This window comes from Psychroserpens sp. AS72 (genome assembly GCF_038900375.1).
In the GTDB taxonomy this organism is placed as follows: domain Bacteria; phylum Bacteroidota; class Bacteroidia; order Flavobacteriales; family Flavobacteriaceae; genus Psychroserpens.
Window position 1 is genome coordinate 57,672 of the sequence record NZ_JBBMRC010000006.1, and the last position, 57,671, is coordinate 115,342.

A 57,671-nucleotide genomic window follows, 5' to 3' on the forward strand; every position below is an offset into this window, starting at 1 on the left:
TATTGGTGATAATATAATATATAAGGTATCCTAAAACCAAAGTTGGGAGGATGAGTAAAAACAATAACTTTAATGTTGCATTCATATCACTTCCCATCCCTAAAAAGGCACCTTCGTTTTCTACATATTGCATAACGAATGTATCACCTATTAAGTTTTTAACTTCACGATAAGCAAAATTAGCGCGAACTAATACTTTTGAAACTTGATCAATTAAAATATTAAAGGCGATAATTAAAATGATGCTAGTTGTTCTAGTTAGTTTCATAAACTATGCATTAGGTTCTAAAGTAGCAGAAGCTGTTTCTGTCTCTCTGTTGATTTTCTTAACCAAACCTTGCAATACTTTTCCAGGTCCAACTTCTGTAAAATGAGTAGCACCATCTGCAATCATTTGTTGTACAGATTGCGTCCAACGCACAGGAGCCGTTAATTGTGAAATTAAATTAGCTTTAATTTCGTTTTCATCAGTAACCGCTGACGCTGTTACGTTTTGATATATCGGACAATTAGGTTTGCTAAATGTAGTATTCTCAATTGCTGCAGCCAATTCTTCTCTTGCTGGCTCCATTAAAGGCGAATGAAAAGCACCACCAACAGGAAGCACTAAAGCACGACGAGCACCTTCTTCTTTCAATGTTTCACAAGCTTTATTTATTGCGTCAATATCTCCAGAAATAACTAATTGTCCAGGACAGTTATAATTTGCAGCAACTACAACTCCTTCTGTAGTAGCACAAACTTTTTCTACGATGTCATCATCTAATCCTAAAACAGCAGCCATAGTACTTGGTTGTAATTCACATGCTTTTTGCATGGCTTGAGCACGTTGAGAAACGAGTTTTAAACCATCTTCAAATGTTAATGCTCCAGCAGCAACTAATGCAGAAAATTCACCTAATGAATGACCAGCAACCATATCTGGTTTAAAGCTGTCACCTAAAGTTTTGGCTAAAATTACCGAGTGTAAAAATATAGCAGGTTGTGTCACCTTTGTTTCTTTTAAGTCTTCTGCAGAACCTTCAAACATCGTGTCTGTAATATTAAAACCTAAAATTTTATTAGCTTTTTCAAATAGCTCTTGAGCTAATGGAGAGTTTTCGTATAAATCAAGTCCCATTCCTGAGAATTGAGCACCTTGACCTGGAAAAATATATGCGTTCATTGTCATAAAATTTAAGCTGCAAAAATAGGAATAAATATTTTACTGAAAACTGCTAATTTCCGAAGAAAAAGTTAAACACAAGCAGCTTCTGCACATCGCTCACCATCCATGGCTGCAGAAACGATTCCGCCAGCATAGCCACCACCTTCTCCACAAGGAAAAAGGTTGGATATTTCGGGATGCTCTAAATTTTCATTTCTTGGAATATTTACAGGAGATGAGGTTCTAGATTCAACACCAACCACATTAGCTTCCGAAGTATAATAACCGTGCATTTTTTCTCCAAATGCTTTAAAACCTTTCCGAAGTGAACCACCAATTAATTTAGGTAATAAAGAGTGTAGTGGTGCCGATTTTAATCCTGGTTGATATGATGTAGGATTTAAATCTGCAGAAAGTTTTCCTTCTACAAAATCTGTGAGTCGTTGTGCAGGAGCAGACTGTCGCCTTCCTCCAGATGTAAATGCCAAACGTTCTAAATCTTTTTGATATTCTAAACCTTTTAAAGCACCATGTTTTTCATATTTATAAAGGTCTCTATCTGAGTTTATTTCTACGACAATTCCAGAATTTGCAAACTCATTATTACGTTTTGAAGGCGACATACCATTAACAACAACTTCGCCATTTGCAGTGGCTGCAGGTACTATAAATCCGCCTGGACACATACAAAATGAATACACACCTCTGTCATTAACTTGATTTACTAAGCTGTATGATGCAGCGGGTAAAAGTTCATCTCTTTGTTCGCCTTTGCAATGGTATTGGATACCATCAATAATTTGTTGTGGATGCTCAACACGAACTCCCATCGCAAACGATTTTGCTTGTAATTTTATGTTTTTTTCATGGAGTAAATAATAAATGTCACGAGCAGAATGACCTGTTGCTAAAATTACTTTTTCTACGTCTAATTCGTTTCCGTTTTTAAGACTTAAAGATTTAATCTGATTGTCTTTAATATTGAAATTAGTCACACGTGTTTCAAAATGCACTTCACCACCAAATTTTAAGATCGTTTCACGAATATTTTGTACCACTTTTGGAAGCTTATTTGTTCCGATATGTGGATGTGCATCAACTAAGATTTGATCTGTTGCACCATGAAACACAAGGTTTTCAAAGATCTTTCTTACATCACCACGCTTAAGACTTCTGGTATATAATTTTCCGTCGCTATACGTACCAGCACCACCTTCTCCAAAGCAATAATTAGAGTCTTCATCAACATGATGATCTTGATTAATGGCTTTTAAATCTCGTCGTCTATCTTGTACATTTTTTCCGCGTTCTAAAACAATGGGTTTAAATCCAAGTTCTAAACAACGCAAAGCAGCATACATTCCTGCAGGACCAAAACCTATGATGTGAATTGGTTTTGCTTCGGAAACATCTTTGTAATCAAATGTGTAGGCAGTAGTTTCAGGCATCGGCTCATTAATATAAACTTCTACCTTATAGTTAAACATGATTTTAGATTTACGAGCATCAATGGATTTTCTTAGAATTTTAATTCCAGAAATTTCCGAAGATTTTACATCCAAATCATAAGCTGCTTTATAGAGCAAACCATTTGGTTTAGCTTCTTCATGAAGATTAATACGGAGTTGTAAGGCTTTTATCATGAAGTGTAATTAGTAAAAAAAAGTTTTGTAAATATATTATGATGAGTTCTAGTTTTAAAATCTCTTCTCATAAGTCAAAAATGTAAACGAAAACTCATGTTTCTCATCTTTAGAATGTTCTTTTCTAGCTGTTTCTTTCCAGATTGACATATCAATTTCAGGAAAAAAAGTATCAGCATCTGGAAACTCATGATGTACTCGAGTGATTTCAATCTTATCTGCTAAACGCATAGATTGCTTGTAAATTTGTCCACCACCAATAATAAAAGGTTGTTTATCGCTTCTTGCAGCATCTAGAGCATCTTCCATATTATTAACAACAATAACACCATCAGGAACTTTGTAGTTGTCTTGACGTGTAATTACGATATGTGTACGATTTGGCAATGGTTTTGGGAAGCTCTCAAAAGTCTTGCGTCCCATGATAATATGATGACCGTTGGTTAATGATTTAAAACGTTTAAGATCATCACTTAAATGCCAAATTAAATCATTGTCTTTACCAATTGCATTGTCCTCTCCAGCTGCTACTATTATAGTGCGTTCAGTTTTTTTTTTTACTGATGGAGCTGCATCAATTAAGGCATCGTTGAATACTTCAGATTTTGCGATTTCAGTCTCTTCCTTTAAAAGTTTCTGTTTGATTTTACTAATGCGTTCCTGTTGTTTTGCAACGAGTGATTCTCGTTGTTGGTCTTCCCAATCCTTACCCATAAATTTATGAGTTATAAATACACTTATAAAGTGGTAGATGAAAAATGCCAACCATAAAAGAATAGCAATCACAAACCAATCAAGTCCTACGATCTTAACATCTTTACCAATACCTAAAACCGTATTAGCTAAGATTAAAAATACAGCTCCAATTAAAAATATAACGAAATGAACATAAACACGTTTCTTTTGTTTAATGCGTTTTTCGGCATATTTTATTAATGCTAACTGCTCTTTATCTATCTGAGGAATTGTTTTCTTTTTTCCGAACATAAATCAAAATACTTATAAATGTAAAGTTACAGTTTTTAACGTAAACGTTGTAATTATTTTTTTCTTCGGAAATTAGAAAAACACGAAAACGTTTTAGTGTTTAACTTTTTGAAAATCAAGGATTAAGAACTGTAGTTGATTATTGCTAAAATCATAAATTATGAGGCTTTTTATTTAATAGTTGAAATTATTAGAAGTCATTCTTTACGAAAATGATAATTCTTTTGTTTGCTATTAGGTATTCGTTTGAGTATCAATGATTCTTTTATACATTTGTTTAAAATTAATTAACTATTATAATGGCAATTACAAAACAATTTTTAAAGAGCAAGCCTGTTTGCAAGGTAACATTTTCAGTACCTGCAGAGGAAGCTAAAAAAGTAACAGTAGTAGGATCATTCAACGAATGGAATGAGAAAAAAGCTGTTCAACTTAAAAAATTAAAGAACGGTACTTTTAAAGGAACTGTTGATTTAGAAAAAGATAACTCTTATGAGTTTAGATATGTAGTTGACGGAACTTACGTTAACGATGAACAAGCAGATGCTTACGCATGGAGCGATTTTGCTGGTGCAGAAAACGGTGTTTTAAACGTGTAATTTTACGTTTTTACTGATATAAAAAAAGAGCTTTCAATTTTGAAAGCTCTTTTTGTTTTATTATATATTAAAAATAAAGAGTCATCAATAATTTATAGGGAGTGTCAATAGGTTTTCCGTTAAGAGTTCCGGGTGTTTTAAATTTAGGAAGACGTTTGGCTACATTAATAGCCTCAATTGCTATGGCCTTATGGTTAGCTTTTGCATTTATGTTTTCAACTTTTCCTTTTTTGTTAATATTGAATTCCACTAGAAACTGAGTTGACTTTTCAGTTGGTAATGCTCGACTAGCCATTTCAATATCGAAACTCATTTTAATGAAGTTCATTATTTTTTCCTTAGAACAATTTTGTAATGCTGAGTTAGATGATTCTTTATCACAACCTCTAAATACAGGATAGGTTGAAGGTGTATCATCAAAGTTGGCTATTAAATCTATTTTTAATGGTATTGCATAGGGAACTATTACTGCCTCACCATCCATATGACCAGGTATCATTTGCGGAATTAGATTAGTAACACGTTTAGCTTCAGCTTCTAAAAATTCATCTTCTGCTCTCGAATTAATATCTATGACTTTTCCATCCTTATCAATTTTAAAAATCACAAAAACTTGTTTAAAACCAGGATCTATTTTAGAGTTTTTATGCCTTGTGGTGTTAAAGTTTTTTTGAAATAGTAGACTGATCTTATCAGACATGCATTGTTTTTTCTTAGCGTTATCTTTTTTGTTTTCACATCCCTTATAAATTGGTACGTTATCAATACGATACTCTGCTTTTAAATCACTTTTGTTTGATAAAGAATCTAATTGCGATTGACTTATTGTGTTTTCTTGCGCATGAATAAGCATTCCACACAAGATGGATATAATAAAAATGTAGTATTTCATAAAATTATTTTAAACAGCAACAGCACCTTTAATGTGTGGATGCGGATTATAATCTTCTAAAGTAAAGTCTTCAAATTTAAAATCGAAAATATTTGTCACTTCAGGATTAATTTTCATTTTTGGTAATGGTCTAAGTTCTCTAGATAATTGTAATTCTAATTGCTCAAAATGATTGCTGTAAATATGCGCATCTCCAAATGTATGGATAAATTCTCCAGCTTGGTAACCACAAACTTGTGCCATCATCATTGTAAATAATGCATAAGATGCAATGTTGAAAGGGACACCTAAAAAGATATCGGCACTACGTTGATATAATTGACAAGATAATTTCCCATCTGCAATATAAAATTGAAAAAAGGCGTGACAAGGTGGTAAAGCGGCTTTACCATTAGCTACATTCTCATCAAAAGATTTTGAAGTATCTGGCATTACAGAAGGATTCCAAGCCGAGACCATCATACGACGACTATTAGGATTGTTTTTAAGAGTTTCTATAACGTCTTTTATTTGATCGATTTCGTCGTTGTTCCAATTGCGCCATTGATGACCATATACTGGACCTAAATCTCCATTTTTATCTGCCCAAGAATTCCAGATTTTAACTCCGTTTTCAGTTAGGTACTTAATATTAGTATCTCCTTTTAAGAACCAAAGTAGTTCATAAATGATAGATTTTAAATGCAACTTTTTAGTGGTTACCATTGGGAAACCTTCACTCAAATCAAAACGCATTTGATGTCCGAAAACACTTTTTGTTCCTGTTCCTGTACGATCTCCTTTTTCGTTTCCTTGTTCTAAAACGTGCTTTACTAAGTCGTGGTATTGTTTCATAACATTTCCCACGAAAGTGGGAATCTCTTTAAATTAAACGTAAAATTTCAGAAAATAAAAGTAAAAAATAAGGGTTGAATCTTTACGATTTCAACCCTTTATAATATTAAAAGTTATTAACTATATTTTAATCCTAATTAGTGAAATTCAAAACCAATTTGGGTTACTAAATTGTCTTTAAATCCAATAACGATTGGTGTTGATTCTACTTTTGGATTTGACATATATAAATTAGGCATAACAGCTACTATATCAACAAATTTAATGTTATCAACTATAGAGTTATTAGATGTTTTGTCTATTAATAACTCATCAATTTTAAAAGTGCCAGAGTATGATGTGTCAGGGAAATTTTTATCACCATCCCAATTAAAGTTTAATCCTATAAATATCAATTTGTCTTTAACGGTGTGAATAGATATACCATGCTCCTTGTAATGGTAATTAATTTTCCCAGTAGGATATTCTTTATAAACCGTTGGAGTGCCCAATATTTTAGTGATCTCTTGTAATGATGTGTTAGTATTTAATGTTGTTTCGTTAAGTACTACTTCTTTGTCTTTGGTGAATTTTATCTCAACATTTGTTTGTGCAAAAGTCACATTTAAGAATACGATAGCGATAATTGTAAAGATTTTCATTTTCATTTTATTTTCATTTAGTTTTTACTATCCAATAATCATTCCAGCAATAGTAGCAGAAATCAAAGAGGCAAGTGTTCCACCAATTAAAGCTTTCATTCCAAATTTAGATAAGGTTTTACGTTGTCCAGGAGCTAAAGAACCAATACCTCCAATTTGAATTCCAATAGACGCAAAGTTTGCAAAACCACACAACATATACGTTGCCATGATAATTGATTTCTCATATTTTAAATGCGTAGCATTAGCGGCATTTTTAAGATCTGCTAATTGAATATAGCCTATAAATTCACTAGCTGCTAATTTAATGCCTAGGAGTTGTCCCATAAGCGCCATGTCTTCCGTAGCAACACCAATTAACCACATTAGAGGAGCAAAAATATAACCTAGAATAAGTTCGAGAGATAAACTTTGGTAAGCTGTGTTTCCAGCTACCCAATCGTTTAAATTTGTAATATCACCAACCCAACCTAGAATACCATTAGCCATAGCAATAAAGGCAACAAATACAAGTAACATTGCACCTACATTAACAGCTAGTTTTAGACCTTCGGTAGTACCATTAGCGATTGCATCTAAAATGTTTGAACCTATTTTTTCTTTAGAAACAGCCACATCAGTATTCACTTTTTCTGTTTGAGGATATAGAATTTTTGAAATCACAATTGCTCCAGGTGCTGCCATAACAGAAGCAGCTAATAAATGCTTTGCATAGAACAAGCGTAAGGCTTCATCTTCACCTCCAAGAAACCCAATGTATGCGGCAAGAACAGCACCTGCAACAGTTGCCATACCACCAATCATAACTAAAAGCATTTCTGATTTATTCATTTTCTCAAGATAAGCCTTGATTAAAAGTGGTGCCTCTGTTTGACCTAAAAAAATATTTCCAGCTACACTTAGACTTTCTGCACCAGATATTTTAAGCGTTTTAGATAGCAACCAAGCCATTGCTTTTACTACTTTTTGAATGATTCCTAAGTAGAATAAAACAGAGGTTAATGCTGAGAAAAAGATAATAGTTGGTAGTACTTGAAAAGCGAATATGAAACCATAGGAATTAATGTCCATTACACCACTAAATAAGAACTCACTTCCAGCTCTAGTAAAGTCTAGTATGTTTATGAAAACTTGACCTATTGATTCAAAAATATCCTTAACAAAATCAACTTGTAAAACGCAGATTGCAATGATTAGTTGAAATGCTAAGCCAATTGCAACTGTTTTCCAATTGATACCTTTTCTATTACTGCTAAATAAAAAGGCTATGACAAGCAAAGTTATCATACCTAATACGCCACGCCAAATACTATTGAAACTATAACCTTGACTTTTTACTATGTCGTCTATAGCTTCTCCTTGAGCAATAAAGCTAGGATGCTTATCTGATATAAATGTGAAAACATCATTAGAATTTTTTAAAATTAATTCTGTTTCTTTTTTACTTACAATCTCATAATAAACATCTACTGTCGTTGGAACTTTCTGCTTAAAAACTATTAAGTTATTATTCTGAAGCCAAAACCCTTTGTTGAAATTATTGTTTAAAATCGATTCGTATTCTCCATTTTCACCAAAATTTAAAAATTCTTTTCCTTTATTGAAATCAATATCTCCAGTTTTATCTTTTGGATAATTGTCAAAAGTTTCGTGTGATAATAATTGCCAATTGTTAATAACCAAATTAACTTCTTCGGCATTGTTTTTAATATCTTGAAATTTTACTATTTCAGGTAGACTGTCTGTTGAGATTTCTTTAGTATCTTGAGCATAAGTCGTAGTAATCCCAAAAAAAATAGCTGCAATAGCTAGAAGAAAATGTTTCATGTGTTTATTATTTGTTTTTTCAACAGTCACATGCTGTTCGCAATTAATCATTCTTTTGGTGATAAAATTTTGAACATGCTCGTTTCAAAAGAAAATTATTATCGTTTGTCAATTTCGTCTCTAATCTTAGCTGCTTTTTCGTAATCTTCGTTATTAACAGCTTCATCTAAGAGTGTATGTAATTCTTGAAGTGATTTATCCATATAGTTATCTTGGATACTCGCTTCTATTTCTTCAACGACCATGTCATCTACAAGAATAGAATCTTGATCTTGTTCTTCGCCTTCCTTTTTAGGGTTGACTTTTAGATAAATACCTGCTTTATCTAATATGTTTTTATAGGTAAATATTGGTGCTTTAAAACGTAATGCTAAAGCTATAGCATCACTAGTTCTTGCATCTATAATTTCTTCAATTTTATCGCGTTCGCAAATTAAGCTGGAGTAAAATACACCATCAACTAGTTTGTGGATAATGACTTGTTTGACAACAATATCAAAACGATCTGCGAAATTTTTAAATAAATCGTGTGTAAGTGGTCTTGGAGGTCTAATTTCTTTTTCTAGAGCAATCGCTATGGACTGCGCTTCAAAAGCACCAATAACGATTGGTAGTTTGCGGTCACCATCTACTTCATTCAGAATAAGAGCATACGCGCCATTTTGGGTTTGGCTGTATGATATTCCTTTAATGTTTAATCTAACTAGACTCATAATGTATAAAACGTAAAGAACTGTTTTAATTTAGACTTTAACAACTGCAAATTGCAGATTTATGTTTAGAGTACCAAATCAAAACAGTCCTTTTTATAACTGTTAATTTTAAAAAATTAAGCGTTTTGAGCTTTAAAAGCTTTTAATTTTTCAATCAATGCAGGTACAACTTCAAAGGCATCACCAACAACACCATAATCTGCAGCTTTAAAGAAAGGTGCTTCTGGATCTGTATTGATAACTACTTTTATTTTTGAAGAATTAATACCAGCTAAATGTTGTATTGCTCCTGAAATACCAATAGCAATATATAAATTTGATGCTACGGGTTTTCCTGTTTGCCCTACGTGTTCACTGTGTGGTCTCCATCCTAAATCTGATACTGGTTTAGAACATGCTGTTGCTGCTCCAAGAACTTCTGCTAACTCTTCAATCATTCCCCAGTTTTCTGGACCTTTAAGTCCGCGACCACCAGAAACCACTATTTCAGCATCTGCAATTGATACTTTATCTGTTGCTTTATCAACCGATTGTACTGTAACTGATATGCTTGGTATTGAAGGCGAAAAGTCTTCCGAAGAAGCAGTTCCATTAGATTCTACAAGTCCAAATGAATTTTGTGATACACCAACTACTTTCGTGTCTGTATCAATTGTAGTCATATTAAACGCTTTATTTGTAAACGCTGTACGTTTAACTGTAAAAGGAGATGTGCTAGAAGGTGCTTCTACAACATTTGATGCGTAACCAGCTTCTAAATCTATGGCAACTATTGGTGCTAAATATTTACTATCTGCACTAGAACTTACAACAACAACTTTAGAAACTTCTTGCTTAGCTGCTTGAGCTATTGCACTTGCGTAGGCATTAGCATTAAATTTATCTAAATCGCTATTGGTAACTTTTAATACTTTGTCAACACCATAGTTTCCTAACTCTGAAGCATCTGCTGCATTAAATGTAATTGCTGTGACAGTTGTTCCTAATTGGTTAGCAACTGCTTTGGCATAAGAGGCAACTTCAAAAGCTGTTTTTTTGAATTTTCCTTGTTCTGATTCTGTATATACTAAAACTGACATGTTTTTTAAGTTTTTGTCATTCCTGCGAAGGCAGGAATCTATTTTTTGTTTTTCTCTATTTTCTGGATTCCTGCATTCGCAGGAATGACAGCTTAAATCGCTTTAGCTTCGTTGTGAAGTAAATTGATTAATTCATCAAGATTATCTGGAGCTACTAAAGTTACTGCACCTTTTGGAGCAGGTTTTTCAAATTTTACTGAATTAGTTTCGGCAGCAGCATTGATTGGTTCTACCACAGATAATGGTTTTTTACGAGCCATCATAATTCCTCTCATATTTGGAATACGAAGATCACTCTCTTCAACCAATCCTTTTTGTCCACCAATAACTAAAGGTAAGTTTGTAGCAACGGTTTCTTTACCACCATCAATTTCTCTCATAGCAGTAGCATTTGTACCATCAACTTCTAAGCTAATACAGTTAGTTACAAAATTAGCGTTTGTTAATGCAGCAATCATTCCTGGAACCATTCCTCCATTATAATCAATAGACTCACGACCAGCAATCACTAAATCATAACCTCCATCTTTGACAACATTTGCTATTTCTTTTGCAACTTGATAACCGTCTTTTGCCTCAGTGTTTACTCTAATTGCTGAGTCTGCACCAATTGCTAAAGCTTTACGAAGTGTAGGTTCTGTTTCTGGTCCACCAACATTAATAACAGTGACTTCAGCACTTTGTTTTTCTTTAAACCACATAGCGCGAGTTAAACCAAACTCATCGTTTGGATTAATTACAAATTGTACACCATTAGTGTCAAACTTTGTATCACCATCAGTAAAATTAATTTTTGAAGTCGTATCAGGTACGTGGCTAATACATACTAATATTTTCATATCGAATAATTTATTTTGAGTATTTTTTTTAAAGCACGAAGATAATTATAAAATTTCAAATTTTACTATGCATGCATAATAAATTTTATGAAAATTGGGGATTTCACACCAATGGTTATGAAAATCTTATAAATACTGCGCTAAATTACGAATAATTCAAAGTTTATTACAGAAGAAATTGTTTTGGTGAGGCACATTTCCGAAGAAAAAAGAAAAAAATGAAGTTACGTATTGAGAGCTTAGGCTTAGAATCTGTTTTCAACTTCAATTTATGTTATTTTATTATCAATAATTACTACTTTTGTTATTCGTTAAAAAATGAATATATGAAGACAATTCAATTTAGAGAAGCAATTTGTGAAGCCATGAGTGAAGAAATGCGCAGAGATGAAAGCATTTATTTAATGGGTGAAGAAGTTGCAGAATATAATGGAGCTTACAAGGCTTCTAAAGGAATGTTAGATGAGTTTGGTGCAAAACGTGTGATTGATACACCTATTGCTGAGCTTGGTTTTGCAGGTATTGCAATTGGATCAACGATGACAGGAAATCGTCCTATTGTTGAGTACATGACCTTTAATTTCTCTTTAGTTGGAATTGATCAAATTATAAATAATGCTGCGAAAATTAGACAAATGTCTGGTGGACAATTTAAATGTCCAATCGTTTTTCGTGGACCTACAGCTTCTGCTGGACAATTAGGAGCAACACACTCTCAAGCTTTTGAGAACTGGTTTGCAAATACACCTGGTTTAAAAGTAGTTGTGCCTTCTACACCTTATGATGCAAAGGGTTTATTAAAATCTGCCATTCGTGATGACGATCCAGTAATTTTTATGGAAAGTGAGCAAATGTATGGTGATAAAGGTGAAGTGCCAGAAGGAGAATATACGATTCCTTTAGGAGTTGCAGAACTTAAAAGAGAAGGTACAGATGTCACTATTGTATCCTTCGGAAAAATTATAAAAGAAGCTTACAAAGCTGCAGATGAGTTAGAAAAAGAAGGGATTTCTTGTGAGATTATCGATCTAAGAACTGTACGTCCTATGGATCGTGAAGCGATTTTGAAATCGGTTAAGAAAACAAATCGTCTAGTGGTACTTGAAGAAGCTTGGCCATTTGGGAATGTATCGACAGAAATCACTTATTTAGTACAATCTGAAGCGTTTGATTATCTAGATGCACCAATTATTAAAATAAATACAGCAGATACTCCTGCGCCTTATTCACCAGTTTTATTAGCAGAGTGGTTACCAGACTACAACGAAGTTATTAAAGCGGTACGTAAAGTGATGTACAAATAAAATTAAACGTGATTATTTGCGTTAAAAAACTTCATTAGCACGATTGTTGATGAAGTTTTTTTAGTTTTGACAACTTAATCCAGTATTATAAACTGGGCAATTGCAATTTTGTACCCAACTAAAAAATAAATTGCAAAACCTATAAAAATGAAAAAGAAGCTCCTCATTTTATTATTTTTCTTCGGAATAGCATTGTCTTTCTCACAAACCAAAGTAAGTGGTTATGTCTTTGATGAATTCAATGAGCCTGTAGCATTTGCAAATATTTTATTCAAAGGGTCTACAGAAGGAACCATATCTAACGAAGATGGACGTTTTTATCTTGAGTCTGATAATACTTGGGACATCTTAGTTGTGTCTTTTTTAGGGTATGAACGTCAAGAAGTCAAATTGGAGAATAAAGTTAACTACGATTTAAAATTTATTCTAAAAGAAGAAGCTGGAGCATTAGATGCTGTACTTATTGTTACAGGGAAACAATCTAAAAAAGCATCAGAAAATCCTGCAATTAGAATTTTAAAGAAAATTTGGGAACGCAAACGTAATAACGGATTACAACAATTTAAACAATACGAATACGATAAATACGAAAAAGTAGAATTTGATCTCAATACCATTGATAGTGCGCTTATAAAAAGTAAACTGTTTAAAGGAATGGAGTTTGTTTTTGAAGAAGTAGATACCTCTAATATTACAGGTAAAACCTATTTGCCCATATTTATAAATGAAGCTGTAAGTAAGGTGTATGGTGACAACCTATTAAATAAAGAAAAGAGCGATTTAAAAGGAAATAAAAACTCTGGCTTTAGTAATAATCAAATCATCATCGATTTTATTGACGACCTCTACGCAGATTTTGATATCTATGATAACTACCTTAAGTTTTTTGATAAGAGTTTTGTGAGTCCGTTGTCTAGAACAGGTGTTCAGACCTATAATTATGTGTTATCAGACAGTGCTTTTATTGATAATAAATGGTGCTACAATATTGTTTACTATCCAAGACGTAAAAATGAATTGACCTTTAAAGGTGATTTTTGGGTTAATGATTCTACCTACGCAATTAAAGATATTAATTTACAAGCGTCAAAAAGTGCTAATATAAACTGGGTCAAAGAGATTTATATAGAACAAGAATTTGAGGTTTTAAACGATACGCTCTTTTTAATTAAGCGCGATTATATGTTGTCTGATTTTGCGTTGAATAAAAAGGAAAAGTCACGTGGTGTCTACGGAAAACGTACAACCTTATACGATAATTACCAATTTGACAAACCTAAGGACGAGAAATTTTACGACGAAGAAGTCTATAATTATAATGAAGACGCTTATAATCGTGATGATGATTTTTGGGAAGAAAACCGAATGGAAACCCTTAGCAAAGACGAAAAAGGTGTTTACAAAATGTTAGATACACTTAAAACTGTTAAAAAGTTTAAACGACTTTATAATCTTGGTAGTATTCTAGCCTCAGGTTACATTGAAGTGCCTAGTCTTAATTTGGATATTGGACCTGTTTTTTCTGTTTTTGGTTATAATGAAGTAGAAGGCATGCGACTTCGAGGAGGAGGACGAACCTATTTTGGACCCAATGACCTTTGGAGAGTAGAAGGGTTTTTAGCTTATGGGTTTAGAGATGATAAATTCAAATACGGTATTTCTGGTAAGTGGCTTATAGATAAAAAGAACCGACTTATAATTTCAGGAGGAAACCGACGAGATATAGAACAAATAGGTGCAAATTTAACAGCTTCAACAGATGTGTTAGGTCGCAGTTTAGCCTCATCTGCAGTGGTTGGAACAAGTACCAATGACAAACTCACCAATGTGAATTTGACCACATTGGCACTAGAAATAGAGCCAAGTAAAAACTTTGTGATTAGAACTAGTGGAACTTACAGAACCTTAGAATCTGCATCACCAACTTTTAGTTTAGATTATAATGATCCAGAATCTCCTACAGGTATTTCTTCGGAAGTGAAACAATATGAGACTGCATTGTCATTATCGTATTTTCCGAAGCGAAAAATGACAGGTTTTGGTGTAGAACGTCGTACAGCTAATGATGGTTTTGCGAGTTTATTTGCGCAAATTACACGTGGAGATCAAGCTTTTTTTAATAGTGATTTTGATTATACTAAACTTCAATTTTCATACATACAGCCTTGGCAAGTAGGTGGTTTTGGGCGCTTGACGACAACAATTGAAGTAGGAAAAACGTTTGGAGAAGTGCCTTTAGGCTTGCTAAGTGTTGTGCCAGGAAATCAATCGTATTTTTCTATTTATAATACATTCCCACAGTTAGATTTCTATGAGTTTGTAACAGATACCTACACGTCATTGCATTTAGAACACAATTTTAATGGTCGTTTTTTCTCAAGAATCCCATTTCTTAAAAAATATAATCTAAGAGCCATTGTTGGTGTTAGAGGAGTTTGGGGAGATTTATCTGCGGAAAACATCGCACTTAACACCACTGGGAATCCAATAGAAACACCTTTAATTGCTCCAAACGATGAAATGTATTATGAATACAGCGTTGGTGTTGGTAATATCTTTAAAATCCTGCGTATTGATTTTAACTTTAGAGGGAATTACTTAGACACTCCAGATGCAAGACCTTTTGGTGTCACTGGAAGTTTTGGGTTTAATTTTTAAGGGTTTGAAAGCTAGTATAAGAATAAACTTAAATTGAGGTTTCTATTTGTTATATTCGGTTGTTGTAAGTAGTTTACTTATTTAGATACTCATCCCAAATATCCTTTACAATATCGCTAGCCGACTTTATATTGTTTATGTTATTTACACTAGTTCCAGCATAGAGTGTCATTGCTTCAATATTACCTGAAACTCCTGAAACTGGTGCGCTAAAACTATATCGTTCTATATTTTTGCCTGATACGTTTTTTCCAAGAATGTCAAATTCACCTGGTCTATTTCCAATTTTTGCGCAACCATCAGATTCCCACATTTTGAATGTTGTATTTCGTATTATTCTATGAGAAGCATTGTCCCAGCCTTTATTCATACAAACAGTTAATACAGTATCATCACTATTTGAATTAACTAGGTTCTCTTTATATATCTGATGTGCGCCACTTTCAATAGAAGCGACAAATCGAGAACCCATTACAACTCCAGATGCTCCAAGAACTAAAAACTTTTTAATATCGTTACCACAGGAAATTCCTCCTGAAGCCAAAACTGGCATTTTCCCGTTGGCTGCTTGTAATACTTCTGGTAAGGCTTTTTCAAGTGTCTTTGAAGCTTGAACATGTCCTCCAGCTTGTGTTCCTTGGCAAACCAAGTAATCAGCTCCTAAAGACATAGCTCTTAAAGCACTCTCTTTGTCAGTAACTTGAATACCTATCTTAGCATTAAATGACTTAATTAAATCAACTAATTCTATACTTGGCATTCCCCAAGAAAATTGTATAATTTTTACATCAAGTTCTAGTGTTCGTTTTAATGCTTTAGGTTCAAAGTTTAAAACAAAATTTGCATAAAATGGTTTTGATGTTAATGACTTTAATTGTTTGATTTTTATTTCAGCATCTTCAGGAGAAGACCAGCTTAAAGCTAAACCTCCTAAAGCTCCACAATTAGAAACTGCAGCGACTAGTTCAGTAGTTACTACTCCACCAATAGGAGCCTGAATTATAGGATAATCTATATTCAACATTTCTAACAATTCCTTCATGTTTAATTTTTCTTTTTTGTTAAATCTGAAATTACTTACAACATTGTTGAGTATGGTTAGTTGCGTTGGCAAGAACTAAATTAGTAAAAGAAAACAAACCAGAGAAAAATCGGTATAAATTAGAAGTCAGCAAAAGGGGAATAATAAAGAACAGCATATCCAAAAGTTACAATACAGTACAATATTGTTCCTACGATATAAAAAAGCCATCTAAAATTAAATAGTTTTAATTTACTTTTAAAATAATAATCATCTAAAATTTCAACTAAAATGCCTGTTGAAAAAAGAATATTTGCAATAACTCCCCAAATAAATATTCCAATGATATCAAATATGATAAATTCAAACTCACCAGTTAAAAGTATTGCTAAAACACCAGATAGTCCAACAGCGAAATTAAACCATAATCGTTTAGGTTCCCACCATTTTAGAATGTCGTTTGTTGTTTTTTCTATCATATGTAACTAGTTTTTGTTTTTTATTCTAGCTCGCCGTTTTGGAATCGCGTCAATACTATTAAATCATTTACTAAGTTCGACTATTTTTTAATAAACTCAACTAAAATAAATTGCCAAAATTCAAACAATACACTATCTTTGCAACCCGAAATTCAACTTGTTAAAAGCGTTTTGAATTTCGCAGTTAGATGAAATAAAATTAGGAATCCAATTTCCGTAGAAAAAAACAGAAGACATGTCAGAACCTGGTGAATTAACTTTTGATGTATTAATAGAAATCCCAAAAGGAAGCAGAAACAAATACGAATATGATTTTACATTACATAAGATTAGATTTGATCGTATGTTGTTTTCATCTATGATGTATCCTGGAGATTATGGATTTATTCCAGAAACTTTGGCTTTAGATAGTGATCCTTTAGATGTTTTGGTTTTAGGTCATCAACCAACATACCCAATGGTTGTAATGGAAGTAAGACCAATTGGTGTGTTTCATATGACAGATGAAAAAGGACCAGATGAAAAAATTATTTGTGTACCAGTTTCAGATCCTATTTGGAGTAACAATAAGGATATTAGTGATTTGAATCCGCATAGATTAAAAGAGATTGAACATTTCTTTAAAGTATACAAAGATTTAGAAAAGAAAAAAGTTGATACAGGTGGTTGGGGAGATGCTCAAGAAGCTATAAAAATCTATCATGAATGTGTACTGCGTTATGATGAAAGTGAGCATAAAAAGAAACGCACGTTTACAATTTAAGAATCAAAGATTTTTTTAACAAAATTCTATTAAAAAAGCAATATCAAGTAATTGATATTGCTTTTTTGGTAAAATATGATTGATTTTACTACTTTTGCCCAGTTAAAAAACTAATCAATTTAAAAATAAAATATGGAGTCATTAATGATTTATATGCCAATTGCTTTGGCACTTATAGGATTAATTTACATGGTTATTAAGAAATCATGGGTTATGAAACAAGATGCTGGAGATGGTAAAATGAAAGAAATTTCAGATCATATCTACGAAGGAGCCTTAGCGTTCTTAAATGCTGAGTATAGATTACTAGCTGTTTTTGTAGTAATTGTAAGTATCCTTTTGGCAGTTGTGTCTTTTGTAGTGCCAACTACGCATATCCTTATTGTTGTTGCCTTTATTTTTGGAGCAGTATTTTCTGCGTTCGCAGGAAACATTGGGATGAAAATCGCAACAAAAACTAATGTAAGAACAACACAAGCTGCACGTACAAGTTTACCAAACGCATTGAAGATCTCTTTTGGAGGTGGAACAGTAATGGGACTTGGTGTTGCTGGTTTGGCTGTATTGGGTTTAACAGGATTCTTTATATTTTTCTTCCAGTTCTTTATGGGAGGCGAATGGACCAACACAATGGATATGACGATCGTTCTTGAAACCTTAGCTGGTTTCTCATTAGGAGCAGAGTCAATTGCTTTATTCGCAAGAGTAGGTGGTGGTATTTACACTAAAGCTGCAGATGTTGGAGCCGATTTAGTAGGTAAAGTAGAAGCTGGTATTCCAGAAGATGATCCTCGTAATCCTGCTACTATTGCAGATAATGTTGGTGATAACGTAGGTGATGTTGCTGGTATGGGAGCCGATTTATTTGGATCTTATGTTGCAACAGTTTTAGCTGCAATGGTTCTTGGTAACTATGTGATTAAAGATATGGGTGGATCTATTTCTGATGCTTTTGGTGGTATTGGTCCAATCTTATTACCAATGGCAATTGCTGGTGTAGGAATTATCATTTCTATTATTGGTACGATGTTGGTGAAAATAAAAAGTAATGACGCTAAAGAGTCTCAAGTCATGGGAGCTTTAAATATTGGTAACTGGACGTCTATCGTTTTAGTTGCAGTAGCTTGTTTTGGATTAGTAACTTGGATGTTACCAGAAACGATGCAAATGAATTTCTTTGGTGAAGGTCTACAAGAAATTTCTTCAATGAGAGTGTTCTATGCAACCTTAGTTGGTTTAGTTGTAGGTGCAGTGATTTCATCTGTAACAGAATATTACACAGGATTAGGGAAATCTCCAATCTTAAAAATTGTACAACAATCCTCTACAGGAGCAGGAACTAATATTATTGCTGGTTTAGCAACAGGTATGATTTCTACATTCCCTTCAGTATTATTATTTGCTGGAGCAATTTGGGCATCTTATGCATTTGCTGGATTTTATGGTGTAGCATTAGCAGCTTCTGCAATGATGGCTACAACAGCTATGCAGTTAGCGATTGATGCTTTCGGACCAATATCAGATAATGCAGGTGGTATTGCTGAAATGAGCGAACAAGAACCAATCGTTAGAGAACGTACAGATATCTTAGATTCCGTTGGAAATACAACAGCAGCAACCGGAAAAGGTTTTGCTATTGCTTCTGCTGCATTAACGTCATTAGCATTATTTGCTGCTTACGTAACGTTTACAGGAATTGATGGAATTAACATCTTTAAAGCACCAGTATTAGCCATGTTATTTGTTGGTGGTATGGTACCAGTAGTATTCTCTGCTTTAGCAATGAACGCTGTAGGTAAAGCTGCAATGGAAATGGTAGAAGAAGTTAGACGTCAGTTTAGAGAGATTCCAGGAATTATGGAAGGTACTGGGAAACCAGAATACGATAAATGTGTGGATATCTCTACAAAGGCATCCTTAAAAGAAATGATGTTACCAGGTTTATTAACTATCGGTTTTCCTTTAGTGATTGCTTTTGTACCAATGTTATTTGGTATGGATCATCTTGCTATTGCTGAAATGTTAGGTGGTTATATGGCTGGTGTTACAGTATCTGGTGTATTATGGGCAATCTTCCAAAACAATGCTGGAGGTGCTTGGGATAATGCTAAGAAATCTTTTGAAGCTGGTGTAGAAATCAATGGAGAAATGACGTACAAAGGTTCTGAAGCACATAAAGCAGCAGTAACTGGAGATACAGTTGGAGATCCATTTAAAGATACATCTGGACCATCAATGAATATCTTAATTAAATTAACATGTTTAATTGGATTGGTAATTGCGCCTATCTTAGGAGGACATACTTCGGAAACAGCTTTAACTAACACAGAGGTTGAGGTTGAAACTGTTATTGGTACGTCTAAAGATTTAGCACAAGCAACCATTACGTATACAACTGTTGAAAACGGTGAAGAAGTTACTAAAGAAGAAACATTCTCTGGGACTGAAGCTGAGGTTGACGCAAAATTAAAAGCATTCGAAAAAACAGTTACTACTGTTGAAGGTGATGCTAAAAAAGTGATTACAAAAATGGAAGTTATTAAAGAATAACACTATTTCATTCACATATTAAAAAAGCCACGTTAATCGTGGCTTTTTTTGTTAAAAAAATTATTAAAGTCTTTAATAATGGTTTTTGTCCGTAATTTAGTTGCGCTAAAAAGAAAAAACATTCACTACATGAAAAAGAAATTACTATTTATCAGTCTGCTTATTGCATCCCTAATTATCTATTGTATTCCATTTACTTCGGAAACTTTAAATGAAGACAATTCTCATCTCGATTTAACATCTATTAAGCCTGAAAAAACAAGCAAAAAATCAATGACTCAAAAAATGGAAGCAGTCGAAGATCGTTTTCAGTTTGAGTATGACATGCAAAAAAATCCTATTACAGGTTTAATTCCTCAAGAAGAGAAAGAAATAGAGTTGAATTTTGCTCTAGAATCCAAAGTTCAAGCGTTAGCAGGTTTTCAAGCTAGAAGCTTTTCTAGCCCTTATGTCACGCGTGGACCATCAAATTTAGGTGGAAGAACTAGAAGTTTCGCTATAGATATTAGCGATACTTCTGGAAATACAATGCTCGCAGGAGGTGTGAGTAGTGGACTTTTTAGAAGTACCGATGGAGGTGCTTCATGGGTAAAAGTATCTTCTAATGATGAAATTCATAGTGTTACTGCTATTGCACAAGATCCTAGAATTGGATTTCAAAATATTTGGTATTATGGTACTGGTGAGTTATTAGGTAATAGTGCAAATGCAAGTGGAGCCTTTTATTTGGGACAAGGTATTTGGCGTTCAGTAGATAATGGAATTACTTGGACACAAATTCCACAAACAAATTCAGTTATAGAATCGTTTGATAGTACGTTTGATATTATAAATTCGTTAGCTGTAAGCCCAATTACAGGTGACTTATTCGTGGCTGCCTTTAGAGCTGTTTTAAGATATGATGGTACTGATTTTAGTACAGAAATTCAAGCAACAGGAGGAAATGGTTCAAGCGATGTGAAAATCTCAAATACAGGTCGTGTCTTTGTTAGTTTAGAAGGTAATTTTGCATCTAATGGTGTTTATACTTCTGAAACTGGAGTTGGAAATTATATACGAATAGCTCAGAATAACGCACCTGCAGGATGGTCTCTCAGTGGTAGAATAGTGCTAGGAATAGCACCATCAAACAGTAACATTGTTTATGCATTATTCAGAAATGGAAACTTTACTGGAGTAGAAGCCGATTTGTGGAGATATGATTTAAGTACAGATACATGGACTGATTTCACTGGTAAAATGCCAGATGAACCAGGTGGTGATTTGTCAGGTAATGATCCTTTCGCAATTCAAGGAGGTTACGATCTTGAAGTTTCTGTAAAACCAGACGATGAAAATTTTGTAATTATTGGAGGAACAAACACATACCGAATTAATAATATCAATACAGACGCTACTTTTGATCGTATAGGTGGTTATATTAATAATGCTAGTTACGGATTATATGATTTAGGAGGTGGTGACGAACACCATCCAGATATTCATGATCTTGTATTTAGTCCTTTTAATAGTAATTTATTGTACTCAGGTACAGATGGTGGTATTCACAGCGCAGATGTCACAGTACCAACAGTAGGTTGGACCAATTTAAATAACAATTACCAAACCTATCAATATTTTCATGTGGCTTTAGACCCACAAGCTGGTTCTAATTTTGTTATGGGAGGCGCTCAAGATAATGGTACTACAATAGGTGGAGGACCTGCTTTAACAGGACTAACCAATACTACTGATATGGAATCTATATTTGGAGGTGATGGTGTTGCAGTTGCATTTGGACGTACAGGTACAATGGATGATATTAATGATATCCAATTGTATTTTGGTACACAATCTGGACCATTGTTTACTATACGTAATGGTGGATTTGTAAATATTAGACCATCAGCAACTAATGGTACTGGCAACCAAAGTATTTTTGTTACCTATTTTTATTTAGATACAGAAACCAATACAATGTATTATGCTAATGGAAATGAATTGTATCGAGCAAATAATGCGTCTACTGTTTCTTCATTTGCATGGGCTGATATAGGATCGTTAAGTACTAATGAATTTATAAGAAGTATTGTATCAACACGAGGAACATATTCTCCATCAAGTTATACACTCATTGGAGGTCAAAATGGAGGTGTATTTAGACTAGATGATCCTCGTAACAACGATTTAGTGTCTGCAGTTAACATTACACCAGCAGCAGCTTCTACGGCAAATGGATCTGTAGTTTCTGGTGTAGCAATACATCCAACAAATCCTGATATCGCTATGGTTGTATATTCTAACTACGGTATCAATAATATTTTTTTAACATCTAATGCAACAAGTGCTACACCAACATGGGATTTAGTAGAGAGAAACTTGGCATCATTTTCTATTCGATCTACTGCAATTGCAGAAGTTGATGGACAAATTGGTTATTTTGTTGGTACTGCTCGTGGTTTATATGCAAGTCAAGACCCAACCACAGAGGACTGGCAGTTAGAAGGTGCAGATGAGATTGGTTTAGCAGTAGTAAGTAGTTTGGTAACTAGACCGTCTGATAATATGCTTTTAGTTGGTACACATGGAAACGGAATGTTCCAATCAGATTTAACTACATTAGGACTTAATGATGTTGCTATTGATGAGAATGAAATTGTAATGTATCCAAATCCAACTTCAGGGCCAGTTACCATAGCTTATAGTGGTGCACAACCTATTGGAATTATTAGTGTAGTTGATATAAATGGAAAAGTTGTTAGAAAACTTACAAATGAAGGTTTTAGCTCAGAGATTCAATTCAATGTTCAAGATTTGTCTTCTGGAGTTTATTTTATAAATATTAATGTAGATGCTGGTGTTAAAACAGTTAAGAGGCTGATAGTTAGGTAGCTAAAAAAAATAACAAATAAAAAAGCCACGTTAATCGTGGCTTTTTTATGTTTAAAAATTAGGTGTTTTTACCTGTTGTATGTTATTTTGAGGTCATTTATCTTTATTGGATATATGAATACCTCTCAACAAATATCTCAAATACTTACGACGATTCAGTCCTTTCAAATTATACAATGTCAAATGCATCATGAAAAAGTTGCAGTAGATGTTGAGGGTAATCCTATTCAAAACGCATTAGATGATACGCTAGTTTTTGATCGTGTTAATCTTTGTGATTTACATCTTAGAAACAAACGTTTGGGTTGTGCACATTCTGGAGTCAATATCAAATTTGAGCGTGTTTTAGAAGAATTGAAAACAATAGTACCACAATGCACGAATCAAATTTCAGAATTTAAAAATGTGTTTAATTCTACGGTTACAAAAATATATGCTTTAGATCATAAGGTTGGATATTTAGAACACGATATAGCTTTATGCGCGCTTAATTTTGATACCATCGGAAAAGATAAACTAGAACAGTCATTGCGCAAATTAAAAATGGATCATAGTCAACTTATGAATAAGCTCTCAGAAATCAAATCTGATATTGAACAAGTTGTTATAACCGAATCTAATTATAGTCAGATTTAAGATTTTATTTTTCTTGATTTTAGTATCTTCATCATCTAATATATTTAGTTAGTGTTCAAAAAAGACCCTTTACAAATTACTACGTTTCAAAGTTATGGTACTGATACCCATTTTTATATGCGTGGACGTGCATTAGAAGATGAAACTATTGATTTGGAGCAGAAGGGTTTATTTAAGTTATTGATTAATTCCTGGAAACGGTTTGAAAGCGATGAAATTAAACATACAGAGCTTAAACTTACCTTACCCAACGGAACTATTTTAAAAACCGTTACAGACGACCATGGCTATTTTAAGATTGATGAGCAGTTAGAGGGTTTGAGTGCTTTAGCAAATGATGAAGGTTGGCTTACTTTTGAAATGGCTTATAATAATGTCAATATAAAACGTAGTATTCAAAACTCTAATCGGTTTCCAGGAGAATTATTAATTCCTTGTGTTGCTTCTCAATTTGGTGTGATTAGCGATATTGATGATACAATTTTGCATACAGGAGTAGTGTCAACTCTTAAATGGAGAGTTTTAGTTAATAGCATTTTTAAAAGTGCTGCGAGTAGAATTCCGTTAGAAGGTGCAGCAGAATTTTATCATATGCTTCACAGAGGTGCAACTGGCAAAAATGCTAACCCGATTTTTTATGTGAGCCATAGTCCGTGGAATTTATATCGCTATCTCGAATTCTTTTTAAAACAGAATGCATTTCCTAAAGGGCCAATTCTACTGCGAAGTTTTAAAGACATATTTAGAAAAAAATCTGGCGATCGACCACAAAAGTATAAAGAAATAGTCAACATCTTAAAAGCCTATCCTACATTAAAATTCATTTTAATTGGAGACAGTGGAGAACATGATGCTGATATTTATATAGATGTTGCCAATGAGTATCCAAAACAAGTTGCAGCCATTTATTTAAGAAGTGTAAAGCATAAAAAGAAAATGCTTAGAGTGACATCGCTATTTAAGGATTATAAACAAATACCAGTATTATTAGTTGAGCGAAGTGATGAGGCAATTGCGCATGCTCGAGAACATGGGTTTATAGCTTGATAATGAAATGTTGTTTTCTATTTTAACAAAAAATGTGATGGTTTTAAAAAGGCGAAGCGCTGTTTAAGTATTCGAGTAAGGCGTTAGGGATGGAGGCTTTGTTGGAGCTCCTTGAAAAGAGCGACTGCCGAGAGCCCGACTTTTTGCGATCCTACAAGGTTTTAAAAACCGGGTAGGTATGAGTAAAAAGTAACGCTAAAATAATTATTAAATTAAAATAGTTTTTGGTAACTATGCTTTCCTATACTGAGCTTGTTGAAGTGTTGAACTTAGAACAACCCATTAATTTGTGCGTCAATCTTATTGATGATGCCTCCAAGATCTTCAGGGTTTGCAACGAAATCTAAATCATCTACGTCAATAATCAATAAATTACCTTTATCATATTTAGTAATCCAAGCTTCGTAACGTTCGTTCAATCTACTTAAATAATCGATACTAATTGTGTTTTCATAATCACGTCCACGCTTATGAATCTGAGCTACTAAATTTTGGATAGAACTACGTAAATAGATCAATAAATCTGGACCTTCAACAAAAGATTCCATAAGATCAAAAAGAGAACGGTAGTTTTCAAAATCACGATTGGTCATCAATCCCATGGCATGAAGGTTGGGAGCAAAGATATGCGCATCTTCATAAATGGTTCTATCTTGGATGATGTCTTTACCACTTTCACGAATTTGTGATACCTGACGAAATCTACTATTTAGAAAATAAACTTGTAGATTAAAACTCCAACGTTCCATTTGATTGTAAAAATCATCTAAATAAGGATTGTCAACCACATCTTCTAATTGTGGTTCCCATTTGTAATGTTTAGCTAGTAATTTAGTAAGTGTAGTTTTACCTGCACCAATATTTCCTGCGACTGCAACATGCATATTTAATTGATTTTTAGTTGGTATTTATGGAGTATGTTCGAACCGTAAATATACAAGGTTTCATTGGTTAGTAAAAACTGATTTATTAACAATTTAGGCATTTCTATTGTGCTAAGATTTTCGGCTTTTTTTGATTTGTAAAAGAACTTAGTGTCCGTTTTTAAAATAATATTCTCATTATCTACGGCAAATGAAGTGTAGCCTTTGTTTGGTAGTTTAGAAATTAAACTTCCGAAGTATGTATATTGGTATAAGAACTTTTCTGTAAGCATCCAACAATAATTATAATCACTTGCTAATTGCAACACATTAGATTGTATGGGTACACTTGTGGCTCTTACGTTGTCTTTTTTATAATCGTAAAGCTCTAATCGCTGTAAGTCTTGGTTGAAAATCCAAAGCGTATTATCATATCCTGTTGAGATATGTGAAACGTTTTTGTATGGTTGTTTGGTGTTAAAGTCTACTTTAAAAATTTCGGCTAGACGGTTGTCGAGAATTATAATTGTATTAAAATCCTGGTAAAACACATTTATTTTTAATGGATTAAAAGCATTAACTGTAGTTGGGAATCCCAGTTGCACATTACTGTAATTAATGGCAGGTTTGTCTGTGGGTTTTTTATACAGAATATTGCCAATAGTGTAATAAATCGTTTCAAAATTATCTACTCCTATAATTTGATCTGCTTTTATGGCTGTAGAATTTATCGCAGTCAAGTCAATTTGGGATTGAGCAGCAGCCATTGAAGTGAAAATTAAGAAAATATATCTAAATAGAGCCATAGGTGTTTTACAGAACTGAAAAGTACAAAAATTGAACCACTATTTAGATAACTATAATTGTGATTATAGATTGTGTATGGTTTTGGTTTAGAATACTAGTTTGTATCCAAATCCACGAACATTGATGATTTGAATGCTGTCATCTTTCTTCAGTTTCTTTCTCAGTTTGGTAATAAATACATCCATACTTCGTGCAGTAAAAAAATCATCTGTTCCCCAAAGTTTATTTAGTATGAGTGAACGATCTAGTACTTTGTTTTTATTTTGAACTAAATGATATAACAAATGAGCTTCTCTGTGAGTGAGTTGTTGCTTTTTGTCATCAAAATGTAGTATTTGCTTTGGGAAATCAAAAGAATAATTTCCAATTTTTAAAATTTCCGAAGCCTTTTGAATGGTAGTACGTTGTAATAAATTATTAATTCTAACAATGAGTTCTTCCATACTAAATGGTTTTTTGAGGTAATCGTTACCACCAATATTAAACCCTTCTACCACATCTTTAGTTTGCGATTTTGCAGTTAGAAAAATAATAGGAATTGCGTCATCAATGGCTCTAATCTCTTTAGCAAGCGTAAAACCATCTTTTTTAGGCATCATCACATCAAGCACTAATAGTTGTGGAGATTCTTTGTGATAAACATCCATTGCGATGTTTCCGTTTTCACAGAGTAAGACGTTAAAATCTCTAGTTTCTAAACTTTCTTTAATGATTTGCCCTAATGCTGGCTCGTCTTCGGCAAGTAAAATAGTGGTTTTAGGCATTTGGCAATTGGATTTTAAACGTTGTGAGATGTTTTTTTAGATCTAACTGAATTGATCCATTATGTTTTTTAATGATTTCTTTTGCGTAATACAGTCCAATTCCAAAACCTTTAACATCATGCATATTTCCTTTTGGTACACGATAAAACTTCTCAAAAATACGGTCTTTATCTGCTGATTTTAAAGAGGATCCATTATCGGAAATTAAAATTTCAATGTGTTGAGAATTCTTTTTTACATCAACATGAATGTTGTTGCCACCATATTTACAAGCATTATCAATAATATTATTAATAGCGTTTTCAAAGTGAAACACATCCACATGAGCAAAAACAGCGTCTTCGATATTAGATGAGATTGATTTGGTGTCATCTTGAAATTTATGTTTCTCTATGATTGTTGTGATGACTTCGGAAATATTATAAGTATCAAAATTGAGGTCTAAATTGTCACTATTTAAGGTTGCTGTTTCTAGTAATTTCTCAACCATTGTATTTAGCTTAGATAATTGTGAACGTGACATATCTAAATAGGTTTTTCTTTTAGTCTCATCATCAATCATATTAAAACTCTGAAGACTCTCCAAAGCCACACCAATAGTTGCAATAGGTGTTTTAAACTCGTGTGTAATATTACTGATGAGGTCGTTTTTAACTTCTGCTAATTGTTTTTGATGTTTTATAATCTGTAAAAGGTAAAACAAGCAACTTATGACTGCTAGAACTAAAAGTGTAGAAATAACAATACCCCAAATAATACGCTTAAACACATCACTAGAGACGTTATTAAACAAAAGACTTAATTCACTTTTTTTAGGTAATAATGCAGATTTGGAAGTTGTGCTTAAAAATGATTTTAACTTTAAAGAATCTATAAATTCTACGTCCTTTTCTTCCGAATTGTAATAATCAACATCTGTTGAAGGGTCTTTATATTTAATCGTATAATTGATGTTTATATCTTTTCTTAGAAGTTCATTTTGCAATAAGGTGTCTATTCCTCTAAGTGATAATGAATCTGTAGTCATAGACACAATAATCTTAGAAGTAAATGTTTTTAGATCCTCTTCTGAAATTTCTATGTGATCATTTTTAGAATGTTTTGACAAGGAGTCAATACGTATATGCTGAATGATATTTGAATCAGCATCTTGAAAATCAACAATACCTTCTAGTTGCATTTGATTAATAATAGAATCTGCTTTTGGTCCTTTAACTATAGAAACACCATCTAATAAATTAGGGTTTATAGAATCAATGTTTCCAAAGCCATCAGTATCAGACTCACTAATAGATGTGATAATACTATCAAACCTACCATTTTTGATAAAATCTGTTTGACTCATGCCTTTAAGGCTAAAACCAATCGTGCTATTTTCGGCCAAGTTTGCATAATAATCATCAACAGCTTTATCTAAACTTGTTTGCACATCGTTGATGAGTTGTTGTTTGCTAGATAAATAATTCTTGTAGTTCCAATAGGCTTGAATCCCAATTGTAGAAAGAATTACAATGACGATAATATATAATATGTATCTGTATTTTGAATCATTCATAGTTCAAAAGTAAATGTTAAAACCTTTAAAAACTAATCGGTTAACACACGTTAACGTTGGTTAACTAAAATCTCCTAAAGTGCTAATTACATTTGTAGTGTATTAATCATAAAAACAAATATCATGACACGAGCATTTTCAAAATTTTATCACTTAAAGAGGTTATTAATGGCGAACTGCATGTGTCGAATAAAAAATAATAAAAAGAAACACATGAAAACAGTATTTACATTTTTAGGACTTTTAATTGCAACAGTAAATTTTAGTCAAGCTCAAAATTTAGAAGCACAGGTAACAACTCAAGACACTAAGATAACGAACTTGAGTGTGTCAGTAACAGTAGATTCTGCCCAAGAAGTAGAATCAACATTTAAGATGAAAGACATTAAGAAAATTTTAAATGAAGTTGAAGGCGATGAAGATATCTCTTTTGAAATCATTTGCACTGGAGATGACATGTCTAACGGAACCAAAAGTACGTTATCATATCGGGTAAAAGGAAATTCTAGTGATACAAAAGGCTTTCTAAAAAGCATTAAGAAAATTAGAAAAGCAGCCATTAAATATTACGAGAATAAAGCGTAAATATCAATAAATCAAAAAACGGACAGATGAAAATAATCATAAAACTATTTATAATAGCTACACTTCTTTTCTGCGGAAAAGTGAATGCTCAAGAGTTTAAAGGTGAAGCAACCTATAAGTCTAAACGACAAATAGACGTCAAGTTGGATAGCACACAAATGGACACAGGAATGCAACAGCAAGTTATGGAAATGTTGAAAAAACAATTTGAAAAAACACACATTCTCACATTTAATAAAGAAGAGTCTATTTATAAGGAAGAAGAATCACTAGGTGCTCCAAATCCGCAAGGCATGGAAGTGGTTATGATTGGTAATGGAGGTTCAGATATATTATACAAAAATAATAAAGAGAAACGCAAAACCAATCAAATCGAAACATTTGGTAAGCTTTTTTTAGTCAAAGATGAATTAAAAGAATATGAATGGACTTTAGGATCTGAAACTAAAAACATAGGAGAATATACTTGCTTTAAAGCCACTATGACCAAAGAGGTAGAAGACATAGAAAGTGGTATTAGTTTTAATGGAGATAAGGATTTAAGTGAAGAAGAAAACGCTAAACCTAAAATGAAGACTATTACAATCACAGCTTGGTATACATCTCAAATCCCTGTGAGTGGTGGTCCAGCAAATTATCACGGACTTCCAGGCTTAATTCTAGAAACTAATGATGGCAGCCAAACTATTATATGTAGTAAGATTGTTATTAATCCAAAAAAGTCTAACGAAATCATTGAGCCTTCTAAAGGAAAAGAGGTCACTCAAAAAGAATTTGAAGCTATCATGGAAAAGAAATTAAAAGAGATGGAAGAGCGTTTCAGACCATCAGGTAGAGACGATGGAGAAAGTATTGAGATACGAATTGGTGGCTAGTTTAATTTCTTAAGAAAATTTTAACTTTTTAAGATTTAACTTATTAGAAGTTTTAAAGTCTAAATAGATTGTAAGGGTTTAACTTTACTTTTTATATAAAGACTTTAAAATTATGAAATCATTCATTATCACATTAAGCACAGCACTTTTGCTATTAGTAAGTGTTTCAATTTCTGCTCAAGATTTTCAAGGGCAAGCCATTTATCAAACTAAAACAACTTTGGATATGAGTGGTTTTGGAGGAGATCAAATGAGTGAACAACGAAAAAAGCAAATTGCAGATCGTATGAAAAGTATGTTAGAGAAAACGTACGTGCTTAATTTTAATACTAGTGAATCTACTTATAAAGAAGAAGAAAAGTTAGAAGCACCAGGTGCTGGCGGAAATCGTTGGGGAGGAATGATGAGCAGCTTTACAGGTGGAGCACAATATAAAAACATAAAAGAGTCGGTTATTTTGCAAGAGCAAGAATTCTTCGGAAAACAATTTCTAGTAAAAGATTCGCTACCAAAGCTAGAATGGAAACTTGGAAGCGAAACCAAACAAATTGGTCAGTATACTTGTTTTAAAGCTACAACTACAAAACCTGTTGATGAAATGGACTTTATGAGCATGCGTCGTAGAGGTGGAGATGATGAAAAGAAAGAAGGTGAAGAAAAAGCAGATACTACCAAAAAAGAATCAGGTGATGTTTTTGAGGATCTCGAAGTTCCAAAATTTGTCATTGTTACCGCTTGGTACACACCACAAATACCAGTGAGTACAGGTCCAGGAGAATATCAAGGTCTTCCAGGATTAATTCTAGAAGTAACAGCAGATAAAACAGTGATGTTATGTACTAAAATTGTAATGAATCCTCAAGAAAAAGAAGCTATAGATAAACCAGAAAAAGGAGATTTAGTAACGCGTGCTGAATACAACCAAATCATGAAAGACAAAATTGCAGAGATGAGAGAGATGTATGGTGGTCGAGGAGGTCGAGGAGGCGGACGAAGAAACTAATTAACTAACTAATCAAGTAATATTCCCACACTTCCGATACTTCGACTGCGCTCAGCACAAGCGAAAAAAGGAAGTAAAAATCAATCAAATGAAAAATATTTTTAGTGTTTTAATGCTTTTAATAGCAGGAATTTCTAGTGCCCAAGTTACCGTAAAAGGTGTTGTAAAAGACAGTATTGGCGACACTTTAGAATTAGCAAATATTATTGCAATCAACAAAGAAACAAAAGCCATGGCATCTTATGCTATTACCAATGATAAAGGGGTTTTTAAGCTTGATTTAGATAAAAATACAGTTTACACTGTACAGGTGAGTTATATAGGAATGAAAACAGTTTCAGAAACTATTACCACTAAAGAAGAAGACCTTACCAAAAATTACACACTTCAAAATGATAACGCACTTGCAGCAGTTGAGCTAACTTATGAAATGCCAGTGACGATTAAAGGAGATACATTAGTTTATAACGCAGATTCATTTAAAGATGGTAGTGAAAGAAAACTAGAAGATGTACTTAAAAAATTACCAGGTGTTGAAATTAATGCTGATGGCCAAATTGAAGTTGAAGGTAAAGTCGTCACAAAGCTAATGGTAAATGGAAAAGATTTCTTTGATGGTGATTCCAAATTAGCAACAAAAAATATTCCTTCTAATGCTGTAGATAAAATTCAGGTGTTACGAAATTATTCTGAAGTTGGTCAATTAAGTGGTGTTAGTAATAATCAAGATAATGTTGCTATTAATATCAAACTAAAAGAAGGAAAAGAGAATTTTTGGTTTGGAGATATTACAGCAGGTACTGGAGTTGCAGACAACGACGGACTCTATCTCGTACAACCTAAGTTGTTTTATTACAGTCCGAAATATAGTATCAACCTTATTGGTGATATGAATAATATTGGAGAAGTCGCCTTAACAAATCGAGATATTAGAAATTTTGGAGGAGGTTTTAGAGCACCATCAAGAAGTAGTGGTACTAATATTAATTTAGGAAATAATGGTCTTAGTGGATTGACCAATGTTAGCAATGCTCAAAAAGTAGAAACAAAATTAGGAGCTGCTAACTTTAGTTATGCACCACAAAAAAATCTAGATCTTAGCGGATTTTTTATCTACAATAGTAGTAGAATGAATACTAGAGAAGAAAGCTATGTGCGTTATACAGATTCAGAATTAGGTATTCCAGATGAAGAAACCGTACAAACAGGAAAAGAAGCTTCAAACCAAGCATTAGCTAAATTAAGTGTTACTTACAAGCCAAATTCTAATAACCAATTAGATTATGATCTATTAGGTCGTTTATCAAATGATACAGAAGTTCAAGATTTATTTTCTTCAGTAGTAGGTAGTACAAATCAAGTAGATAAAGTAAAGCCATTTAGTATCAATCAAAACTTAAGTTATTATTACACTTTAGATGATAAAAATATTTTTGCTTTAGAAGCGCAACATCTTATTAAAGATGAAGATCCATTTTATAATGCTTTACTAGTAAATGACCCAACGAGTGATGAAGATGCTTTTGATAATACAGCAGGAGCTCTAGGTTTAAATACAGATCAATTTGGTTATGACTTAAATCAAAATAGACGTATTAAGTCAAATCAATTAGATGCTAAAGTAGATTATTATCACATTTTAAATAATAAGAGTAATATCAACTTAACATTAGGAACCATACTAAGTAAACAAGAATTTAATTCTAATATATTTCAGTTTTTAGATGATGGATCTTATTTTGATCCAGTAGCTACTTTAACAGATAATGACGGTAATGTGCTAACAAATCAAAACGATACAGATTACAATTTTAGCGATGTGTATTTAGGGTTTCATTATAGATTAAAAACTGGAAAATTCACAATTACACCAGGTTTCTCTTTACATTCCTACGGAAATAAGAACACACAATTTGATGAAACGTATAAAGATAATTTTTTCAGAGTATTACCAGATTTTGAAACACGTATTCAGTTTAAAAAGAGTGAAAGTCTGACTTTTAATTACAATATGAGTAACTCATTTACAGATGTAACGAGTTTAGCAGAAGGTTTGGTTTTAAATAACTATAATAATATTGGTTATGGGAATTCAGAACTTCAAAATTCATTGTCACATAATGTAAGTCTAAATTATTTTAGCTTTAATTTATTTAATTATACAAACGTTTTTGCACGTGCTTCTTATTCTAAAAATATTGACCAAATTAGAAGTCAAACAGAATTTGATAACGTTATTAGAACAAGTACCTATTTCAATTCTAATTTTGCAGATGAATCTGCTAGTGTGTTTGGTCGTGTTCAGCGTACGTTTAAAAAGATTAGAGCAGGCTTAAATGTGAATTTTTCATATAGTAAGAGCAATCAATTCATACAAGATGTTAGATCTGTCAATGAAAGTTTCAGACAAAGTTATACGCCAGAAATTCGTACTAATTTTAAAACAGCTCCTAACGTAAGATTGAGATATGCTTATACAGTTACAGAAAATAATCAAGGTGCAAGTTCTACAACATTTAAAGTAAATGCACCATCTGTAGAGTTTGATGCTTACATATTAAAAGCATTTACATTTAGAACAGATTTTACATATACAAATCAAGATGATGGTGTTAGACCAGCAGAGTCATTCAGAACTTGGGATGCAAGTTTAGCCTATAGAAAAGATAAAGATGCAAAATGGGAATTTGAGGTCAAGGCATCTAACTTATTAGATATAGACTCTAATATCAGTAATGGATCTAGTAATATCTCTGTTTATAGTTCAGAAACGTTTATTCAACCACGTTTCGTGACTTTTAGAGTGATTTATACCTTGTAATATATTTTGGGCGTTACCCTTTTTCGTAGAAAAACGAAAAAGGGTCAGGCTCTCAAGGCTCGCTCTCTACGAGGAGCTCAAACAAACCTTTCCATCCTTAACGCAAAAGACAAAGCCTTCTCATTATTTGAGAAGGCTTTGTCTTTTTTGCAGATAATCAGATATATAGCTGTTAATATTATAATAAAAATATTTTATTGTTTAATTTTTATGTAAATTTGTTAAACAAAATATTTATTAATATGAAAACGATTTTCACTACATTCTCTTTGTTATTATTTATGGGATTAATACTCATTAGTCCAAAAAAAAAAACAAATAAAATAGAAACACAAGACACTAAAGAATTTCAAGGTCAAGCAACTTACATGTCAAAATCCTCTTTAGATCTAGGAAGTTGGGGAGCAAGAATGAGTGAAGAACAAAAAAAGGCAGTTAAGGCACGATTAAAAAATAGACTAGAAAAAACATACACACTTAACTTCAATAAAACAGAATCTTACTTCACAGAAAATGATATGTTAGATGCCATGTCTGGAGCAACAGATTCTTGGGGAAAAAACTTTGCAGCAGGAGATCAATACAAAAATGTAAAGACCAATACACAAATTCAAGATCAAGAATTCTATGGGAAACGCTTTCTAGTAAAAGATAGTCTTCAATCCATAAATTGGAAATTAGGAAGCGAAAGCAAACAAATAGGCAACTATATGTGTTTTAAAGCTACAGCATCTATACCAACAGAGGAGTTGACATGGTATTCGTTTTCTTGGGGAAAATTAGCACCTAGTGCTCCAGAAACAGAAAGAGGAGAAACAACAGAGCCACAAATTGATGTGACCGAAGTAGAAGCATGGTATTCTCCACAAATCCCTGTTAGTCATGGGCCATCAGAATATTGGGGACTTCCAGGTTTGATCCTAGAAGTAAGTGCAGGAGATACCACGATGCTATGCTCTAAATTGGTTCTTAATCTAGATGAAACTATACAAATTGAAGCGCCAAGCAAAGGAAAAGAAGTTAATAAGAAAGAGTATCAAGAAACCATAGTTGAGAAAATGAAAGAGTTTAGGTCTCAACGTATGGGTGGACGACGAGGATAATTTATTTATCCAATTTCTCAAGCACAAAAAAAGCCTCCTCAATTATTGAGGAGGCTTTTTTATTTAAATACTGTTTTTAATAATCTCTTAAAGCATGAATTGTACCTGTAATTGTGTGTTCTACCAAATTTTCATCTAAATAAGTGCCACTAAAAGTTAAATCTATGTAGTCTCCAACATTTCCAATTTCAGAAATGTTTAGAGTAATAGAAGTGTCACTTCCAGTTGAATTTGGTCCAGTTGCATTTGTTTCATCCTGAAAACTAAAAAAAGTATTATTTGATGGTGGATACACACCAATTGTTACTGGTGCTCCACCTTCGTTTGAAATTCCAATACTTAATTGGTTATATACGGTTCCATTATTGTCATAATAAGAAATCCCTAAATAAGATTCTCCATCAAGTCCAGCTTGGATTCCAAAGGCATTAGTAAAAGAGTCTCCACCATCAACTTGATAGGTTACAAACTCTTCAATAGAATTGCAAGAAGCAATAGTGCCTACATTTGTTATAGGAGATGTATAAGTGAAACTAATAGAATCTGTTTCTTGAACATTAACATAATCTACTGCGTATAGTTTAAAGATGTTTGAACTAGAACTGCATCTTAAAGTAGACAATTCAAATTCACCATCCTCAACAAAATCAATATCTAGCAAGTTGTCGAAATTGTTAGTAAGTCTCACATAGCCCTCAGAAATTGGATTTTCATTACAATCTGTAAAATTACCAATGACAGTTTCTGTTATCCACTCACCACTCACATTAGTAATTACTATTTCTATGTTAGAGTCGGATGCGAAAGGGCCAACTGTTCCATCGTAGAGACTGCCTGTGCAGGCATCACTGCCAGTTTCATAGATGATTAATCCTAAACTCTCATTGCTAGGTACTAATCCACAAACGACACCGCTTCCATTTGTATTGCCTCCTCTCGATCCATATAAAGTACTGGTGATTTGCGCATTTAAGTTAGATAAGGTGTTACCATTTTCGTCTGTAACAGTAATACATAAATTTACAGCTTCAGCCGGAATATCACAATTCCAAAACGAAAAGTGAGACACTGTTCCAACATAAGCATTACCGACTAAAGTGGCTGTACCATCTTCAATCCAATAGCCATTCACTTCATCAAAATACCAAAGTGGTATTGAGCTTGGCGCAGTTGCCATTAAACTGGCATCTAAAGGCATTGTGATTTCTGCTGTAGAGCCTTCGGCTAAATTTAAATCTTCTCCATTTTCGCCTCTTAACTCAACAGCTAGCATGCCATAAGTTTGGAGCATACGTGCTTCATTTTGAGCATTGGCAGCATAGAGCATTCCAGGCATTTGGTCTGCCATGTTCTCATCTGCTGGATCTAAATGATGCATAATAACATTCACATTTCCGGAGTACGTAGAGCCATCTGGTTTTATGTAATTTCCATCAAGAGCAACAGATGCTCCATTTTGTAACGTAATAGTGTCTTCTGTTCCGCTTGAGGTTGTACCAACTATGGTTTCGGCTAACATGGTAATACGAACTTTATTAGTGCCTTCACTTGGCACAACAGCTCTAGAAGCATGGATGAAGCCAGCTTTTTCAGCTTTTACATATCCGAAGCGTTGATTAACAGTAGCATTATTGATGATGAATACACCATTGGCATCTGTTGAAGCAACAGAACTTCCAATGCTAATTGTTACATTTTCAATTGGATTATTGTTGCTATCAACTACAGTTCCTAAAAATGTTCTAGTAATTACGCTTCCAAAATTTTGAGCAAATGCTATTGGATCAGGATCCTGATCTTGATTTTGAGGTGTATTTAGGTTGTCATCATTGTTGCAAGAGAATAAACAAAGTAAAAACGATGTAATAAAAAAAATTTTTGTGATTTTCATATCTGATTGATTTTTTTGAGTTCTATTATAAAGATGTAAGAACTCTAAAATGGTTGCGTCAAAAGATTGTAAAATATTGATTTTAAGATTTATTCATTACAAAAGTCCCAGTGCCTCTTGAGACTAAACGTGGTATAAATCCTTTAAAGTACAATGCTTTTGATTTGAATTTCCAAGTGCCACTAATAATTTGTTTATTTCTAGAAAACTGACCATTGTAAACTAAAGTAGGATGCTTTTTGTTGGTGTCAACAAAGTGTTTTCCTGTGTCATCTATTGTTGCTGAAATTGGCATGTTTTTAGTAAAATAAATAGTGTCGTTGTCAAATTTCCCTTTAATGATTCCTGTTCCTGGAGTGCCTCCAGTTGATAAATCGTCTTTTACCGTTCCAGTAAACGTGTTGCCTTTTACTTTGTTAAATGTAATACTGAATTCTACATCAATCATTCTATCATCTATAAACTCATCTGGTATCGCATATTGATAAGAGCCATTCCAGTTGCCTTTGATGTTAATCTCGCCTTCTTCTGTCATAGGTTTTAGAAGTGCTGTATCTAGTGTTACAGGAACATCAGAAAACGATATAATTTTCTCACCATAAGCAAGGTCTTCTAGCATGTCTAAAATGATTTCATCTAAATCTTTGGGTACATTGCCTTTAGGATATGCTTTAGCAACTGTATGTATATAATCTTCAACTGTTAGTTGTCCAAGTGCTTCTAAATATATTTTTTGAGGCCAAGGATCCATGGTTATCACTCGCGGACTTTTACTATCAGCAACTCTAATCATTTCACTAGACATCCAATCCCATGCTTCGGTTCTATGGAAATATAGGTTTTTGTATTCTGAAGATTTTAGGGTTTTGAATTTCATATTGAAGATTTTTACCAATATAAGAACTCTCTATAAAACAAAAAACCTCTGAATTCGAATTCAGAGGTTTTCATATTGTTATTTTGAAAGTGTATTAAATATCAAAAGCACTTTTCACTTTATCTACATAATCCAATTTCTCCCATGTAAATAATTCTACATCAAGAGTTAAATCATCACCATTTGGTTGAGAAAATGTTTTACTAACCGTTTCTGGCTGTCTTCCCATGTGTCCATAAGCTGCTGTTTCGCTATACATTGGCTGACGTAATTTTAAACGTTCTTCAATGGCAGCTGGACGCATATCAAAAATACCTTTGATTTTTGAAGCAATCTCACCATCGGTGATGTTAAATGGGCAGGTACCATACGTGTCTACATAAATAGACGTAGGTTCAACAACACCAATCGCATAACTTACTTGAACTAATATTTCATCACAAACTCCAGCAGCAACCATATTTTTTGCAATATGTCTTGTTGCATAAGCAGCACTTCTATCTACTTTACTTGGATCTTTCCCTGAGAAGGCTCCACCACCATGACCACCTTTTCCGCCATAGGTATCAACTATAATTTTACGTCCTGTTAATCCAGTGTCTCCATGAGGTCCTCCAATAACGAATTTCCCTGTTGGATTTATATGATACGTGATTTGATCGTTAAATAATACTTGGATATGCTCAGGTAATTTAGCCACCACTCTTGGTATTAAGATATCAACAATATCTTTTCTAATTTTAGCAAGCATCGTTTCATCTTCTCCAAAATCATCATGCTGAGTTGAAACAACAATAGCATCAATACGTTGAGGTACATTATCATCACTATATTCAATAGTCACCTGACTTTTAGAGTCTGGACGTAAATAGGTAATGTCTTTGTTTTCGCGTCTTAAATCGGCTAATTCTTTTAAGATTCTGTGAGATAAATCTAATGCTAAAGGCATGTAGTTTTCGGTTTCGCTAGTTGCGTAACCAAACATCATTCCTTGATCTCCTGCACCTTGTTCTTCTTTAGTTGCACGATCAACACCACGATTGATATCGTCAGATTGTTCATGAATTGCAGAAAACACACCACATGAATTTCCGTCAAACATATACTCACTTTTTGTGTAGCCAATTTTGTTTATCGTATCACGTGCAATTTTTTGAACGTCTAAATACGTGTTAGATTTTACTTCTCCTGCTAAAACAACTTGACCTGTAGTCACTAAGGTTTCGCAAGCAACTTTTGATTCGCTATCAAAAGCTAAAAAATGATCAATTAACGCATCGCTAATTTGATCTGCTACTTTATCTGGATGGCCTTCAGAAACACTTTCCGAAGTAAATAAATATGACATATGATCTCTTTAATTAATTGAATGAAAAATAAATTGAGATTGCTTGGTCGCTAGAGAAGTCTTAAACTAACTGCTTTAGCATTTTTTTAAAGAGGTTGCAATCAGAACAAATTTTTCCTCGTTTGTATTGGCAGCAAAAGTACTCATAATATTGAAACTAGAAAAGAATGTTCAGTAAATATGATAGATGTATCAAATTAAGAATTTACTTGAAGTTTTTAAATTTCCGAATAGAATGAATTAATAAGTGAGAATAACAGAATAATTTTCCGTTTAAATGAAAATATAGTAATTTTTTAGAAAAATATTCCGTTTTACTTGTTTGTCAAATTTATATTTTGCAATATTTGTGCTCACAAAGTTCAAACACTTACTGAAAGGGTAATTTTTAAAATTTCCCGAAAATGTTATCAAGAAAGGTGGAGAGATAGACTCGTTGAAACCTTAGCAACCCTTAGACTTACTAAGAAGGTGCTAAATTCTACTTGAAAATGCAAGTCATTTTTTGCAATTTCGGATAGATAACTAAAGACTAATTACTCATTTGTAATTAGCAGTTTCTTTTTAACATTTTTCTATTAAGTACGCTTCTAACGAGGCTTATTTGGCTTTTGGTTTAATCATTAATTAACTCAAAAACTTAGAAAAATGAGTACACAAAAATTCGCAACAAAAGCGTTGCACGCAGGACATGACGTAAGTCAAACAGGAGGAACAAGGGCTGTTCCTATTTACCAAACTACAGCTTATGTATTTGATGATTCAGATGATGCAGCTGGACGTTTCAATTTATCGGTTCCAGGATTTATTTATACACGTTTAAATAATCCTACCAACGACATTTTAGAGCAACGAATTGCTGCTTTAGAAGGCGGAATTGCAGCTGTAGCTACAGCATCTGGAACCGCAGCAATTTCAACAACACTCTTAACACTTTTAAAAGCTGGAGACCATATCGTAGCATCAAGCAGTTTGTATGGTGGAACTTATAATTTATTGAGCGTTACTTTGCCAAGACATGGGATTACAACAACGTTTGTAGATCCTTCAGATCCTGAAAATTTTAATAAGGCATCTCAAGAAAATACAAGAGCCTTTTTTGTTGAATCTTTAGGGAATCCAAAATTAGATGTTTTGGATATTGAAGCCATTTCTAAACAAGCCAAAGCGCATAAAGTGCCTTTTATTGTTGATAATACGGTAGCGACACCTTATCTATTAAATCCAATTGAATATGGAGCAAACATCGTCATCCATTCTTTGACAAAGTATATCAACGGAAACGGAACATCACTTGGAGGTATCATCGTTGATGCAGGAACTTTTGATTGGACCAACGGAAAATTCCCAGAATTCACAGAACCTTCTGCTGGATATCATGGTTTAGTCTATAGTGAAGCTATAGGAGCTGCCGCTTTTATTGCAAAAATTAGAATTGAAGGTCTTCGTGACTATGGTGGAGCTTTGAGTCCGTTTAATGCGTTTCAAATTATTCAAGGATTAGAAACTTTAGAGTTACGTATTTTAAAACACAGTGAGAATGCGCTCGAATTAGCAACATGGTTAGAACAACAACCAGAAGTCAATTGGGTGAATTATCCAGGATTAGAATCCAGTAAATATAGAGATTTAGCAAAAAAATATTTGCCAGAAGGACAAAGTGGTATCGTAACATTTGGTGTTGAAGGTGGTTATGAATCTGCGAAAAAAATAGCAGATACAACAAAACTATTTTCACTCTTAGCCAATATTGGAGATACAAAATCTTTAATTATTCATCCTGCGAGTACAACGCATCAACAATTGAGTGATGAAGCTCAAGAAACAACTGGTGTAACAAAAGATTTGATTCGTTTATCTGTTGGTATCGAAAATATTGAAGACTTAAAAGCCGATTTAAAAGAAGCTTTTGCAGTAGTTAAACAAACTGTATTATCCTAAAACGTAATTAATCTCTAAAAAAACAAAAAATGAGTGATTTAAAATTCACAGTAAAAGGAGAAAGTACTTCTGCAACTCAATTTATAGGTAAAGCAAGACATTTTCAATTAATTATTGATGAGCCTGAAGATTTAAATGGTACAGATGAAGATGCAAATCCTGTAGAATACATTCTAGCAGGTTTTGCTGGTTGTGTTAATGTTGTTGGACATTTAGTAGCCAAGGAATTAGGCTTTACAATCAAAAATCTAAAAATTGAAGTCTCTGGAAATATCAATCCAGATCGCTTTTTAGGTGCATCAGATAAAGAGCGTGCTGGTTTTAAAAGTATTCAATTAAGTCTTATTCCTGAGACTGATGCCTCGATAGAAACATTAGTAAAATGGTTAGAAATAGTTGAAGCACGATGTCCAGTAAAAGATAATTTGACCAACAAAACACCCATTAAAATTTCTGTAGAAAAAGAATTTAATTTACCTTAAATGAAAGATTTACAATACATAAATATTTCAAAATTTAGTATCCAAAATGGTAAGACAGTTGATATACAGCTGTCTTACCAAACTTTTGGTCAGCCTCTAGGCGATGCTCCAATAGTGTTAGTAAATCATGCACTTACGGGTAATTCTACTATCTGCGGAAATGAGGGTTGGTGGAATGATTTGATAGGTGAAAACAAATGTATTGATACAAACTTTTATACGGTTTTAGCCTTTAATATTCCAGGGAATGGATTTGATAATAAAGAAGAAAATCTAATAAAAAACTATAAAGATTTTACTGCGAGAACAATTGCTGAAATTTTTTCTGAAGGACTAAAAGAATTAAACATAAATGAGCTTTTTGCGGTTATTGGAGGATCTGTAGGTGGTGGAATTGCATGGGAATTGGCAGCACTGCAACCAGATTTGATAGATCACCTTATTCCTATTGCTACAGATTGGAAATCAACAGATTGGTTAATTGCAAATTGTCACATCCAAGATGCTATTTTAAATAACTCTTGTAAACCTTTAGAAGATGCACGAATGCACGCGATGACATTATATCGCTCACCAGAATCATTAACGAGTAAGTTTAAGCGTACTACAAAAACGAATTCGCTTTTTAATGTAGAGAGTTGGCTAAATTATCATGGAGATGCTTTGAATACACGTTTTAATCTTTCAGCATATAAATTAATGAATCAAATATTGAGAACTATTGATATCACAAGAGATAGACATTCGTTTAATGAAGTGGTGTCAAAAATCAAGTCAAATATTCATATTGTGACTATTAATAGTGATCTCTTTTTTAAGGCTGAAGAAAACTGGGAAACCTATGTGGATTTAAAATTGATCAAAGAGAATGTTTGTATTTATGAAATTAAATCACTTCATGGTCATGATGCGTTTTTAATAGAATTTGCACAATTATCTAAATTTTTAACACCCATTTTTGAAGGTCGAAAAGACAATAAATATTTTGAATTAGATTGCTATAAAAAGCGCATAACTGCATAACATATGAGTCATTTTGAAACAGATGCGATAAGAACACAAACAGAGCGTTCTCAGTTTTTAGAACACTCTACGCCTTTATACTTAACATCAAGTTTTGTTTTTGAAGATGCCGAAGATATGAGAGCATCGTTTTCCGAAGAAAAAGAGCGTAACATTTATAGCAGATTTACAAATCCAAACACTTCTGAATTTATAGAGAAAATTTGTAAAATGGAAGGTGCCGAAGCTGGTTATGCATTTGCAACAGGTATGTCTGCCGTATTTTCAACTTTTGCTGCTTTGTTAAACGCAGGCGATCATATTGTATCGTCGAGAAGTATTTTTGGATCTACGCATGGTTTATTTACTAAGTTTTTACCAAAATGGAATATAGAAACCAGCTATTTTAATGTTAATGATTTAAATGTAATTGAGAATTTAATTCAGCCAAATACGAAAATCTTATATGCTGAAAGTCCTACAAATCCTGCAGTTGATATTCTCGATTTAGAACAACTAGGTCAAATCGCTAAAAAACACAATATTTTATTAGTTATAGATAATTGTTTTGCGACGCCATATTTACAAAATCCAATTGAGTTTGGTGCAGATTTAGTGATTCATTCGGCAACAAAATTAATTGATGGTCAAGGTCGAGTTTTAGGAGGTGTCACAGTTGGGCAAAAAGATTTGATTAGAGAAATATATCTATTTTCTAGAAATACTGGTCCAGCTTTATCGCCATTTAATGCTTGGATTTTGTCTAAAAGTTTAGAAACCTTAGCAGTTCGAGTTGATAAACATTGTGAAAATGCTTTGAAGGTTGCTGAGTTTTTAGAAAACCATTCAAAAATAAGTTTGGTAAAATATCCATTTTTAAAATCGCATCCGCAATATGAGATTGCTAAAAAACAAATGAAATTAGGAGGTAATGTTGTTGCGTTTGAGGTTAAAGGAGGTGTAGAAGCTGGTCGACTTTTTTTAAATAAGATTAAATTATGTTCATTGTCTGCAAATTTAGGAGACACAAGAACTATTGTCACTCATCCAGCATCAACTACACACGCTAAACTTTCCGAAGAAGATAGGTTAGACGTTGGTATAACTGGTGGATTGGTTCGAATTTCGGTTGGATTAGAAAATGTTGAAGATGTTATTAAGGATTTAAAACAAGCTCTAGAGTAATAGTATAAAGAAGTATCTTTGCTTTCATGTTATCAAAGAAAACAAAATACGGTATCAAAGCTCTCACTTATCTGGCAAGACAAGACAGTAGGATTCCTGTTTCAATTGCAACCATATCTAAAAGTGAAAATATTTCAGTCAAATTTTTAGAAAGTATTTTGTTAACACTCAAAAGGAATGGCATTTTAGGATCTAAAAAAGGCCTTGGAGGAGGATATTATTTAATTAAGAATCCTAAGGATGTTCCAATGACGACTGTCATGAGAATTTTAGAAGGTCCAATTGCAATGGTACCATGTGTGAGTTTAAATTATTATGAAAAATGTGATGACTGTCCGGATGAAGATACATGTGCTGTTCATAGATTAATGATTCAAGTGAGAGATAATACACTTGAAGTATTTAGAAATACAACATTAGCTGATCTGTCCAAATAGAATATTCTCAATAAGTATTCAATATTTTTATCAAATTCACCAATGATTTTTAATAAATATAGCATAGGTTTGTAATACTATCCTAGTAGTCCGATAGGATAACAGAAAATAAATTTAATAATTTAAAAAATGAATACAGTTTTGAGTCAAAATGATGCTATAAAAACAGAAGATATATCATTAGTTCAAGCTGGTGAAAAAGTAAAAAGAACACTTGTGAAAACAATAAGTTGGAGAGTTTTAGGTACTGTAGCTACAATTGTAATCTCTTATGCCATAACAGGAACCTTAGCCTTAGCCTTTTCTATTGGATTTATAGAACTAATTTCAAAATTAGTACTGTATTACTTTCATGAGCGTACTTGGAATAAAATAAAATGGGGAAGATGATAAATATTGATATAGAAAAATATAATAAAGCGCTTAGATATAAAACACCAGATGAAATTATAAAATGGGCTTTAACTTTATCAAAAAACAGAATTGTTACAACAAGTTTTGGTGTGTATTCATCCATATTGTTAAGTACAATGTCTAAACATGATAAAGATATTAAAGTGGTATGGTGTGACACCTTATTTAACGAGCCTAGTACATATAAACATGCCGCAGATTTGATTGAAAATTATCATCTAAAAATTAATAAATATCATTCTCTAAAAACTAAAGAAGATATAGTTGCAACTATCGGTTTGCCAAGTTTAGAGGATGATAATCATGCTGAGTTTTCTGAAATCGTAAAACTAGAACCTTTTAGAAGAGCATTACAAGAACTTCAACCCGATTTATGGTTTACAAATATTAGAGTACGCCAAACAGAATTAAGAAATAAAAAAGACATTTTAAGCTATAGTAAAGATGGTATCCTAAAAATAAGTCCGTTTTATTATTGGACAGATACAGACTTAGATGCCTATTTGGTAGAACATAATTTACCTAAAAATCATGGATATTTTGATCCCATAAAAGCATTACAAAATCGTGAATGTGGAATACACCTTCAATGATTTAATGAGGTTAATAGGTATTTAATTTTCATATTAAATATTTATTACGTTAATTTACAATATAGTTCATATTATTATTGATTTGTTATCATGAAAGGCAGAGGGATTAGACCCATTGAAGCCTTAGCAACCCTTTATCTTAAAGAAGGTGCTAAATTCTACCAAGTTTTGATTTTATTCAAAATTTTTGGACAGATAAACAACATAAAAGTAATTCCTCTTACTTTCTTGATGACATATTATAAATTTTTATAGATGTCAGATATTTTACAAGCTTTACAAAAAAGAATTTTAGTACTCGATGGTGCCATGGGAACCATGTTGCAACGTTATAATTTTTCCGAAGAAGATTTTAGAGGAGAACGTTTTAAAGATTACCCAACGTCACTAAAAGGAAATAACGATTTATTATCCTTAACGCAACCGCAAGCTATTGCAGATATTCATAAACTCTATTTTGAAGCTGGAGCAGATATTGTAGAAACCAATACCTTTTCTGGTACAACAATCGCTATGGCAGATTATGACATGGAAGATTTGGTCTACGAACTAAATTATGAGTCTGCAAAAATTGCTAAGAAAGTTGCTAATGAATTTACAAAAGCAAATCCAAATAAACCTCGATTTGTAGCTGGTAGTATTGGTCCAACTAATAAAACTGCAAGCATGTCGCCAGATGTTAATAAACCAGAATACAGAGCCATCACATTTGATGAATTAAGAATAGCCTACAAACTACAAGTTGAAGCGTTAATTGATGGTGGAGTTGATGTGCTTTTAGTCGAAACTATTTTTGATACGCTCAATGCTAAAGCAGCATTATTTGCCATAGAAGAAGTTAAAGAAGAACGTCAAATTGACATCCCAATTATGGTGTCTGGTACAATTACAGATGCTTCTGGACGAACATTATCTGGTCAAACCGTAGAAGCATTTTTAACATCCATTTCTCATATTCCTTTATTAAGTGTTGGTTTTAATTGTGCCTTAGGAGCAGAACAACTCAAACCGTATTTACAACGCTTATCTCATGAAACTGAGTTTTATACATCTGCTCATCCAAATGCTGGATTACCAAATGCTTTTGGAGAATATGACCAATCAGCAAAACAGATGCAAGCATTAATTGAAGACTATTTAAAAGACGGATTAATCAATATTATTGGTGGCTGCTGCGGAACAAATCCAGAGCATATAAAAGCTATTGCAGATGTAGCTCAAAATTATCAACCAAGACAAATTAAAGAACTCGCATAATGGCAGACAGTGACTGTAGAAAATATTTAACCTTATCAGGATTAGAACCGCTAGTTGTAACTCCAGAAAGTAACTTCATAAACGTTGGAGAACGAACTAACGTTACAGGTTCTAGAAAATTTCTAAGATTAATAAAAGAAGAAAAGTATGACGAAGCCTTAAGCGTAGCTAGAGATCAAGTTGAAGGTGGTGCGCAAATTCTGGATGTGAATATGGATGAAGGCATGCTTGATGGAAAATATGCCATGGTCAAGTTCTTAAACCTTATTGCTTCTGAGCCAGATATTGCTCGTATTCCGTTGATGATTGATAGTTCTAAATGGGAAATCATTGAAGCAGGATTGCAAGTGGCTCAAGGTAAATGTGTCGTCAATTCCATTAGTTTAAAAGAAGGTGAAGCAGAATTTAAGCGTCAAGCAAAACTGGTAAAACGTTATGGAGCTGCAGTAATTGTGATGGCTTTTGATGAGGTTGGGCAAGCAGATACTTATGATAGAAGAATACAGATTTGCAAACGTTCGTATGATATTTTGGTCAACGAAGTCAACTTCCCAGCACAAGATATTATTTTTGATCCTAATATTTTTCCCGTCGCAACAGGTATGGACGAGCATCGTTTAAATGCTCTAGATTTTTTCAATGCTACAAAATGGATTAGAGAAAACTTGCCCTATGCAAATGTCTCAGGAGGTGTGAGTAATGTGTCTTTTTCTTTCCGCGGAAATAATACAGTTCGGGAAGCTATCAACTCTGCATTTTTATATCACGCTATTCAACATGGGATGACTTTAGGTATTGTGAATCCAACTATGTTAGAGATTTATGATGAAATTCCGAAGGATTTATTACAATGCGTTGAAGACGTATTGTTTAATAAAAGTGATGATGCAACAGAGCGTCTTTTAGATTTTGCAGAAACCGTAAAAGGAGATAAAAAACAAGATGTTACTAAAGTTTTAGAATGGCGAAGCGAATCCTTACAAGATAGAATTACCCATAGTCTTGTTAAAGGAATTGATGCTTTTATTATCGAAGATACAGAAGAGGCAAGATTAGCAGCAGATAAACCAATTCATGTTATTGAAGGTCATTTAATGATTGGGATGAACGTAGTTGGAGATCTCTTCGGAAGCGGAAAAATGTTTTTACCACAAGTAGTGAAATCTGCTCGTGTCATGAAAAAAGCAGTAGCGTATTTACAACCTTTCATTGAAGCAGAAAAAGACGGTAAACAAGAATTTGCAGGACGTATTTTAATGGCTACGGTTAAAGGTGATGTTCATGATATTGGTAAAAATATTGTGAGTGTCGTTTTGGGATGCAATAACTACGAAATTATAGATCTAGGAGTTATGGTGCCACCAGAAAAAATCATCGAAACTGCCATTAGAGAAAATGTAGATGTAATTGGATTAAGCGGATTAATCACGCCATCACTTGATGAAATGGTATATGTCTCTCAAGAAATGGAAAAGAAGAATTTAAACATTCCGTTAATTATTGGAGGCGCAACAACATCTCGTGCGCACACGTCTGTGAAAATTGCACCAAAATATAATCATACAGTTGTGCATATTAATGATGCCTCTAGAGCAGTGACTGTTGTTGGTAATTTACTCCAAAAAGACAGCACAATTTATAAAGCACAAATACGAGAAGAGTACGATAAATTTAGAGCCCAGTTTTTAAAACGAGGTAAGCAGAAAAAATATCTTACGATTGAAGATGCTCGACAAAATAAATTTAAAATTGATTGGAGTACTTCGGAAATTGTAAAACCTAAACAGCTTGGGATTCAAATAATCGATGATTTTGATATCAAAACATTAGAACCTTTTATTGATTGGAGTCCGTTTTTTAGAAGTTGGGATCTCCACGGACGATATCCAGATATTCTAACAGATGATGTTGTTGGTTCACAAGCACAAGAGTTATTTAAAGACGCAAAAGAACTTTTAAAACGTGTTTTTGATGAGAAACTGTTGAAAGCAAAAGCCGTTTTTGGTTTATTTCCTGCAAATTCAGTTAATGATGATGATATTGAATTAGATATGTCTCAATGTCACACTGAGCGCAGTCGAAGTGTTTCTAAAAACAGAAACGAAACAATTACATTCCTAACCCTTCGTCAACAATTAAGTAAAAAAGAAGGTATTCCTAATCACGCTTTAGCAGATTTTGTGGCTCCAAAAGATTCTGGGATACAAGATTATATGGGTGCATTTTGTGTATCTACAGGATTCGGAACTGCAGAATTAGCCAAACAATTTGAAGCAGATCACGATGATTATAATTCAATCATGATTAAAGCTTTGGCAGATCGATTAGCAGAAGCTTTTGCAGAATATTTGCACAAAGAAGTAAGAACAAAACATTGGAGTTATGTTTCCGAAGAAAACTTAACTAATGATGAATTAATCAAAGAAAGTTATAAAGGGATTCGTCCTGCTCCAGGTTATCCTGCGTGTCCAGATCATTTAGAAAAGAAAACCATTTGGGACTTATTAAATGTTGAAGAAAACATAGGTGTGAAATTAACAGATAGTTTAGCCATGTGGCCAGCGGCAAGTGTAAGTGGCTATTATTTTGGAAATCTAGAAGCGAAGTATTTCGGACTAGGAAAAATCACAGAAGACCAATTAAAAGATTACGCAAAGCGACGACATATTAGTGAAGATGAAGCAAGAAAATGGCTTAATCCAAACCTAGCAGAAACTTAACAATTTCTTAGAATTAATAACATAAATAATAATAAACTAAGTAGTAATCTTGCACTTTAATTTTTAAAGCCAAGATTATGAAAAAATATAAAGAAGAAATAAGATTTGTGCTACAATTAATGCTGTTAACTACAGTGTCTTTATTAGCAACTTATTTCGTATCAAAATGATACTATGAAAGTAACAGACCATATAAAAAAAGCCAACGGAAAAACGTTGTTTTCTTTTGAAATGATACCACCAAAAAAAGGAAATAGCATCCAGGAATTGTATAATAATATTGATCCATTAATGGAATTTAAACCTCCATTTATTGATGTGACGACCTCTAGAGAGCAGTATGTTTATATAGATAAAGGCAATGGTTTGTTAGATAGAAAAATTACAAGAATGCGTCCTGGCACTGTTGGTATTTGTGCTGCAATTAAACATAAATATGATGTAGATACGGTTCCTCATGTGTTGTGTGGTGGTTTTTCTAAAGAAGAAACAGAATACTTGTTAGTAGATTGCCATTATCTAGGAATTGATAATGTGATGGCTTTAAGAGGTGATGCGATGAGTCATCAAAAATATTTTGAAGCTACAAATGGTGGTCATCAATATGCAAGTCAATTAGTTGGTCAAATCCAGAATTTAAACTGCGGAAAATATTTACACGATGTATTAGAGGCAGATCACAAGTCTGATTTTTGCATAGGTGTTGCAGGTTATCCAGAAAAACATATTGAAGCACCTTCACTGCAAACCGATTTAAAACGATTAAAAGAAAAAGTAGATGCTGGTGCAGATTATGTTGTTACCCAAATGTTTTTTGATAATTCTAAATATTTTGAGTTTGTAAAAGCTGCCAAAGATTACGGGATTAATGTGCCTATAATTCCAGGAATTAAACCAATTGCGGTAAAGCGTCATTTACAATTATTGCCTCAAGTATTTAAAATTGATTTACCAGAAATTTTAATTGATGACATAGAAAAATGTGACACCAATGCCAAAGTGAGACAAGTAGGGGTTGAGTGGGCAATTCAACAATCTAAAGAGTTGTTAGCAGCTAATGTGCCTGTATTACATTATTATTCTATGGGAAAGAGTACCAATATAAAAGAAATTGCTGAGCAGGTTTTTTAGGTAGAACCTAGATTTGAATTCGGTTTTTTTAGGTTTCTATTATCTTTTAAGTTTTTTTTGTAAAAAATATATTATGAAAATATTAAACACTGTTTTTGCGTATTTAGTTTTTATAGGTCTATGTAGTTGTAGTTCTAATGACTCTAATGAAGATATGCAAATAGATAATCTAAATGTATCTTCAGTTTCTGAGTTTTCTTTTAATGCAGAAACTCAATCTGTTACTGTGACTTCAAATTTGAATTGGACCGCAAATGAAGATGTTAGTTGGATTACTATTTCACCTTCAAATGGTACTAATAATGGTACAATAAGCATTTCCGTAGAAGCAAATCCGAACACTAATAATCGTTCAGGAATAATAACAATTATTGGTGGTAATCTTTTAAGAAACGTCACAATAACACAAGCAGCTGCAGAAGAAAATATAGAAGGCCTCGATCCAAATAGTGCACCTTCTGAGAATTTTGATTTGTCTACTTGGAATTTAAGTATTCCTATAGACCAAGGAAATGGTACAGCAACAACAATTACGGTTAGTCAGCTTAACAATGCTTATGAAAATAGTAATTATTTTTATACTGCAGATGATGGTGGAATGGTTTTTAAATGTCCTGTAGCTGGTTTTACAACATCTTCAAATACAATCTATACAAGAGTAGAGTTGCGTGAAATGTTAAGAGGTACAAATACAAATATTAGTACGCAAGGTGTTAATGCAAACAACTGGGTTTTTGGTACTGCTCCAGCTTCAGATATAAATGCTGCTGCAGGTTATGATGGAGAAATGAACGCTACTCTTGCACTAAATCATGTGACAACATCAGGTAGTAGTAGTCATGTTGGACGCGTCATTATTGGACAAATACATGCAAATAATGATGAACCTATTCGTATTTACTATAGAAAATTACCAAACAACACACTTGGTTCTATTTATTTTGCCCACGAACCTACAGATGGAAATGGAGCTGAACAATGGCATGATATGATAGGCTCTAGAAGTAATAGTGCTTCAAATCCTGATGACGGAATAGCGCTTAATGAAACATTTAGTTACAGGATTAAAGTGTTTGGAGATGATTTAACGGTTACCATTATTAGAGAAGGAAAAAGTGATGTTATTAAAACTATAAATATGGAAAATAGTGGTTTTAATGTTGGCGGACAATACATGTATTTTAAAGCAGGAGTGTATCATGTGAATAATACTGGAAATGATGATGATTATGCACAGGCAACTTTTTACGCTTTAGAAAAAACACACACTACAAATTAGGATCTCGTTTTTTAATCGTCTGAATTAATTATCTCAAATATAATTTAAGTTGTAAACGGTATTGCATACTTTTACGCCCTGAACTCATCTTAACTTTTTGTTTTAACCGAAAATGTCAAGATGAGTTCTATAACTAGATTTATGAATCGTTTTTTAGCCTCCCTTTTTTATTTGTTTTGTGTGACTGCTTTTGCACAAGAAGAAGAGCCTAATCTTTTTACAATAGATGCCGATTTTTTCTACGGAACAGTTTTAGAACATAATCCAGATATTTCGCATTTAATTACAGATCATCCTAGCGGTTTGATATTAAGTTACAATAGAAAAACCTATGGATTTAAAGACTGGGAAAGTAGATTTAATTATCCAGATTGGGGTTTTTCATTCGTGTATCAGGATATGAAAAACTCATATCTAGGAGAAAACTATAGCTTGTATGCGCATTATAATTTTTATTTTTTAAAGCGAAATCTCAACTTTAGAATTGGTCAGGGAATTGCATACACAACAAATCCGTATGATAAAAACACAAATTTTAGAAATAATGCCTATGGTTCAGATCTGATGAGCACTACCTTTTTGATGTTTAATTACAAAAAAGAGAATATCTTCAAGGGGATTGGTTTACAGGCAGGAATTTCTGTCATTCATTATTCTAATGCTAATTTTAGAGCACCAAATACATCTACAAATACCTTAGCATTTAATGTTGGTGCTAATTATTTGTTTAATTATGAAAACGAACCTGATTATATCCCAAATTCCGAGGAAAAAAAATATAAAGAACCCATAAAATATAATTTTGTTTTAAGAGCTGGCGTTAATGAAAGCGATGTTATTGATGTTGGTCAATATCCGTTTTTTATCATTTCAGCTTATGCAGACAAACGTTTAAATAGAAAAAGTGCCATCCAAGTTGGTACAGATATCTTCTTTTCAAAGTTTTTAGAAGAATTGATTCATTTTTATTCAGTTGCATACCCAGAATTTGATATCAAAGGCGACGAAGATTGGAAACGTGTTGGAGTTTTTGTAGGTCATGAGTTATTTATCAATAAAATGTCATTTGTGTCTCAATTGGGTTATTATGTGTATTATCCGTACGATTTTGAAGGTCGTATTTATAATAGAATTGGTTTAAAACGTTATTTTGGTGACAAGATGTTTGGAGCCATTACATTAAAGTCTCATGGAGCAAAAGCAGAAGCCGTTGAATTTGGAATAGGAATACGATTATGAGAAAGCTAATATATTCAGTATTTGCAATCATTCTATTATCATGTAATGGTGAGAATGCGCCAGACTGTTTTCAAAATGCTGGAGACATCATAGAAAAAGAGTTTGATGTAGAAATCTTTACAACGATTACTGTATTTCCTCGTGTTGAATTAATTGTAACAGATGGACCAACACAAAGCGTTACTGTACAAACTGGCGAATATTTAATGAGTGATATTGAGGTGAGAGTAGACGATGGACGCCTTAAATTATATAACAATAATGGGTGTAATTTAACTCGCGATTACGGACTCACTAAAGTTTTTGTTACCACTCCAAACCTTACCGAAATTAGAAACGGATCAGGTATAACAGTAAGTAGTCAAAGCATTTTGACTTTTGATAACTTAACTTTGATTTCTGAAGATTCTAACGAAGAAGATGCGTTTTCTACAGATGGTAATTTTGATTTAGATATAGATTGTAGTTCATTACGAATCGTTGTAAATAATTTGTCAACGTCATTTATTAATGGAGAAGTCGATAATTTAAAGTTAGAATATTACTCTGGTGATGCACGTTTTGAAGGTCGACATCTAATTGCTCAGAATGTGAACATTTTTCAACGCAGTAGTAATGATATGATTATAAATGCACAGCAATCTTTAATTGGTGAAATTAGAAGTACAGGTGATGTAATTGTAGTGAATACACCTCCAATAATTGATGTGGAACAATTTTATACTGGACAACTTGTTTTTGAGTAGAATTCCTGCGGAAATTGGAATCTTGAAATGAGTCTTTCTGTTTCTTTTTATATTGATAATAAGTAAACTTTCAATATTTTACTGAATACTGTACACTAACTCGTCAATTCCCTAAACAAACTCTCTAAACTCGCATTTTTTTGATTGAGCTGAAGAATTTTCAATTCATTATCATGAGCAAAATCAAATACATGAGAACGCATATCTTCTGCTGTAGAAAATGTGATTTCATAAATAAAATCGTGTGTGTTTTTAACAGTTTTGGCGTTAGGAAGTTTCAGTAAAAAAGCATCTTCAACACGATAATCAAATTCTACAATAACGGTTTGTTCCTTTTCATCACGTAAATCTTTGAGCTTTTTATCGGCAACGATTTCTCCTTTATTGATAATGATAACACGATCGCAAATAGCCTCAACTTCTTGCATGATATGCGTAGATAAAAACACCGTTTTATCTTTACCAATATTCTTAATTAAATGCCTAATGTCTACCAATTGATTTGGATCTAATCCAGTAGTTGGTTCGTCCAAAATTAAAACTGATGGATCATGAAGTAAAGCATTAGCCAAACCAACACGCTGTCTATATCCTTTAGAAAGCTGACCAATTTTTTTATGAGCCTCAGGTGTTAAACCAGTGAGTTCAATAACATCATTGATTCTCGTTTTAGATATTTTATAAATCCCTGCATTAAATGTGAGGTATTCTTTAACATACATTTCTAAATACAAAGGGTTGTGCTCTGGCAAATAGCCTACATTTTTTTGCACGTCTTGTTTGTTTGCATCTACATCAAAACCACTTACTTTTGCAACACCATCAGTTGCATTAATGTAAGTAGTTAAGATTTTCATTAGCGTAGATTTTCCAGCACCATTAGGTCCTAAAAACCCAACAATTTCTCCTGTATTAACAGAAAATGAAATATTGTTTAGCGCTTTTTGTTCGCCATAAACTTTTGAAACGTTTTCAACCTCAATAGACATAAATCAATTTATTTATTCAAAAATAGTAATAATTGCTAATGACCTAGTTTAAATTATGAATTCTTTAATTCTGAAATGTTAAACCTAAAAAAATTGTCTAACAATTTTGATTTATTAAAAATATAAGTACATTAGCATCATAATTTAGATATCCATTGTTATGGATAATGAATATGAACACGTCAAATCATACATATTATAACTGGTTTTATTTCTTTTTTAGCGAAAAGTAAGAGGCGTTATATGTATAATTTATAGGTAATAAATATAATATGAGTCTCGATGAAAATCGAGACTTTTTTTTGTGAAACTATATTTTGAAACGTTGAAAATAAATTCAAAATATGTAGTTGAGTAAATCCCAAACTTGTTTATGTTGAACTTGTTTCAGTATTTCGGGATCACATAATTAAGAAATAATAAATTGATTAAATCGGTAGCCATACAAGGAGTTAAAGGGTCATTTCATCACATTGTGTCACAGCAATATTTTGATGAGAATATTGTGGTGGACGAGTGTATGACATTTGATGCTGTTATTGATAGTATCCTTAATCATAAAAGTGATGCAGCTATAATGGCTATTGAGAATTCTATTGCAGGTTCAATCATTCCTAATTATGCACTTATAGATTCTCATAATTTACATATTGTAGGAGAACATTATTTAGATATTCAACATCATTTAATGGCATTGCCAAACCAAACGATAGACGATATTAAAGAAGTGTATTCTCATCCTATGGCTTTATTGCAGTGTAAAGCTTTTTTTAAACATTATCCTCATATTAAATTAATTGAAGATATTGATACAGCTCAAGTAGCACAAAGGATTCAGGACAATCAAACTAAAAATGTTGCAGCAATTGCATCGCGTTTAGCAGCACAATTGTTTGAGCTACATATCATTTCAGAAAGCATTCAAACCATTAAACACAACGAAACACGTTTCTTTATCGTTAAGACCAAAAACTCTGAAATACCAGAACATGAAATCAATAAAGCATCCATAAAATTTGAATTAGACCATAAAAGAGGAAGTTTAGCGACTATTTTAAACGTATTAAGTGATTGTAAGTTAAATTTAACAAAGATTCAATCACTTCCTAAAATTGAAACCCCTTGGAAATATGCCTTTTTTGTTGATGTTACTTTTGAGTCTTATAAAGACTACGAGAAAGCAAAATCAATATTAAAAATTATGGCACAAGACTTTAAGGTTTTGGGAGAATATAAAAACGCAAGACTATGATAAAGGTTGCCAATCGTTTACAAAATGTAGAAGAATACTACTTTTCAAAAAAATTAAGAGAAGTACGATTACTTAAATCTCAAGGCAAGCCTATAATTAATTTAGGTATTGGGAGTCCAGATTTGCATCCACCAGAAGCAGTTCTCAATGCGCTTGTAGAAACTTTTGAAGACGAAACAGTACACAAATATCAAAGCTATCAAGGGATTCCAGAATTAAGAGAAGCTATTGCAGACTTTTATAAAACACATTTTCAAGTCAATGTTAGTGCACATACTGAAGTGCTTCCGTTAATGGGAAGCAAAGAAGGAATTATGCATATCTCTATGGCATTTTTAAATCCAGGTGATGAAGTTTTAATCCCTAATCCAGGTTATCCAACCTATAAATCGGTTACTAATTTAGTTGGAGCAGTTCCTGTATTTTATGATTTAACACAAGAGTCTAATTGGTGTCCAGATTTTATAGCTCTAGAAAAAAGAGGTGTTGAAAATGTAAAAATTATGTGGGTAAATTATCCACATATGCCAACTGGAGAAAAAGGATCTGTTAAATTATTTGAAGACTTAATTCAGTTTGGAAAACGTCATGATATTTTAATAGTTAATGACAATCCGTACAGTTTTGTACTCAATCGTTTCCCAAGAAGTATTCTGAAATATAAAGATGCAAAAGATGTGTGCTTAGAATTAAACTCATTGAGCAAAACCTTTAATATGGCTGGTTGGCGAGTAGGAATGTTGTTAGGAAGACATGATTATATAGACGCTGTATTACGTGTGAAAAGTAATATGGATTCTGGAATGTTTTTAGGCATCCAAAAAGGTGCAATTGAAGCTTTAAAATGTTCAGACATGTGGTTTACGAGTTTAAATAGCGTTTATGATCAACGACGACAAATCGTTTGGCAAATTGCAGATGCACTCAAATGCACCTATAATAAAGGCGCTTCTGGATTATTTGTTTGGGCTAAGTTGCCAGAATTTATTGATGCAGAAGAGTACATTGATTTAATACTAAAAGAAAAATCTGTTTTTATCACACCAGGAACAATTTTTGGTAGCAACGGTAAAGGCTATATAAGATTTTCGCTATGTGCTTCAATTGATGAATTAGAAGAAGCTCTAGCAAGATTGAAATAAAAAGTTCTGTTTTTCTCTGCCCAACGTTAGGAAGGTTTGGAACTATCGACATAAGTGAATTACAATCCCGATAACTATCGGGACCGAAGTAAAGGAATTAAAAGATGAACAATATATACATCATAGGCATTGGATTAATTGGCGGAAGTTTAGCAATAGACATCAAGTCCAATTATGTGGATGCCAAAATCTTTGGGATTGATTCTAATGAAAATCACTTGGTTGAAGCTTTGAGTCTTAATTTAATTGACGAAAAAGCGACTTATGATGATTTGCAAAAGGCAGATTTGGTAGTGCTTTCAATTCCTGTAGATAAAGCCATTTTAGAATTGCCTAAAGTTTTAGATAAGGTTGGAGAACAAACGCTTGTGATTGATGTTGGTTCTACTAAACTTCCGGTTTGTAAGTCTGTTGAAAGTCATAAAAACCGACATCATTTTTTAGCAACTCATCCAATTGCAGGAACTGAGTTTTCTGGTCCAAAAGCTGCTATTGCAAATTTATTTCAGAAGAAAACAAACATCATTTGTGAAGTAGAAAAAACAACATTTAAGCTGCAAGAAAAAGCCTTAAAGTTGTTTCAAGATTTAGGGATGCGAATACGTTATATGAATCCTGAAGCTCATGATAAACACATTGCCTACGTATCTCATTTATCACATATTAGCTCATTTATGTTGGGTAAAACTGTGATAGAAAAAGAGAAAAATGAACGCGATATTTTTGATATGGCTGGCAGTGGATTTGAAAGTACAGTACGATTGGCAAAAAGTTCTCCAGCAATGTGGACACCAATTTTTAAGCAAAATAGAGAGAATGTCATTGAAACTCTAGATGAAT

Annotated in this window: 50 protein-coding genes and 2 riboswitches (2 of these 52 cut by a window edge); of the genes, 29 read left to right on the forward strand and 21 right to left on the reverse strand. The window is 33.0% G+C overall.

All coding sequences use genetic code 11. The annotated features are described in order from the left end of the window. From lspA to WNY78_RS12355, 4 genes are all read right to left on the reverse strand, one after another. Positions 1–268 carry the 5' portion of a signal peptidase II gene (lspA, locus tag WNY78_RS12340; RefSeq protein ID WP_342873513.1) on the reverse strand. It extends 224 nt beyond the left edge of the window, so 268 of the gene's 492 nt are visible here — the first part of the coding sequence; it begins with the start codon at positions 266–268; its stop codon lies beyond the left edge, outside the window. A 3-nt stretch (positions 269–271) separates the two neighbouring features. After that, complete coding sequence (gene fabD / locus WNY78_RS12345) at positions 272–1,165, reverse strand: ACP S-malonyltransferase (RefSeq protein ID WP_342873514.1); 894 nt, start codon at positions 1,163–1,165, stop codon at positions 272–274. A gap of 71 nt (positions 1,166–1,236) precedes the next feature. After that, complete coding sequence (locus WNY78_RS12350) at positions 1,237–2,790, reverse strand: FAD-dependent protein (RefSeq protein ID WP_342873515.1); 1,554 nt, start codon at positions 2,788–2,790, stop codon at positions 1,237–1,239. Between the two features lie 54 nt (positions 2,791–2,844). Further along, positions 2,845–3,777, reverse strand: a complete 933-nt coding sequence (locus tag WNY78_RS12355) for a dihydrofolate reductase (protein ID WP_342873516.1) — start codon at positions 3,775–3,777, stop codon at positions 2,845–2,847. A gap of 299 nt (positions 3,778–4,076) precedes the next feature. Between WNY78_RS12355 and WNY78_RS12360 the strand changes: the two genes are divergently transcribed. Next, entirely contained in the window at positions 4,077–4,376 is a 300-nt protein-coding gene (locus WNY78_RS12360) for an isoamylase early set domain-containing protein (protein ID WP_342873517.1), read from the forward strand. A gap of 67 nt (positions 4,377–4,443) precedes the next feature. Here the strand turns inward: WNY78_RS12360 and WNY78_RS12365 are convergent, their stop codons facing one another. From WNY78_RS12365 to WNY78_RS12395, 7 genes are all read right to left on the reverse strand, one after another. Then, positions 4,444–5,268, reverse strand: coding sequence for a hypothetical protein (locus tag WNY78_RS12365; RefSeq protein ID WP_342873518.1), 825 nt, complete (start codon positions 5,266–5,268; stop codon positions 4,444–4,446). A 9-nt stretch (positions 5,269–5,277) separates the two neighbouring features. Then, complete coding sequence (locus tag WNY78_RS12370) at positions 5,278–6,102, reverse strand: thymidylate synthase (RefSeq protein ID WP_342873519.1); 825 nt, start codon at positions 6,100–6,102, stop codon at positions 5,278–5,280. 137 nt (positions 6,103–6,239) lie between these two features. Continuing rightward, positions 6,240–6,743 (reverse strand): hypothetical protein, encoded by a 504-nt coding sequence (locus WNY78_RS12375; protein WP_342873520.1) that lies wholly within the window; start codon positions 6,741–6,743, stop codon positions 6,240–6,242. Between the two features lie 27 nt (positions 6,744–6,770). Further along, entirely contained in the window at positions 6,771–8,135 is a 1,365-nt protein-coding gene (locus tag WNY78_RS12380; RefSeq protein ID WP_317175404.1) for a nucleoside transporter C-terminal domain-containing protein, read from the reverse strand. Positions 8,136–8,668: 533 nt separating this feature from the next. Then, the gene (locus WNY78_RS12385) at positions 8,669–9,283 is read right to left on the reverse strand and encodes a bifunctional nuclease family protein (protein ID WP_321225419.1); all 615 of its coding nucleotides are present in this window, start codon (positions 9,281–9,283) and stop codon (positions 8,669–8,671) included. A 116-nt stretch (positions 9,284–9,399) separates the two neighbouring features. Next, positions 9,400–10,362, reverse strand: a complete 963-nt coding sequence (locus WNY78_RS12390) for an electron transfer flavoprotein subunit alpha/FixB family protein (protein ID WP_342873521.1) — start codon at positions 10,360–10,362, stop codon at positions 9,400–9,402. 92 nt (positions 10,363–10,454) lie between these two features. Then, positions 10,455–11,201, reverse strand: a complete 747-nt coding sequence (locus tag WNY78_RS12395; RefSeq protein ID WP_342873522.1) for an electron transfer flavoprotein subunit beta/FixA family protein — start codon at positions 11,199–11,201, stop codon at positions 10,455–10,457. Positions 11,202–11,527: 326 nt separating this feature from the next. On the opposite strand from WNY78_RS12395, the gene WNY78_RS12400 reads away from it, so the two are divergent. Beyond that, entirely contained in the window at positions 11,528–12,505 is a 978-nt protein-coding gene (locus tag WNY78_RS12400; RefSeq protein WP_342873523.1) for a pyruvate dehydrogenase complex E1 component subunit beta, read from the forward strand. A 147-nt stretch (positions 12,506–12,652) separates the two neighbouring features. Further along, positions 12,653–15,163 carry a DUF5686 family protein gene (locus WNY78_RS12405; RefSeq protein ID WP_342873524.1) on the forward strand — a complete coding sequence of 837 codons (2,511 nt, stop codon included), beginning with the start codon at positions 12,653–12,655 and terminating at the stop codon, positions 15,161–15,163. 73 nt (positions 15,164–15,236) lie between these two features. On the opposite strand, the gene WNY78_RS12410 is transcribed toward WNY78_RS12405, so the two are convergent. Together WNY78_RS12410 and WNY78_RS12415 are read right to left on the reverse strand one after the other, a co-directional pair. Beyond that, a complete protein-coding gene (locus WNY78_RS12410) occupies positions 15,237–16,205 on the reverse strand; it encodes a nitronate monooxygenase (protein WP_342873525.1) in 969 nt (322 codons plus the stop codon). A gap of 119 nt (positions 16,206–16,324) precedes the next feature. Continuing rightward, positions 16,325–16,663: a hypothetical protein gene (locus tag WNY78_RS12415; protein WP_342873526.1), complete on the reverse strand. Its 339-nt coding sequence runs from the start codon at positions 16,661–16,663 to the stop codon at positions 16,325–16,327. Positions 16,664–16,898: 235 nt separating this feature from the next. Between WNY78_RS12415 and WNY78_RS12420 the strand changes: the two genes are divergently transcribed. From WNY78_RS12420 to WNY78_RS12440, 5 genes are all read left to right on the forward strand, one after another. Continuing rightward, entirely contained in the window at positions 16,899–17,426 is a 528-nt protein-coding gene (locus tag WNY78_RS12420; protein WP_342873527.1) for an inorganic diphosphatase, read from the forward strand. A gap of 132 nt (positions 17,427–17,558) precedes the next feature. Beyond that, entirely contained in the window at positions 17,559–19,976 is a 2,418-nt protein-coding gene (locus WNY78_RS12425) for a sodium-translocating pyrophosphatase (protein WP_342873528.1), read from the forward strand. A 129-nt stretch (positions 19,977–20,105) separates the two neighbouring features. Continuing rightward, complete coding sequence (locus WNY78_RS12430) at positions 20,106–22,847, forward strand: T9SS type A sorting domain-containing protein (RefSeq protein WP_342873529.1); 2,742 nt, start codon at positions 20,106–20,108, stop codon at positions 22,845–22,847. Between the two features lie 87 nt (positions 22,848–22,934). Then, a complete protein-coding gene (locus WNY78_RS12435) occupies positions 22,935–23,483 on the forward strand; it encodes a hypothetical protein (RefSeq protein ID WP_342873530.1) in 549 nt (182 codons plus the stop codon). 51 nt (positions 23,484–23,534) lie between these two features. Beyond that, positions 23,535–24,530 (forward strand): phosphatase domain-containing protein, encoded by a 996-nt coding sequence (locus tag WNY78_RS12440; protein ID WP_342873531.1) that lies wholly within the window; start codon positions 23,535–23,537, stop codon positions 24,528–24,530. 269 nt (positions 24,531–24,799) lie between these two features. Here the strand turns inward: WNY78_RS12440 and WNY78_RS12445 are convergent, their stop codons facing one another. The 4 genes from WNY78_RS12445 to WNY78_RS12460 form a co-directional block, all read right to left on the reverse strand. Beyond that, on the reverse strand, positions 24,800–25,414 hold the full coding sequence (locus WNY78_RS12445) for a deoxynucleoside kinase (RefSeq protein ID WP_342873532.1): 615 nt from the start codon (positions 25,412–25,414) through the stop codon (positions 24,800–24,802). A gap of 2 nt (positions 25,415–25,416) precedes the next feature. Next, a complete protein-coding gene (locus WNY78_RS12450) occupies positions 25,417–26,199 on the reverse strand; it encodes a hypothetical protein (protein WP_342873533.1) in 783 nt (260 codons plus the stop codon). Between the two features lie 87 nt (positions 26,200–26,286). After that, positions 26,287–26,964 (reverse strand): response regulator transcription factor, encoded by a 678-nt coding sequence (locus WNY78_RS12455; protein WP_342873534.1) that lies wholly within the window; start codon positions 26,962–26,964, stop codon positions 26,287–26,289. Continuing rightward, positions 26,957–28,519: a HAMP domain-containing sensor histidine kinase gene (locus WNY78_RS12460; protein WP_342873535.1), complete on the reverse strand. Its 1,563-nt coding sequence runs from the start codon at positions 28,517–28,519 to the stop codon at positions 26,957–26,959. The genes WNY78_RS12455 and WNY78_RS12460 overlap by 8 nt, the downstream gene beginning before the upstream one ends. 213 nt (positions 28,520–28,732) lie before the next feature. On the opposite strand from WNY78_RS12460, the gene WNY78_RS12465 reads away from it, so the two are divergent. From WNY78_RS12465 to WNY78_RS12485, 5 genes are all read left to right on the forward strand, one after another. Further along, positions 28,733–29,104 (forward strand): hypothetical protein, encoded by a 372-nt coding sequence (locus WNY78_RS12465; RefSeq protein WP_342873536.1) that lies wholly within the window; start codon positions 28,733–28,735, stop codon positions 29,102–29,104. A 26-nt stretch (positions 29,105–29,130) separates the two neighbouring features. Next, positions 29,131–29,979 carry a GLPGLI family protein gene (locus WNY78_RS12470; protein WP_342873537.1) on the forward strand — a complete coding sequence of 283 codons (849 nt, stop codon included), beginning with the start codon at positions 29,131–29,133 and terminating at the stop codon, positions 29,977–29,979. 112 nt (positions 29,980–30,091) lie between these two features. Continuing rightward, complete coding sequence (locus WNY78_RS12475; RefSeq protein ID WP_342873538.1) at positions 30,092–30,982, forward strand: GLPGLI family protein; 891 nt, start codon at positions 30,092–30,094, stop codon at positions 30,980–30,982. 88 nt (positions 30,983–31,070) lie between these two features. Next, positions 31,071–33,803: a TonB-dependent receptor gene (locus WNY78_RS12480; RefSeq protein ID WP_342873539.1), complete on the forward strand. Its 2,733-nt coding sequence runs from the start codon at positions 31,071–31,073 to the stop codon at positions 33,801–33,803. Between the two features lie 242 nt (positions 33,804–34,045). After that, a complete protein-coding gene (locus tag WNY78_RS12485; RefSeq protein WP_342873540.1) occupies positions 34,046–34,906 on the forward strand; it encodes a GLPGLI family protein in 861 nt (286 codons plus the stop codon). Between the two features lie 76 nt (positions 34,907–34,982). On the opposite strand, the gene WNY78_RS12490 is transcribed toward WNY78_RS12485, so the two are convergent. The 3 genes from WNY78_RS12490 to metK all read right to left on the reverse strand — a co-directional run bounded on the left by WNY78_RS12490 (position 34,983) and on the right by metK (position 39,022). After that, positions 34,983–36,797 (reverse strand): carboxypeptidase-like regulatory domain-containing protein, encoded by a 1,815-nt coding sequence (locus tag WNY78_RS12490; protein ID WP_342873541.1) that lies wholly within the window; start codon positions 36,795–36,797, stop codon positions 34,983–34,985. Positions 36,798–36,879: 82 nt separating this feature from the next. Next, positions 36,880–37,674 (reverse strand): hypothetical protein, encoded by a 795-nt coding sequence (locus WNY78_RS12495; protein ID WP_342873542.1) that lies wholly within the window; start codon positions 37,672–37,674, stop codon positions 36,880–36,882. 94 nt (positions 37,675–37,768) lie between these two features. Next, positions 37,769–39,022: a methionine adenosyltransferase gene (gene metK, locus WNY78_RS12500; RefSeq protein WP_342873543.1), complete on the reverse strand. Its 1,254-nt coding sequence runs from the start codon at positions 39,020–39,022 to the stop codon at positions 37,769–37,771. Between the two features lie 404 nt (positions 39,023–39,426). Beyond that, positions 39,427–39,550: riboswitch (SAM riboswitch) on the forward strand. A gap of 120 nt (positions 39,551–39,670) precedes the next feature. Between metK and WNY78_RS12505 the strand changes: the two genes are divergently transcribed. The 13 genes from WNY78_RS12505 (at position 39,671) to WNY78_RS12565 (ending at position 53,448) form a co-directional block, all read left to right on the forward strand. Then, positions 39,671–40,963, forward strand: coding sequence for an O-acetylhomoserine aminocarboxypropyltransferase/cysteine synthase family protein (locus WNY78_RS12505; RefSeq protein WP_342873544.1), 1,293 nt, complete (start codon positions 39,671–39,673; stop codon positions 40,961–40,963). Between the two features lie 29 nt (positions 40,964–40,992). Continuing rightward, positions 40,993–41,445 carry an OsmC family protein gene (locus tag WNY78_RS12510; RefSeq protein WP_342873545.1) on the forward strand — a complete coding sequence of 151 codons (453 nt, stop codon included), beginning with the start codon at positions 40,993–40,995 and terminating at the stop codon, positions 41,443–41,445. Then, positions 41,446–42,468, forward strand: coding sequence for an alpha/beta fold hydrolase (locus WNY78_RS12515; protein ID WP_342873546.1), 1,023 nt, complete (start codon positions 41,446–41,448; stop codon positions 42,466–42,468). It begins immediately after the preceding gene. Between the two features lie 3 nt (positions 42,469–42,471). Next, positions 42,472–43,632, forward strand: coding sequence for an O-succinylhomoserine sulfhydrylase (locus tag WNY78_RS12520; protein ID WP_342873547.1), 1,161 nt, complete (start codon positions 42,472–42,474; stop codon positions 43,630–43,632). A gap of 26 nt (positions 43,633–43,658) precedes the next feature. Beyond that, positions 43,659–44,069 (forward strand): Rrf2 family transcriptional regulator, encoded by a 411-nt coding sequence (locus WNY78_RS12525; RefSeq protein WP_342873548.1) that lies wholly within the window; start codon positions 43,659–43,661, stop codon positions 44,067–44,069. A 129-nt stretch (positions 44,070–44,198) separates the two neighbouring features. Continuing rightward, entirely contained in the window at positions 44,199–44,459 is a 261-nt protein-coding gene (locus tag WNY78_RS12530; protein WP_342873549.1) for a DUF2061 domain-containing protein, read from the forward strand. After that, positions 44,456–45,076 (forward strand): phosphoadenosine phosphosulfate reductase family protein, encoded by a 621-nt coding sequence (locus WNY78_RS12535; protein ID WP_342873550.1) that lies wholly within the window; start codon positions 44,456–44,458, stop codon positions 45,074–45,076. Before WNY78_RS12530 ends, WNY78_RS12535 begins: the two co-directional genes overlap by 4 nt. Before the next feature lie 82 nt (positions 45,077–45,158). After that, positions 45,159–45,278: riboswitch (SAM riboswitch) on the forward strand. A gap of 53 nt (positions 45,279–45,331) precedes the next feature. Further along, positions 45,332–46,333, forward strand: a complete 1,002-nt coding sequence (locus WNY78_RS12540; RefSeq protein WP_342873551.1) for a homocysteine S-methyltransferase family protein — start codon at positions 45,332–45,334, stop codon at positions 46,331–46,333. Continuing rightward, positions 46,333–49,053 (forward strand): methionine synthase, encoded by a 2,721-nt coding sequence (gene metH, locus WNY78_RS12545; RefSeq protein ID WP_342873552.1) that lies wholly within the window; start codon positions 46,333–46,335, stop codon positions 49,051–49,053. Before WNY78_RS12540 ends, metH begins: the two co-directional genes overlap by 1 nt. Positions 49,054–49,227: 174 nt before the next feature. Then, a complete protein-coding gene (gene metF / locus WNY78_RS12550; RefSeq protein ID WP_342873553.1) occupies positions 49,228–50,184 on the forward strand; it encodes a methylenetetrahydrofolate reductase [NAD(P)H] in 957 nt (318 codons plus the stop codon). A gap of 73 nt (positions 50,185–50,257) precedes the next feature. After that, entirely contained in the window at positions 50,258–51,463 is a 1,206-nt protein-coding gene (locus tag WNY78_RS12555) for a polysaccharide lyase family 7 protein (RefSeq protein ID WP_342873554.1), read from the forward strand. 141 nt (positions 51,464–51,604) lie between these two features. Further along, the gene (locus tag WNY78_RS12560) at positions 51,605–52,702 is read left to right on the forward strand and encodes an acyloxyacyl hydrolase (protein WP_342873639.1); all 1,098 of its coding nucleotides are present in this window, start codon (positions 51,605–51,607) and stop codon (positions 52,700–52,702) included. Next, positions 52,699–53,448 (forward strand): head GIN domain-containing protein, encoded by a 750-nt coding sequence (locus tag WNY78_RS12565; protein ID WP_342873555.1) that lies wholly within the window; start codon positions 52,699–52,701, stop codon positions 53,446–53,448. The genes WNY78_RS12560 and WNY78_RS12565 overlap by 4 nt, the downstream gene beginning before the upstream one ends. A 95-nt stretch (positions 53,449–53,543) precedes the next feature. On the opposite strand, the gene gldA is transcribed toward WNY78_RS12565, so the two are convergent. Further along, entirely contained in the window at positions 53,544–54,437 is an 894-nt protein-coding gene (gldA, locus tag WNY78_RS12570) for a gliding motility-associated ABC transporter ATP-binding subunit GldA (protein WP_342873556.1), read from the reverse strand. 424 nt (positions 54,438–54,861) lie between these two features. Between gldA and WNY78_RS12575 the strand changes: the two genes are divergently transcribed. The 3 genes from WNY78_RS12575 to WNY78_RS12585 all read left to right on the forward strand — a co-directional run. Further along, positions 54,862–55,689 carry a prephenate dehydratase gene (locus tag WNY78_RS12575; RefSeq protein ID WP_342873557.1) on the forward strand — a complete coding sequence of 276 codons (828 nt, stop codon included), beginning with the start codon at positions 54,862–54,864 and terminating at the stop codon, positions 55,687–55,689. Beyond that, positions 55,686–56,831: an aminotransferase class I/II-fold pyridoxal phosphate-dependent enzyme gene (locus WNY78_RS12580; protein ID WP_342873558.1), complete on the forward strand. Its 1,146-nt coding sequence runs from the start codon at positions 55,686–55,688 to the stop codon at positions 56,829–56,831. The genes WNY78_RS12575 and WNY78_RS12580 overlap by 4 nt, the downstream gene beginning before the upstream one ends. Before the next feature lie 104 nt (positions 56,832–56,935). Further along, on the forward strand, positions 56,936–57,671 hold the 5' portion of the coding sequence (locus tag WNY78_RS12585) for a prephenate dehydrogenase (protein WP_342873559.1). It continues 116 nt past the right edge of the window; the window shows 736 of its 852 coding nt (coding positions 1–736); it begins with the start codon at positions 56,936–56,938; its stop codon lies off the right edge, out of view.

What these genes read in the sequence shown, in the direction of transcription:
- WNY78_RS12560 (WP_342873639.1), top strand. Translation starts at nt 51,605, where the DNA reads ATGAATCGTTTTTTAGCCTCCCTTTTTTATTTGTTTTGTGTGACTGCT.
- WNY78_RS12455 (WP_342873534.1), bottom strand. Translation starts at nt 26,964, where the DNA reads ATGCCTAAAACCACTATTTTACTTGCCGAAGACGAGCCAGCATTAGGG.
- metK (WP_342873543.1), bottom strand. Translation starts at nt 39,022, where the DNA reads ATGTCATATTTATTTACTTCGGAAAGTGTTTCTGAAGGCCATCCAGAT.
- fabD (WP_342873514.1), bottom strand. Translation starts at nt 1,165, where the DNA reads ATGAACGCATATATTTTTCCAGGTCAAGGTGCTCAATTCTCAGGAATG.
- WNY78_RS12480 (WP_342873539.1), top strand. Translation starts at nt 31,071, where the DNA reads ATGAAAAATATTTTTAGTGTTTTAATGCTTTTAATAGCAGGAATTTCT.
- WNY78_RS12390 (WP_342873521.1), bottom strand. Translation starts at nt 10,362, where the DNA reads ATGTCAGTTTTAGTATATACAGAATCAGAACAAGGAAAATTCAAAAAA.
- WNY78_RS12475 (WP_342873538.1), top strand. Translation starts at nt 30,092, where the DNA reads ATGAAATCATTCATTATCACATTAAGCACAGCACTTTTGCTATTAGTA.
- WNY78_RS12505 (WP_342873544.1), top strand. Translation starts at nt 39,671, where the DNA reads ATGAGTACACAAAAATTCGCAACAAAAGCGTTGCACGCAGGACATGAC.
- WNY78_RS12445 (WP_342873532.1), bottom strand. Translation starts at nt 25,414, where the DNA reads ATGCATGTTGCAGTCGCAGGAAATATTGGTGCAGGTAAAACTACACTT.
- metF (WP_342873553.1), top strand. Translation starts at nt 49,228, where the DNA reads ATGAAAGTAACAGACCATATAAAAAAAGCCAACGGAAAAACGTTGTTT.
- WNY78_RS12510 (WP_342873545.1), top strand. Translation starts at nt 40,993, where the DNA reads ATGAGTGATTTAAAATTCACAGTAAAAGGAGAAAGTACTTCTGCAACT.
- WNY78_RS12535 (WP_342873550.1), top strand. Translation starts at nt 44,456, where the DNA reads ATGATAAATATTGATATAGAAAAATATAATAAAGCGCTTAGATATAAA.
- WNY78_RS12540 (WP_342873551.1), top strand. Translation starts at nt 45,332, where the DNA reads ATGTCAGATATTTTACAAGCTTTACAAAAAAGAATTTTAGTACTCGAT.
- WNY78_RS12405 (WP_342873524.1), top strand. Translation starts at nt 12,653, where the DNA reads ATGAAAAAGAAGCTCCTCATTTTATTATTTTTCTTCGGAATAGCATTG.
- WNY78_RS12460 (WP_342873535.1), bottom strand. Translation starts at nt 28,519, where the DNA reads ATGAATGATTCAAAATACAGATACATATTATATATTATCGTCATTGTA.
- WNY78_RS12465 (WP_342873536.1), top strand. Translation starts at nt 28,733, where the DNA reads ATGAAAACAGTATTTACATTTTTAGGACTTTTAATTGCAACAGTAAAT.
- WNY78_RS12555 (WP_342873554.1), top strand. Translation starts at nt 50,258, where the DNA reads ATGAAAATATTAAACACTGTTTTTGCGTATTTAGTTTTTATAGGTCTA.
- WNY78_RS12370 (WP_342873519.1), bottom strand. Translation starts at nt 6,102, where the DNA reads ATGAAACAATACCACGACTTAGTAAAGCACGTTTTAGAACAAGGAAAC.
- WNY78_RS12365 (WP_342873518.1), bottom strand. Translation starts at nt 5,268, where the DNA reads ATGAAATACTACATTTTTATTATATCCATCTTGTGTGGAATGCTTATT.
- WNY78_RS12565 (WP_342873555.1), top strand. Translation starts at nt 52,699, where the DNA reads ATGAGAAAGCTAATATATTCAGTATTTGCAATCATTCTATTATCATGT.
- WNY78_RS12470 (WP_342873537.1), top strand. Translation starts at nt 29,131, where the DNA reads ATGAAAATAATCATAAAACTATTTATAATAGCTACACTTCTTTTCTGC.
- WNY78_RS12450 (WP_342873533.1), bottom strand. Translation starts at nt 26,199, where the DNA reads ATGGCTCTATTTAGATATATTTTCTTAATTTTCACTTCAATGGCTGCT.
- WNY78_RS12580 (WP_342873558.1), top strand. Translation starts at nt 55,686, where the DNA reads ATGATAAAGGTTGCCAATCGTTTACAAAATGTAGAAGAATACTACTTT.
- WNY78_RS12385 (WP_321225419.1), bottom strand. Translation starts at nt 9,283, where the DNA reads ATGAGTCTAGTTAGATTAAACATTAAAGGAATATCATACAGCCAAACC.
- WNY78_RS12425 (WP_342873528.1), top strand. Translation starts at nt 17,559, where the DNA reads ATGGAGTCATTAATGATTTATATGCCAATTGCTTTGGCACTTATAGGA.
- WNY78_RS12375 (WP_342873520.1), bottom strand. Translation starts at nt 6,743, where the DNA reads ATGAAAATCTTTACAATTATCGCTATCGTATTCTTAAATGTGACTTTT.
- WNY78_RS12490 (WP_342873541.1), bottom strand. Translation starts at nt 36,797, where the DNA reads ATGAAAATCACAAAAATTTTTTTTATTACATCGTTTTTACTTTGTTTA.
- WNY78_RS12525 (WP_342873548.1), top strand. Translation starts at nt 43,659, where the DNA reads ATGTTATCAAAGAAAACAAAATACGGTATCAAAGCTCTCACTTATCTG.
- WNY78_RS12430 (WP_342873529.1), top strand. Translation starts at nt 20,106, where the DNA reads ATGAAAAAGAAATTACTATTTATCAGTCTGCTTATTGCATCCCTAATT.
- WNY78_RS12485 (WP_342873540.1), top strand. Translation starts at nt 34,046, where the DNA reads ATGAAAACGATTTTCACTACATTCTCTTTGTTATTATTTATGGGATTA.
- gldA (WP_342873556.1), bottom strand. Translation starts at nt 54,437, where the DNA reads ATGTCTATTGAGGTTGAAAACGTTTCAAAAGTTTATGGCGAACAAAAA.
- metH (WP_342873552.1), top strand. Translation starts at nt 46,333, where the DNA reads ATGGCAGACAGTGACTGTAGAAAATATTTAACCTTATCAGGATTAGAA.
- WNY78_RS12360 (WP_342873517.1), top strand. Translation starts at nt 4,077, where the DNA reads ATGGCAATTACAAAACAATTTTTAAAGAGCAAGCCTGTTTGCAAGGTA.
- WNY78_RS12515 (WP_342873546.1), top strand. Translation starts at nt 41,446, where the DNA reads ATGAAAGATTTACAATACATAAATATTTCAAAATTTAGTATCCAAAAT.
- WNY78_RS12400 (WP_342873523.1), top strand. Translation starts at nt 11,528, where the DNA reads ATGAAGACAATTCAATTTAGAGAAGCAATTTGTGAAGCCATGAGTGAA.
- WNY78_RS12410 (WP_342873525.1), bottom strand. Translation starts at nt 16,205, where the DNA reads ATGAAGGAATTGTTAGAAATGTTGAATATAGATTATCCTATAATTCAG.
- WNY78_RS12350 (WP_342873515.1), bottom strand. Translation starts at nt 2,790, where the DNA reads ATGATAAAAGCCTTACAACTCCGTATTAATCTTCATGAAGAAGCTAAA.
- WNY78_RS12355 (WP_342873516.1), bottom strand. Translation starts at nt 3,777, where the DNA reads ATGTTCGGAAAAAAGAAAACAATTCCTCAGATAGATAAAGAGCAGTTA.
- WNY78_RS12415 (WP_342873526.1), bottom strand. Translation starts at nt 16,663, where the DNA reads ATGATAGAAAAAACAACAAACGACATTCTAAAATGGTGGGAACCTAAA.
- WNY78_RS12420 (WP_342873527.1), top strand. Translation starts at nt 16,899, where the DNA reads ATGTCAGAACCTGGTGAATTAACTTTTGATGTATTAATAGAAATCCCA.
- WNY78_RS12530 (WP_342873549.1), top strand. Translation starts at nt 44,199, where the DNA reads ATGAATACAGTTTTGAGTCAAAATGATGCTATAAAAACAGAAGATATA.
- WNY78_RS12495 (WP_342873542.1), bottom strand. Translation starts at nt 37,674, where the DNA reads ATGAAATTCAAAACCCTAAAATCTTCAGAATACAAAAACCTATATTTC.
- WNY78_RS12520 (WP_342873547.1), top strand. Translation starts at nt 42,472, where the DNA reads ATGAGTCATTTTGAAACAGATGCGATAAGAACACAAACAGAGCGTTCT.
- WNY78_RS12395 (WP_342873522.1), bottom strand. Translation starts at nt 11,201, where the DNA reads ATGAAAATATTAGTATGTATTAGCCACGTACCTGATACGACTTCAAAA.